Origin of the sequence: Kitasatospora sp. NPDC096147 (assembly GCF_044763225.1) — a bacterium.
In the GTDB taxonomy this organism is placed as follows: domain Bacteria; phylum Actinomycetota; class Actinomycetes; order Streptomycetales; family Streptomycetaceae; genus Kitasatospora.
The window spans coordinates 810156-850639 of sequence record NZ_JBIWFX010000001.1; the positions used below are offsets into that span (position 1 = coordinate 810156).

40 protein-coding genes and 2 pseudogenes are annotated in these 40484 nt (G+C 73.3%); 20 read left to right on the top strand and 22 right to left on the bottom strand.

Annotated features, from left to right (window positions below; translation table 11 throughout):
- Window positions 1-125: 125 nt before the first annotated feature.
- The 4 genes from lanA to ACIRBX_RS03405 form a co-directional block, all read right to left on the bottom strand.
- Entirely contained in the window at window positions 126-281 is a 156-nt protein-coding gene (lanA, locus tag ACIRBX_RS03390; protein ID WP_396291780.1) for an SCO0268 family class II lanthipeptide, read from the bottom strand.
- A 208-nt stretch (window positions 282-489) separates the two neighbouring features.
- Window positions 490-1518 (bottom strand): TIGR03842 family LLM class F420-dependent oxidoreductase, encoded by a 1029-nt coding sequence (locus ACIRBX_RS03395; RefSeq protein ID WP_402293454.1) that lies wholly within the window; start codon window positions 1516-1518, stop codon window positions 490-492.
- 12 nt (window positions 1519-1530) lie between these two features.
- Window positions 1531-2928, bottom strand: coding sequence for a dihydropyrimidinase (gene hydA, locus ACIRBX_RS03400; protein WP_402293455.1), 1398 nt, complete (start codon window positions 2926-2928; stop codon window positions 1531-1533).
- 11 nt (window positions 2929-2939) lie between these two features.
- A complete protein-coding gene (locus ACIRBX_RS03405; protein WP_402293456.1) occupies window positions 2940-3782 on the bottom strand; it encodes a nitrilase-related carbon-nitrogen hydrolase in 843 nt (280 codons plus the stop codon).
- Between the two features lie 245 nt (window positions 3783-4027).
- Here ACIRBX_RS03405 and ACIRBX_RS03410 point away from each other — a divergent pair, with 245 nt between their 5' ends.
- Together ACIRBX_RS03410 and ACIRBX_RS03415 are read left to right on the top strand one after the other, a co-directional pair.
- The gene (locus ACIRBX_RS03410; RefSeq protein WP_402293889.1) at window positions 4028-6526 is read left to right on the top strand and encodes a DEAD/DEAH box helicase; all 2499 of its coding nucleotides are present in this window, start codon (window positions 4028-4030) and stop codon (window positions 6524-6526) included.
- A gap of 122 nt (window positions 6527-6648) precedes the next feature.
- Window positions 6649-6846 (top strand): hypothetical protein, encoded by a 198-nt coding sequence (locus tag ACIRBX_RS03415; protein ID WP_402293457.1) that lies wholly within the window; start codon window positions 6649-6651, stop codon window positions 6844-6846.
- Between the two features lie 474 nt (window positions 6847-7320).
- Here ACIRBX_RS03415 and ACIRBX_RS03420 read toward each other — a convergent pair whose 3' ends face one another.
- On the bottom strand, window positions 7321-8058 hold the full coding sequence (locus ACIRBX_RS03420) for a GntR family transcriptional regulator (RefSeq protein WP_402293458.1): 738 nt from the start codon (window positions 8056-8058) through the stop codon (window positions 7321-7323).
- Window positions 8059-8169: 111 nt separating this feature from the next.
- Between ACIRBX_RS03420 and ACIRBX_RS03425 the strand changes: the two genes are divergently transcribed.
- The 5 genes from ACIRBX_RS03425 (at window position 8170) to ACIRBX_RS03445 (ending at window position 10025) form a co-directional block, all read left to right on the top strand.
- Window positions 8170-8541: a hypothetical protein gene (locus ACIRBX_RS03425; RefSeq protein ID WP_402293459.1), complete on the top strand. Its 372-nt coding sequence runs from the start codon at window positions 8170-8172 to the stop codon at window positions 8539-8541.
- Entirely contained in the window at window positions 8538-8798 is a 261-nt protein-coding gene (locus ACIRBX_RS03430; RefSeq protein ID WP_402293460.1) for a hypothetical protein, read from the top strand. The genes ACIRBX_RS03425 and ACIRBX_RS03430 overlap by 4 nt, the downstream gene beginning before the upstream one ends.
- 41 nt (window positions 8799-8839) lie before the next feature.
- Window positions 8840-9145: a hypothetical protein gene (locus ACIRBX_RS03435; protein WP_402293461.1), complete on the top strand. Its 306-nt coding sequence runs from the start codon at window positions 8840-8842 to the stop codon at window positions 9143-9145.
- A complete protein-coding gene (locus tag ACIRBX_RS03440; protein ID WP_402293462.1) occupies window positions 9138-9326 on the top strand; it encodes a hypothetical protein in 189 nt (62 codons plus the stop codon). Before ACIRBX_RS03435 ends, ACIRBX_RS03440 begins: the two co-directional genes overlap by 8 nt.
- Window positions 9327-9476: 150 nt before the next feature.
- A complete protein-coding gene (locus ACIRBX_RS03445; RefSeq protein ID WP_402293463.1) occupies window positions 9477-10025 on the top strand; it encodes a GNAT family N-acetyltransferase in 549 nt (182 codons plus the stop codon).
- Window positions 10026-10032: 7 nt separating this feature from the next.
- Here ACIRBX_RS03445 and ACIRBX_RS03450 read toward each other — a convergent pair whose 3' ends face one another.
- Entirely contained in the window at window positions 10033-11037 is a 1005-nt protein-coding gene (locus ACIRBX_RS03450; protein WP_402293464.1) for an NAD(P)H-dependent glycerol-3-phosphate dehydrogenase, read from the bottom strand.
- A gap of 199 nt (window positions 11038-11236) precedes the next feature.
- Here ACIRBX_RS03450 and ACIRBX_RS03455 point away from each other — a divergent pair, with 199 nt between their 5' ends.
- Window positions 11237-11905: a hypothetical protein gene (locus ACIRBX_RS03455; protein WP_402293465.1), complete on the top strand. Its 669-nt coding sequence runs from the start codon at window positions 11237-11239 to the stop codon at window positions 11903-11905.
- 123 nt (window positions 11906-12028) lie between these two features.
- On the opposite strand, the gene ACIRBX_RS03460 is transcribed toward ACIRBX_RS03455, so the two are convergent.
- On the bottom strand, window positions 12029-12880 hold the full coding sequence (locus ACIRBX_RS03460; RefSeq protein ID WP_402293466.1) for a class I SAM-dependent methyltransferase: 852 nt from the start codon (window positions 12878-12880) through the stop codon (window positions 12029-12031).
- Between the two features lie 127 nt (window positions 12881-13007).
- On the opposite strand from ACIRBX_RS03460, the gene ACIRBX_RS03465 reads away from it, so the two are divergent.
- From ACIRBX_RS03465 to ACIRBX_RS03480, 4 genes are all read left to right on the top strand, one after another.
- Window positions 13008-13325 carry a hypothetical protein gene (locus ACIRBX_RS03465; RefSeq protein ID WP_402293467.1) on the top strand — a complete coding sequence of 106 codons (318 nt, stop codon included), beginning with the start codon at window positions 13008-13010 and terminating at the stop codon, window positions 13323-13325.
- A 64-nt stretch (window positions 13326-13389) separates the two neighbouring features.
- On the top strand, window positions 13390-14238 hold the full coding sequence (locus ACIRBX_RS03470) for a hypothetical protein (protein ID WP_402293468.1): 849 nt from the start codon (window positions 13390-13392) through the stop codon (window positions 14236-14238).
- A 147-nt stretch (window positions 14239-14385) separates the two neighbouring features.
- Window positions 14386-20139: a DUF5979 domain-containing protein gene (locus ACIRBX_RS03475; protein ID WP_402293469.1), complete on the top strand. Its 5754-nt coding sequence runs from the start codon at window positions 14386-14388 to the stop codon at window positions 20137-20139.
- A gap of 190 nt (window positions 20140-20329) precedes the next feature.
- The gene (locus ACIRBX_RS03480; RefSeq protein WP_402293470.1) at window positions 20330-20836 is read left to right on the top strand and encodes a hypothetical protein; all 507 of its coding nucleotides are present in this window, start codon (window positions 20330-20332) and stop codon (window positions 20834-20836) included.
- A gap of 49 nt (window positions 20837-20885) precedes the next feature.
- Here ACIRBX_RS03480 and ACIRBX_RS03485 read toward each other — a convergent pair whose 3' ends face one another.
- From ACIRBX_RS03485 to ACIRBX_RS03515, 7 genes are all read right to left on the bottom strand, one after another.
- Window positions 20886-22364: a cellulose binding domain-containing protein gene (locus ACIRBX_RS03485; protein ID WP_402293471.1), complete on the bottom strand. Its 1479-nt coding sequence runs from the start codon at window positions 22362-22364 to the stop codon at window positions 20886-20888.
- 111 nt (window positions 22365-22475) lie between these two features.
- On the bottom strand, window positions 22476-24125 hold the full coding sequence (locus tag ACIRBX_RS03490; RefSeq protein WP_402293472.1) for a glycosyl hydrolase family 8: 1650 nt from the start codon (window positions 24123-24125) through the stop codon (window positions 22476-22478).
- Between the two features lie 10 nt (window positions 24126-24135).
- Window positions 24136-25134 carry a chitinase gene (locus ACIRBX_RS03495; RefSeq protein WP_402293473.1) on the bottom strand — a complete coding sequence of 333 codons (999 nt, stop codon included), beginning with the start codon at window positions 25132-25134 and terminating at the stop codon, window positions 24136-24138.
- A gap of 348 nt (window positions 25135-25482) precedes the next feature.
- Window positions 25483-25848, bottom strand: a complete 366-nt coding sequence (locus tag ACIRBX_RS03500; protein ID WP_402293474.1) for a hypothetical protein — start codon at window positions 25846-25848, stop codon at window positions 25483-25485.
- Window positions 25849-25966: 118 nt separating this feature from the next.
- Window positions 25967-26419: a type II toxin-antitoxin system PemK/MazF family toxin gene (locus ACIRBX_RS03505; protein ID WP_402293475.1), complete on the bottom strand. Its 453-nt coding sequence runs from the start codon at window positions 26417-26419 to the stop codon at window positions 25967-25969.
- 127 nt (window positions 26420-26546) lie between these two features.
- Window positions 26547-27524, bottom strand: a complete 978-nt coding sequence (locus ACIRBX_RS03510; protein ID WP_402293476.1) for a ribokinase — start codon at window positions 27522-27524, stop codon at window positions 26547-26549.
- Between the two features lie 149 nt (window positions 27525-27673).
- A complete protein-coding gene (locus ACIRBX_RS03515; protein ID WP_402293477.1) occupies window positions 27674-28690 on the bottom strand; it encodes a methyltransferase in 1017 nt (338 codons plus the stop codon).
- A gap of 150 nt (window positions 28691-28840) precedes the next feature.
- Between ACIRBX_RS03515 and ACIRBX_RS03520 the strand changes: the two genes are divergently transcribed.
- Window positions 28841-29563, top strand: a complete 723-nt coding sequence (locus ACIRBX_RS03520) for a siderophore-interacting protein (RefSeq protein WP_402293478.1) — start codon at window positions 28841-28843, stop codon at window positions 29561-29563.
- A 37-nt stretch (window positions 29564-29600) separates the two neighbouring features.
- On the opposite strand, the gene ACIRBX_RS03525 is transcribed toward ACIRBX_RS03520, so the two are convergent.
- Together ACIRBX_RS03525 and ACIRBX_RS03530 are read right to left on the bottom strand one after the other, a co-directional pair.
- Window positions 29601-30266 carry a hypothetical protein gene (locus tag ACIRBX_RS03525; protein WP_402293479.1) on the bottom strand — a complete coding sequence of 222 codons (666 nt, stop codon included), beginning with the start codon at window positions 30264-30266 and terminating at the stop codon, window positions 29601-29603.
- An 81-nt stretch (window positions 30267-30347) separates the two neighbouring features.
- Window positions 30348-31478 (bottom strand): diiron oxygenase, encoded by a 1131-nt coding sequence (locus ACIRBX_RS03530; protein WP_402293480.1) that lies wholly within the window; start codon window positions 31476-31478, stop codon window positions 30348-30350.
- Window positions 31479-31837: 359 nt separating this feature from the next.
- Here ACIRBX_RS03530 and ACIRBX_RS03535 point away from each other — a divergent pair, with 359 nt between their 5' ends.
- The 3 genes from ACIRBX_RS03535 (at window position 31838) to ACIRBX_RS03545 (ending at window position 33920) form a co-directional block, all read left to right on the top strand.
- On the top strand, window positions 31838-32476 hold the full coding sequence (locus ACIRBX_RS03535) for an HAD family hydrolase (protein WP_402293481.1): 639 nt from the start codon (window positions 31838-31840) through the stop codon (window positions 32474-32476).
- A gap of 210 nt (window positions 32477-32686) precedes the next feature.
- A complete protein-coding gene (locus tag ACIRBX_RS03540; RefSeq protein WP_402293482.1) occupies window positions 32687-33400 on the top strand; it encodes a chitinase in 714 nt (237 codons plus the stop codon).
- Window positions 33401-33566: 166 nt separating this feature from the next.
- Window positions 33567-33920 carry a VOC family protein gene (locus ACIRBX_RS03545; RefSeq protein WP_402293483.1) on the top strand — a complete coding sequence of 118 codons (354 nt, stop codon included), beginning with the start codon at window positions 33567-33569 and terminating at the stop codon, window positions 33918-33920.
- A 22-nt stretch (window positions 33921-33942) separates the two neighbouring features.
- Here ACIRBX_RS03545 and ACIRBX_RS03550 read toward each other — a convergent pair whose 3' ends face one another.
- Together ACIRBX_RS03550 and ACIRBX_RS03555 are read right to left on the bottom strand one after the other, a co-directional pair.
- Complete coding sequence (locus ACIRBX_RS03550; protein ID WP_402293484.1) at window positions 33943-34617, bottom strand: hypothetical protein; 675 nt, start codon at window positions 34615-34617, stop codon at window positions 33943-33945.
- Window positions 34605-35687 (bottom strand): ATP-binding protein, encoded by a 1083-nt coding sequence (locus ACIRBX_RS03555; protein WP_402293485.1) that lies wholly within the window; start codon window positions 35685-35687, stop codon window positions 34605-34607. Before ACIRBX_RS03555 ends, ACIRBX_RS03550 begins: the two co-directional genes overlap by 13 nt.
- A 311-nt stretch (window positions 35688-35998) precedes the next feature.
- On the opposite strand from ACIRBX_RS03555, the gene ACIRBX_RS03560 reads away from it, so the two are divergent.
- Window positions 35999-36169 (top strand): hypothetical protein, encoded by a 171-nt coding sequence (locus ACIRBX_RS03560; protein WP_402293486.1) that lies wholly within the window; start codon window positions 35999-36001, stop codon window positions 36167-36169.
- A 93-nt stretch (window positions 36170-36262) separates the two neighbouring features.
- Here the strand turns inward: ACIRBX_RS03560 and ACIRBX_RS03565 are convergent.
- From ACIRBX_RS03565 to ACIRBX_RS03575, 3 genes and pseudogenes are all read right to left on the bottom strand, one after another.
- Window positions 36263-36358: pseudogene (locus ACIRBX_RS03565) on the bottom strand (histone-like nucleoid-structuring protein Lsr2); the annotation flags it as partial.
- A gap of 123 nt (window positions 36359-36481) precedes the next feature.
- A pseudogene (locus tag ACIRBX_RS03570) lies at window positions 36482-36913 on the bottom strand (SMI1/KNR4 family protein); the annotation flags it as partial.
- A 48-nt stretch (window positions 36914-36961) separates the two neighbouring features.
- Window positions 36962-37855: an EamA family transporter gene (locus ACIRBX_RS03575; protein WP_402293487.1), complete on the bottom strand. Its 894-nt coding sequence runs from the start codon at window positions 37853-37855 to the stop codon at window positions 36962-36964.
- 304 nt (window positions 37856-38159) lie between these two features.
- Between ACIRBX_RS03575 and ACIRBX_RS03580 the strand changes: the two genes are divergently transcribed.
- On the top strand, window positions 38160-38957 hold the full coding sequence (locus ACIRBX_RS03580) for a hypothetical protein (protein WP_402293488.1): 798 nt from the start codon (window positions 38160-38162) through the stop codon (window positions 38955-38957).
- 137 nt (window positions 38958-39094) lie between these two features.
- Here the strand turns inward: ACIRBX_RS03580 and ACIRBX_RS03585 are convergent, their stop codons facing one another.
- Window positions 39095-39328 carry a hypothetical protein gene (locus tag ACIRBX_RS03585; RefSeq protein WP_402293489.1) on the bottom strand — a complete coding sequence of 78 codons (234 nt, stop codon included), beginning with the start codon at window positions 39326-39328 and terminating at the stop codon, window positions 39095-39097.
- Window positions 39329-39499: 171 nt separating this feature from the next.
- Between ACIRBX_RS03585 and ACIRBX_RS03590 the strand changes: the two genes are divergently transcribed.
- Together ACIRBX_RS03590 and ACIRBX_RS03595 are read left to right on the top strand one after the other, a co-directional pair.
- Window positions 39500-39871, top strand: coding sequence for a helix-turn-helix transcriptional regulator (locus ACIRBX_RS03590; protein WP_402293890.1), 372 nt, complete (start codon window positions 39500-39502; stop codon window positions 39869-39871).
- Between the two features lie 49 nt (window positions 39872-39920).
- Complete coding sequence (locus tag ACIRBX_RS03595) at window positions 39921-40334, top strand: VOC family protein (RefSeq protein WP_402293490.1); 414 nt, start codon at window positions 39921-39923, stop codon at window positions 40332-40334.
- Window positions 40335-40484 lie beyond the last annotated feature (150 nt).

Below are 40484 nucleotides of genomic sequence, written 5' to 3' on the forward strand. Positions count from 1 at the left end.
CGGGTCGAGCCGGCCCACGGCCCCCGGGCGCGGCGGGCGCGCCGGCCGCCCCTGCACCGCCGCCCGCACCTCCAAGCCGGCGCCGTTGTCCCCCGCCGCACCCACCGCGTCCGTCACTCAGTCACTCAGCAACAGACCGGGCAGCGCGTGCCGATCGCGTAGCTGCTGGGCGAGGTGTAGGTGCCCTGGCCGAACTGCTGGGTCTGCTCCGAGACCTCGGAGATCCGCAGGTCCAGATCCAGGTCGGCCGCGTCGTCCTGGAACATGATCTCGTCGCGCATGATCCCTCCCAAGGGGTGTGTGGGGGTTGCGGGAAATCGACGGAACGTTCGGTTGTTCGTCCCCGCAGTCACACCTTTCACCGGACGCGATCAAGACGGGGAGACCCGTTCCGGCCAACCTGACATGCCCCCTCCGACGGGTACGGAGCACCCGCCCGACCTCGCCACGTCCCATGAACAGGAGGTAAACCGACCCCGCCACGATGGCCTAAACCGGCTGCTCGGCCAGCGCCGGGATCACCTCCCGGCCGTAGGCGTCGATGGTCCCCTCGATCGCGTCGTGCATCGCGTAGACCGCGAACTGGTCCACTCCGAGCTCGCGCAGCTGCCGCAGCTTGGCCAGGTGCGCCTGCGGCGGACCGACCAGGCAGAAGCGGTCCACGATGCCGTCCGGCACGAAGGCGGTGTCCGGGTTCCCGGAGCGGCCGTGGTGGGAGTAGTCGTAGCCCTTCCGCCCCCGGATGTAGTCGGTCAGCTCGTCCGGCACCAACCCCGAGTGCTCGCCGTAGCGTTCGACCAGGTCGGCCACGTGGTTGCCGACCATGCCGCCGAACCAGCGGCACTGCTCGCGGGCGTGCGCCAGCGCCTGCGGCGAGTCGTCCTCGGTGACGTAGGCGGGCGCCGCCACGCAGACCGTCAGGCTGGCCGGGTCCCGGCCCGCCTGCTCGGCGGCCGAGCGGACCGCCTTCACCATCCACTCGGTCAGGTACGGGTCGGCCAGCTGGAGGATGAAGCCGTCCGCCTGACGCCCGGTCAGCTCCAGCGCCTTCGGCCCGTAGGCGCCCATCCAGACCGGCAGCGAGGCGCCCTCCTCGACCCAGGGGATGCGCAGCGGGCTGCCGTCCACCTCGACCTCCCGGCCCTCGGCCAGCTCCTTGATCGCGTGCATGGCGGCCGACAGCCGCTCCAGGGTGGCGGGCCGCCGCCCGGCCACCCGCATCGCCGAGTCGCCCCGGCCGATGCCGCAGACGGTGCGGTTGCCGTACATCGAGTTCAGGGTGGCGAACAGCGAGGCCGTCACCTCCCAGGTCCGGGTGCCCGGGTTGGTCACCATCGGACCGACCGTCAGGCGGCTGGTCTCGGCCAGGATCCGGCTGTAGATGACGAACGGCTCCTGCCAGAGCACCACCGAGTCGAAGGTCCAGCCGTGGCTGAAGCCGGCCGCCTCCGCCCGCTTCATCCGCTCCACCAGCAGCCGGGCGGGCGGGTCGGTCTGCAGGACGAGTCCGATGTCCAAGGTCACGCTCCTCTAGAGGTACTGACAGGTGGTGCGCTGCTGGTAGCGGCCGTGGCCGGGCCGCCCGAGGTAGACGCCGTCGTCCACCACGACGGTGCCCCGGGAGAGCACCGTGCGGGCCCGGCCGGTGAGCCGGCGGCCCTCGTAGGCCGAGTAGTCCACGTTCATGTGGTGGGTGGCGGCCGAGACGGTCTGCTCGGCCGCCGGGTCGTAGACCACCAGGTCGGCGTCGGCGCCGGGCGCGACGGTGCCCTTGCGCGGGTAGAGGCCGAACATCCGGGCCGGGGCGGCGCAGGCGATCTCGATCCACCGACGCCGCGTCAGGTGGCCGTCCAGCACGGCCTGGTGCAGCAGGTCCATCCGGTTCTCCACCCCCGGCAGCCCGTTCGGGATCTTGGAGAAGTCGCCCCGGCCGAGCTCCTTCTGCCCGGCAAAGCAGAACGGGCAGTGGTCGGTGGAGACCACCTGGAGGTCGTCGGTGCGCAGGCCCCGCCAGAGCGCCGCCTGGTGCTCCCGGGGGCGCAGCGGCGTGGAGCAGACGTACTTGGCGCCCTCGAAGCCCGGCTCGGCCAGGTTGTCGGTCGACAGGTAGAGGTACTGCGGGCAGGTCTCACCGAAGACCGGCAGGCCCTCGTCCCGGGCCTTCGCCAGCTCGGCCACCGCCGAGGCGGCCGAGACGTGCACCACGTAGAGCGGGGAGCCGGCCACCTGGGCCAGCTTGATCGCCCGGTGGGTGGCCTCGGCCTCCAGCAGCTCGCGGCGCACCTCGCCGTGGTACCGGGGGTCGGTGTGCCCGGCGGCCAGCGCCTGGGCCACCAGCACGTCGATGGCGATGCCGTTCTCGGCGTGCATCATCACCAGGCCGCCGTTGGCCGCGCCGTGCTGCATGGCCCGCAGGATCTTCCCGTCGTCACTGTAGAAGACCCCGGGGTAGGCCATGAACAGCTTGAACGAGGTGACGCCCTCGCCCACCAGCAGGTCCATCTCCTTGAGGCTGGACTCGTTCACGTCGGCCATGATCATGTGGAAGCCGTAGTCCACCGCGCAGACCCCGGCCGCCTTCTCGTGCCAGGCGTCCAACCCGGCCCGCAGCGAGGAGCCGACCGACTGCACCGCGAAGTCCACGATGGTGGTGGTGCCGCCGAAGGCGGCGGCCCGGGTCCCGGTCTCGAAGGTGTCGCTCGCCTCGGTGCCGCCGAACGGCAGCTGCATGTGGGTGTGCGCGTCCACCCCGCCCGGGATGACGTACAGCCCGGTGGCGTCGATCAGCCGGTCCGCCGTCCAGGCCCCGGCCGCGTCGCTGCCGGTGGCGGCCAGCGCCACCACCTGCTCGCCCTCCACCAGCACGTCCGCGTGCATCTCCTCGGCGGCGGTGATCACCAGACCGCCCCGGATGACCGTCCTGCTCATCCGACGCCCCCTCAGGCTTCCGTCAGCGGGCCGTAGGCGTCCGGGCGGCGGTCGCGGTAGAACGCCCACTGCTGGCGCACCTGCTCGATCAGCCCCAGGTCCAGGTCGCGGACCACCAGTTCCTCGTCCTTGTCCGACGCCACGTCACCGACGAACTGCCCGCGCGGGTCGACGAAGTAGGAGGTGCCGTAGAAGTCGTTGTCGCCGTACTCCTCGGTGCCGACCCGGTTGATCGCGGCGACGAAGTACTCGTTCGCCACCGCCGCGGCCGGCTGCTCCAGCTGCCAGAGGTAGGCGGACAGGCCCCGGCTGGTGGCCGACGGGTTGTAGACGATCTCCGCTCCGGCGAGCCCGAGCGCGCGCCAGCCCTCCGGGAAGTGGCGGTCGTAACAGATGTACACGCCCACCTTGCCGACGGCGGTGTCGAACACCGGCCAGCCGAGGTTCCCGGGCTTGAAGTAGTACTTCTCCCAGAATCCCTTCACCTGGGGGATGTGGTGTTTCCGGTACTTCCCCAGGTAGCTCCCGTCGGCGTCGATCACGGCGGCGGTGTTGTAGTAGAGACCGGCCTGCTCCACCTCGTACACCGGCACCACGATCACCAGGCCCAACTCCCTGGCCAGCGCCTGCATCCGCCGCACCGTCGGCCCGTCCGGCACCGGCTCCGCCCAGCGGTAGTGCTCGGGCTCCTGCACCTGGCAGAAGTAGGGGGAGTTGAAGACCTCCTGGAACCCGATCACCTGCGCGCCCTGCGCGGCGGCGTCCCGGGCCGCCTGCTCGTGGACGGCCAGCATGGCCTCCTGGTCACCCGCCCAGGACGTCTGGAACAGCGCTGCTCGTACGACTCGGCTCATTCTCGCGCTCCTCGCTGTAGAAAGCCGAGGGTAGGAGTTCCGGAGCCGTCCTTGAAGTGCCACGCGCCGGGATTTCCGGCCGATTTTCCGGCGCCCCGAGATCCATTCCGATAAACATCACGATTGACGTCCGCTCAGGTTGCTTCTGGGTTTCTCCGGGCACCTCCGGGTTTGGCGGCCGGTCATCCCCTTTGCCCAGGGCGATCCCGAGCAGGCAAGATGTCCCGGTGACCCTCCTGGACCTGATGCCGAAGCCCGCCACCCCCGACGCGCTGTACGAGACCTTCGCCGAATGGGCGCAGGACCGCGGCATCACGCTCTACCCCGCCCAGGAGGAGGCCCTGATCGAGCTGGTCTCGGGCAACAACGTCATCCTCGCCACCCCCACCGGCTCCGGGAAGAGCCTGGTGGCGGCCGGTGCGCACTTCGCCGCGCTGGCCGAGGGCAAGCGCACCTTCTACACCGCGCCGATCAAGGCGCTGGTCTCGGAGAAGTTCTTCGACCTGGTCAAGACCTTCGGCACCGAGCAGGTCGGCATGATGACGGGTGACGCCAGCGTCAACCCGACCGCCCCGATCATCTGCTGCACCGCCGAGGTGCTGGCCAACATCGCGCTGCGGGACGGCGACCGGGCCGACATCGGCCAGGTCGTGATGGACGAGTTCCACTTCTACGCCGAGCCGGACCGGGGCTGGGCCTGGCAGGTCCCGATCCTGGAGCTGCCGCAGGTGCAGTTCCTGCTGATGTCCGCCACCCTCGGCGACGTCCGCCGGTTCGAGGAGGACCTGACCCGCCGCACCGGCCGCCCGACCACCGTGGTCCGCTCGGCCACCCGCCCGGTGCCGCTGTTCTACGAGTACAAGCGGACCAACATCCACGACACCCTGGAAGAGCTGCTGACCACCGGTCAGGCGCCGGTCTACGTGGTGCACTTCACCCAGAAGGAAGCCGTCGAGCGCGCCCAGTCGCTGATGAGCATCAACATGTGCACCAAGGCGGAGAAGGACGCCATCGCCGACCTGATCGGCGGCTTCCGGTTCACCACCAAGTTCGGCCGCAACCTCTCCCGCTACGTCCGGCACGGCATCGGCGTGCACCACGCGGGCATGCTGCCCAAGTACCGCCGGCTGGTCGAGCGCCTCGCCCAGGCCGGCCTGCTCAAGGTGATCTGCGGCACCGACACCCTCGGCGTCGGGGTCAACGTGCCGATCCGCACCGTGCTGTTCACCGCGCTCTCCAAGTACGACGGCCAGCGGGTCCGGATGCTGCGGGCCCGGGAGTTCCACCAGATCGCCGGCCGCGCGGGCCGGGCCGGCTTCGACACCGTCGGCCAGGTGGTGGCCCAGGCCCCCGAGCACGTGATCGAGAACGACAAGGCCGTGGCCAAGGCCGGTGACGACCCGAAGAAGAAGCGCAAGGTGGTCCGGAAGAAGGCCCCCGACGGCTTCGTCTCCTGGACCGAGGAGACCTTCGAGAAGCTGATCGCGGCCGACCCGGAACCGCTGGTCTCCCGCTTCAAGGTCAGCCACGCCATGCTGCTCTCGGTGATCGGCCGCCCGGGCAACGCCTTCGAGGCGATGCGCAAGCTGCTCACCGACAACCACGAGGACAGGGCGGCCCAGCGCCGCCACATCCGCAGCGCGATCGCCATCTACCGCTCGCTGCTGGCCGGTGGCGTGGTCGAGCGGCTGCCCGAGCCCGACGCCGAGGGCCGGATCGTCCGCCTGACCGTCGACCTCCAGGAGAACTTCGCGCTCAACCAGCCGCTCTCCACCTTCGCGCTGGCCGCCTTCGAGCTGCTCGACCAGGAGTCCCCGTCCTACGCGATGGACGTGGTCTCGGTGGTCGAGGCCACCCTCGACGACCCGCGCCAGATCCTGGCCGCCCAGCAGAACAAGGCGCGCGGCGAGGCGATCGGCGAGATGAAGCGGGACGGCATCGAGTACGAGGAGCGGATGGAGCGGCTCCAGGAGGTCACCTACCCGAAGCCGCAGGAGGAGCTGCTCACCCACGCCTACGAGGTCTACCGCCGGGCCCACCCGTGGATCGGCGACCACCAGCTCGCCCCCAAGTCGGTGGTCCGCGACCTGTACGAGCGGGCGATGACCTTCTCGGACTACGTCGGCTTCTACGAGCTGGCCCGGACCGAGGGCATCGTGCTGCGCTACCTGGCCGGCGCCTTCAAGGCGCTTGAGCAGACCGTGCCCGACGACCTGAAGACCGACGACCTCAAGGACGTCATCGCCTGGCTCGGCGAGCTGGTCCGCCAGGTCGACTCCAGCCTGCTGGACGAGTGGGAGCAGCTGGCCAACCCGACCGACCCGGCCACCCCCGAGGTCCGGCTCGACGACAAGCCCGCCCCGGTCACCGCCAACGCCCGCGCCTTCCGGGTGCTGGTGCGCAACGAGATGTTCCGCCGGGTGGAGCTCTGCGCGCTCGAACGCTGGTCGGAGCTGGGCGAGTTGGACAACGAGTACGGCTGGGACGCGGACCGCTGGGCGGACGCCATGGACCCGTACTGGGACGAGCACGACGACCTGGGCACCGGCCCGGACGCGCGCGGGCCCAAGATGCTGCTGATCGAGGAGGACCCGGAGGAGGGCTCCTGGCGGGTCCGGCAGATCTTCGACGACCCGGCCGGCGACCACGACTGGGGCATCAGCGCGGAGGTCGACCTCTACGGCTCCGACGAGGAGGGCCGCGCCGTGCTGCGGGTCACCGCGGTCAACCGCCTGGACGGCTGACGGGGCACCGTCCGCTGCCCGTTCGGGCAGTCCGCCGCGCGGAGGCAAACCGACGCCCCCACCCGGAGCGTCCTTCCGGACGATCGTCGGTTCACGAGCGGAATTCTCCAAGGGCGGTGTCGATGGCACGGGCGGTGTCGATGGTGGCGGCAGGACGGGGCCGGCTCTCGGCCGGGGCGGTGGCGGCGGCCGTCACCGTGGTCCTCGCGGTGGTGGTGGCCGACGGCGGGGGCCGCGCCACCGCGCCCACGGTCACCGTGGACACCGGCGCCGCCACCGCCGTCCCTTCGCCGGTGGGGGCCGAGCGCACGCCCGGGTGACGGCTTGGGCCACCGAGTCCGCGCGCCGTGCGGCGCCCCCTCCGCATCACCTGACCGTCCGCCGACTGCCGTCCCCCGGAAGGGCGCGGTGACTCCGGGCCACCTCGTGTCGTGCTCGCCGCTCGGCGCCCGCACGGGCGGGCAGTCATCCGGCCCGGGGACGCGTCGGCGGTCGCACGGGGTCGCGTCGGCCACCGAGCGGCACCCGCTCCGTGACCGGCTGCGGATGTACGCGCTCCGCGAGGACAGGTGGCGCTTCGAGATGCCGGCGGTCCTTGACGATTCACCCCGGACCCTGGCCCACGAGCTGGGTTGCCGGCCGCTCCGGCACCGGAGCGCTGCCACCGGCGCCCGGCTCGACGCCCGGACCTCCGAGCGGCAGTGTTCGGTGACGCCCCGTCAGGAGCCGGCTGCGGACCTCCGCCGCCCACCCGGGCACGGACGGTCCGTCACCCCGCCTGCGGGGCCGTCGTCTCAGCCGCGCCGGGCGGGCCGGCGGCCGTACTCGGTGGCCCAGCGGTCACCGGGGAGGACGAGGTCGGCGGTCTCCACCGGGCGGCCGGTGGCCTGGTCGTAGTGGGTGCGCTCGACGGCCGACACGGGTGCGCCCGGGGCGACTCCGAGCAACAGCGCCTCGGCCCGGGTGAGGGTCCGGGCGGTGACGCGCTCGACCGGGTCGCCCACCTCGATGCCGATCACGGCCATCCGCTCCACCACGCCGATCCCGCCGTACGGGCCCGCCTCCGGGAGCACGATCAGGGTCCCGCCGGTGACCGCCATCGGCTCCCAGCTCTCGACCAGATGACTCGGCACGCCGTCCACCGAGTACACGTACTTGGTGTGCATGACCGGCCCGCCGGGCTCGATCTCCAGCCGGGCCGCTGCCGTCTCGGTGGCCCGCGCCGTCGCCGACTCCGAGCGCCAGGTCAGCTTCACGCCGTCCTCGGCCGGCCCGGATCCGCCCGGACGGCGGGTCAGCAGGGTGGGCGGCTCCTGCGAACTGACGAAGTATCCGCGCCCGTGCCGCGCGACCACCAGCCCCTCCTGCTCCAGCAGGCCGTACGCCTTCTGACCCACGCTGATGCTGTAGCCGTAGTCGGCCACCAGCTGCGTCAACGACGGGAGCCGGTCGCCCTCCTCGAACTCGCCGGCGCCGATCCGGTCACGGATCCGCTCGGCCACGTGGAGATAGGGGGATGGCTCGTCACTCATGGGGCGCGTCCTCCCAGTTCTCGAAGGTTGGTGACAGAGTATCCGCATCGCCTTACTCTATGCATATAGTTGAGCCCTACGCATAGAGGGGGGCGTGTGCACGGAGCGCGCGTGTCCGAGGTCCTGGCGGCGATCGAGGCGGCCACCGGCCGGAGGGCCGAGGCCGCCGACCACGGCGTCTTCGTCCGCCTGTCCATCCCCCTCCCGGACGTCCCCGCCGAGCGGTGGCCCGCACTGCTGGCCATCCTGGGCGGCCCCGGCGTCGCCCGGTACGGCACCACCGACCCGGGCGCCGGGGACACGCCGTCCGTCTGGGCCGAGATCGAGGAGGCACCCGTGGAACCAGCCCTGGCAGGCTGCCACTACTGCGGCAGAACCGACCCACCCCTGCATCCCTCCGTCATCACCGTCCCGCACGGCGAGGGGGTCGTCCGCGACGTGCCCACCCTGGTCTGCTCCGAGCACCACCGGCCGAACAAGTGAGGCCGCCCCCACGGCAGTTGCCACCGGGCGGCTACCGGCCGCGCGGTCGGCTGCTGCCCTCGGTGGTGATCGAGCTGGACTGCCGGCCGACGGAGAGCGGCGGGGTCTACATCTCCCCCGAGTGCCAGCTCGGCGCCCACCACGGCTGCCCGGGCGGGATCGCCGAGACCCGGGGCACCGCCGCACTGGTCTGCCACTGCCCCTGGGGCCAGTGCGCCTGCTACCAGCCGCGCCCGCTCCACCTCGTCTCCGGCTGACCGCCGCCCCGGCACGCCCCATCCGGAAGGACCGAACTCCCTTGTCCACATGGACCCTTGCCCCCGACCGCGAGCCCGACGCCCTCCCCTCGCTGCACCTCTTCCAGTGCGCGAGCGAGGGCGAGGACGGCTCGCCGTGCGGCTGGCGCACCCTGCCCTCCACCCGCTTCGAGGACGCCCGCAGCGCGGCCTTCGACCACCTCACCACGCACCCGGAGCACCGCACCTACCAGCACGTCGCCTCCCTCCCCTGGCGGATGACCCCCGACACCGAGACCGACCCGGGCCCCGTCCTCCCCCTCACCCACACCACCTGCCACCCCACCCCGGAGCCCCCCGATGCCTGAGCCCCGCTACGAACCCCGCCCCCTCCCCCGCCAGGGCGACGCCCCCCAACTCTGGGGCGCCTGGGACACCCTGCGCGGCGACTGGCTCCGCCGCCCCGGCACCGGCTGCCTGGCCGGCACGCCCGAGCCCTTCACCACCTCCCAACGCGTCCGCCTCTGGGCGGGCAGCACCAACGGGTGACCGACCGACCCGCGCCGGCCCGCCGCGTCCCCACCCCGCCACCCGGCCACCCCGTCACCGGACGCCCGATCAGCCGAAATCCCTTTGACGTCACGGTCGTTGGTCTGACATGAAGGCCGCACCACACTCCGACCGACGGTCAGGATCACCATGACGATCACCTGGCGCAGGCTCGCCGCCACCGACTTCCCGCTCCTCGCGCAGTGGCTGGCGCAGCCGCACGTCGCGCGCTGGTGGAACCACGAGACCTCCGCCGAGGCGGTCACCCGGGACTTCGGGCCGGCCGCCCGGGGCGAGGAGCCCTCGGAAGACCTGCTGGTGGCAGTGGACGGGGAGCCGATCGGGCTGGTGCAGCGGTGCTGGATCGCCGACTATCCGCAGTACATGGGCGAGTTGGCCGCGCAGGCCGAGATCCCCGAGCGGGCGATGACACTGGACTACTTCATCGGCCTCCCGGAGCTGACCGGCCGGGGCCTCGGCACCGCCGTGCTGCGCGCGGTCGCCGCCGCCAGCTGGACGGACCACCCGGACGCCACCGCGTTCGTCATCCCCGTCCACTCCGCCAACCGGGCCTCCTGGCGGGCCCTGGAGAAGGCGGGCTTCCACCGCTACGTCGAAGCCGACCTGGAGCCCGACAACCCCGCCGACGACCGCCTCCACTTCGTCTACCGCCTCGACCGCCCCGGGGCCACGGCCTGACGGACCCTCAGCACCGCTCGGGCCCGGCGGGCCGCGACATCAACGCCTGCACGGCCGCCTTCGGATCCCGCCCGTCCCGCACGATCCCGACCACCGTCTCGGTGATCGGCAGGTCCACCCCGTGCCGCCGCCCGAGCTCCAGCACCGCGCCGCAGGAGGCGACCCCTTCGGTGGTCTGCTTCGCCGCCGCCACCGCCTCAGCGACCGTCATCCCCCGGCCGAGGCTGCTGCCGAAGCGGTGCGTGCGGGACAGCGTCGAGGAGCCGGTGGCCACCAGGTCGCCCATGCCCGCCAGGCCCGCGAGGGTGAGCGGGTCGGCGCCCATCGCCGCGCCGAGCCGGGTGGTCTCCGCCAGGCCCCGGGTGATCAGGGCCGCCTTGGCATTGTCGCCGAGCCCCATCCCGGCCGCGATGCCGACGGCCAGGCCGATCACGTTCTTGACCGCGCCGCCGAGCTCGCAGCCGATCACGTCCGTACTGGTGTACGGCCGGAAGTAGCCCGTCCGGCAGGCGCGTTGCAGCCGCTCGGCGACCACCCGGTCCGCACAGGCCACCACACTCGCGGCGGGCTGCCGCCGGACGATCTCCGGTGCCAGGTTCGGCCCGGAGACCACTGCGATCCGCTCCGGCCCGGCTCCGGTGGCCTCGGCGATGACCTGGCTCATCAGCATCGCCGTCCCCAGCTCGACCCCCTTCATCAGGCTCACCAGCACCGCGTCAGGTTCGAACAGCGGCGTCCAAGCGGCGAGATGCGCGCGCAGCACCTGTGCCGGCGTGGCCAGCACGACGAACTCCGCGCCGCGCGCCGCCTCCGCCGCGTCCGTGGTCGCCTTGATGCCGCCCGGGAGCGCGATGCCGGGGAAGTAGTCCGGGTTGGTGCCGGTCGCGTTGATCGCGTCGACCAGCTCGGCCCGCCGACCCCACAGTGTGACCTCCCGCCCGGCGTCGGCCAGCACCATGGCGAACGCGGTCCCCCAGGACCCGGTACTGAAAACTGCGACCCGACCCGTCACCGGCCGGCCTCCTCACGATCCTCCGTACGCACCCTGCGCAGCGCGGTCCGAGTGAACCACCCCCGGCCCGGCCACGCCGCGTCGGCCCCGGGATTCGGCAGGGACGGTGCATCAGCCGAGCGGCTGCCTCCGTCAAGCGCTGATTCACCTCCGACCGCCAACCCCACGCGGAACTCCACCCGACCGCTAGGCTGGAGCGGTGCCGCATCTGACGATCAGTTCGCTCGCCATGCGCTCGGACGACCGGCTCGACCTGGTCCTGGACGGTGGCCCCGGCTGGCAGGTGGTCCACCACCTCGGGATCGACCGCTCCGGGTCGGCACCCGTCCTGACCGGCGTCCTTCCCGGTGCTCCGCTGCCACCCGCGCTGACGGAGCTGGCGCTGGCCGCCTTCACCGCCCGGAGCGAGCCGCTGCCGGCCGGGCTGACCCTGGCCTGGCTGGCCCACGACGTCCTGGAGCGGCACGCCGACGCATGGCACCGCGCGCAGCGGGCCGCCGGACACACTCCGCCGCCACGCACCACGCGTACCCCGCCGACCGACGAACGCCCTTCCCCACCGCACCGGTTGACCTTCTCCTCGCTCGTGGTCCACTCCGACACCGAAGCCGACGTCCTGGCGGCCGACTCGGCGGGCGGGCTCCGCTGCTGGCGGTTCACCCTCGAACGCGAGGGTCCCTTCCGCATACTCCACAGCCCGGAGGAGTACGGCAGGGACTACCTGCGCGTCCCGGGCCCGGCCACCGTCCAGTGGGCCAGGACCCTGGCGGCCGCCGCGATCCGGAATCGCCACGTCCTGCTGCTCGCCGCCGGCCGCGACGATCCGGCACCGGCCGATCGGTCGTCGGCAGCGGAGAGCACCTGGTGAAGCCGTGGGGTCGTCCGGCACCCGGTGCTCCCGAAGGTCGCGTGCTGCCCTGCTGCCTTCCTGCCGTGCGGCCCCGCCGCGGCCTCCGCGCGGACGGAACCACCGGCCCCGTCCGCCGTCGGGTCAGAACCGCCGGGAGGTGGCGACGTTCAGCCGCAGGCCGGCCGGGATCCGGCCGTCCCGGTCTGCCAACTCCTCCACGGCGGTGAGGAACTCCGCCCGGAGAGCGGCCGTCTGTGCCCGGTCGAGCAGCACCATGTCGTAGTACGCCTCGGTGAGGGACTCCCAGACCTGCTCGGCCGCACCGCCCAGGTCGATCAGCACCGTGCTCCACCCCACCGGTGCGAAGCCCGCCGGTCCGAACAGCTGGTCCAGCCCCTCCCGGCTCCGGGCCCGGCCATCGCCCAACCTCGGCATCGAACGCTCCGGCGCCGCCGCCGCGAAGTACGGCCGGGCCAGCGCCAGGAACAGGCTCGCCGCCTGCCCCTCGACCGCCCCGCCCCCGACCGCGACGGCGAGCTGCCCGCCCGGCACCAGCACCCGGGCCACCTCGGCGGCCACCTGCTCCACGTCATGCATCAGCATCAGCGCCATGTGCGACACCACCGCATCGAACGAGCCGTCGGCGAACGGCAGTTCCTGTGCCCGCCCCAGCCGCAGGTCCGCCCCGGCCAGGGCCGGCCGCAGCCGTGCCAAGGCCAACTCCCGCTCCGCCAGGTCGATCCCCGCCAGCAGCTCGGCGCCGCCCGCCGCCAGCACCTCCAGCAGCGCCCCGTCCGCACACCCCAGGTCCAGCACCCGGCGTGCCCCGGCCACCTCACCGGCGACCACCTGGTACCCGGTCCGACCGTCCGCCAGCCGGGCCCTGGTCCCGCTCACCGACTGCCGACCGGGCCCCCGGTCGTGGAAGTCCCGCAGGAACTCCTCGGCAGCCTCGGCGCCGGCATCACGGGAGGGCGAAGGGGTCGTGGTCATGCCCGGACCCTACCCGCCGGGCGTCAGGAACGTGCGTCACCCTCGAAGCCCCGGCGGCCCCCGGCGGCCCATGGCGGCCCCTGGCTGCCCCACCCCGGGCCGGGCGGCGTTCGTTAGGCTGCCCGTCATGGACGAAGCCACCGGCAAGCTCGTGCGCGACCTCATCCCCGGCATCATCACCGCCGCCGGACTGACGCCGAGGCTGCGCACCGCCGCCCCCGCCGAACTCGACGGCCTCCTGCGGGCCAAGCTCGGCGAGGAGGTGCAGGAGTTCCTGGACTCGGGGGAGCCGGAGGAGTTGGCGGACGTGCTGGAGGTGCTGCACGCCCTCGCCGCCCGCCAGGGGCTGTCCCCTGACGACCTGGAGCGGCTCCGGGCCGCGAAGGCCGCGGAGCGCGGCGGCTTCACCGGGGGCATCGTCTGGTTCGGCAACGAGCCGTCGTGAACTCCGGGGCCGGGACGGCTCCTTCGGGTGGGCCGCTGTCGGCCGATCGCACTACGGTACGGGCATGCCACACGATCACCACCTCCCCTCCCCCGCCTGGGACCACGTACTCGCCGACGCCTTCGCGGTCCTGCTCGGCCGTCCGCTCTCCGACTTCGACCCGGACGCCCGCTACGCCGTAGCGCTCTCGGGCAACCTCGTGCACGAGGTCGGCTTCCATCAGGACCCGGTCTGGGTGCGCCCCGCCGCGCTCTCCGGCGCGGAGCCCGTGGTCTCCGGGCTCTACCTCTTCGACGAAGCCGCGGACGCCGCGCTCTTCGACGCCGCCCGTTCGCTCTTCGAGTTCCACCCCGCCGACGGGCACGAGTTCCCCGCCGGCTTCGCCGCGGCCGTCGAGGCCGTCGCCTTCGGGGACGGCATGGTGCTGGGGGCCGACCTCGCCCCACTGCTCGGGCAGTTCGGGGTGGACCTCGCCGAGCACCCCGGCAGTTGGACGGTGGCCTTCCTGCGGCAGGTGTCCGACGGCACCCTGCCGGACGCGCTGCGCACCGCCCTCGGCACCGGCCGCCGCCCCGAGGACCTGCCGCCGTTCACCGGCGAGCCGGACGAGGAGTGGGAGGAGGAGCTGGACCGGATCGAGGACGAGGACCTCCGCTCGCACCTCGGCTTCTTCTGCACCGACGGCGACACCGGCCTGATGCCCAGCGACGAGAGCCTTCCGAAGTACCTCGACGCGCTGGGCTTCGAGACGGTCGCGGCCTGGGAGGACGGCCATGGCCAGCTCACCATCCACGTGGTCCGGATCGGCCCGGAGGTCGCCGAGCGCACCGCCATGCACAGCATCCCCGACCACGGCACCACCACCCGTGACACCAGCACCACCCACGGCGCCCCCGACCACCGCACCGCCTGACACGACACCACCCGGCTCCGCCGTCCGGGGTACGCAGCGCGCGCCGTCCGCGCCGTGCGCCGGGCAATGCGCCCTCCCCTGCCTAGTCTGACGATCATTCAGGCCGACGAGCCGGAGACCTCGGACGACGGGATGCGCATGGTCGGGTTGGACTTCGCACACACGGCCGGTCGGCCCCTGCGCAGGCTGGCGGCGTCCGCGCTCGCGCTCGGCCTGGCGGCCGGGCTGACCGGGGCGCCGCCGGCCCATGCGGCCGGACCGGTGATGACGCTCACCAAGGCGGTCGAGGGGGCGCCCGACCCGCTCACCCCCGGGTCGGCGTTCTCGTACAAGCTGACGCTCTCCTGCTCCTCCCTCTCCGTCTCCTGCGTCAACGCGCACCTGGAGGACGTCCTCCCGCCAGAGTTCGACCTCACCTCGCTGCCGCCCTCGACGCCCACCCAGCAGGTGACCTACGACCCGGCCACCCGCAAGCTGCGGATCGACTTCCGCAGTCCGCTCGCCTCCCCGCCCAACCCGGCCGGCTCGGTCGGGCTGCCCGCCGGGACCACCGCCGACGTGTCGATCGGGATGAAGGTGCCCGCCTCGGGACCGCTGGAGGACGGCGACTCGGTCACCAACACCGCCACCGCCCGGGCGGACAACGCGACCGAGGTGATCGGCAGCGTCACGCAGACCGTCACGGTGCCCAAGAACCTGGACGCCAAGGCCGTCAAGAGCTGGCAGCCGGGCTCCAGCGTGGCCCAGAGCGATGCCGTCTCCACCGTCACGCTGACCACCGCGAACACCTCCGCCACCCCGCTCGGCGTCTCCAAGCTGAGCGTGCAGGACGACACCCCTGACCTGTACGAGAACTTCGACCTGGTCTCGCTCGGCCCGGTGACCCGGATGCCGAAGGGTACGGACCGGGTCACCGTGCTGGTGTGCACCAAGCCGCCCGGCAACCGCTGCGCGGAGGGCGAGTGGGTGGCCGGCACCGCCGTGCCCGGCCCGGAGTTGAGCCTGCCGCCCGGCGTGACGGCGGATCAGGTCACCGGCGTGCGCTTCGAGTTCACCGACTCCACCGGCGCCACCCTCCCGTACGACGCCGAGGGCGCCACCGTCCCGCTGGGGGTGAAGCTGCGCCGCACCGAGCGCACCGGCGGGGCGGCCATCACCCCGGCCACCCGCAAGACCGTCCGCAACTGCGCGGAGCCCTCGGTCAAGGACGCGGGCAGCCGCTTCACCGTCATCGGCCTCCCCGGCTGCGCCGACCACGACATCCTGCCGAACGTCGCCACGGTCGACCTGGACAAGCTGTTCTTCCCGGACGCCCGGGGCGACTTCAGCCAGAACGGCACGGCCGTCCGGGGTGAGAAGTCCGGCGCCACCGCACAGTTGAACGCCACCAACAGCTCGCCCTTCCCGGTCTCCTCGCTCACCATCACCGAGCCCTCCGACTCCGCCTCGGCGGGCAGCGAGTTCGACAAGTTCGACGCGGGCAAGGTCAAGCTGGACTTCCCGGCCGGGGCCACCTCCGGCACCCTCACCGTCACCTGCCGGGACGGCTCGACCCCCGCCCCGGTCGCCCTGACCAATCCGCCCGCCAGCCAGGTCCGCACCGAGACCGGCTGCCCGGCGGGCAGCCCGCCGGCCCGGATCTCGGTCACCTACCGGGGCGAGCAGGACGGCAAGGGCACCATCCGCCCCGGCGCCGTCGGCAAGCTCGCGGTCCACGGCACCCTCAACGACAAGGTGACCGCCGAGGACACCCGGGACGGCGTGCAGGACTGCGCGGACGGCTCGGCCGCCAACCCCTCGAACGGCTCCGGCTCGGCCGCCGTCACCGACTGCGCCGCGCTCAAGGTGCAGGAGCGCCGCCCGGACGGGAACGGCTTCAAGTCGGCCTCCTGGACCGAGATCCCGCCCGGCCAGGACCTCACCTTCAGCCTCGGCTACACCAACTCCGGCAACGTCGCCCAGAAGAACGTCCAGGTCACCGACCCGGGCGACCCGACGGCGCCGGGCAACCCGTTCGACCAGCTGGAGATCGTCGGGGTGCAGACCGACGGCAGCCCGCGCACCCTGCACATCGGGCTGGAGCTCTACGACCCCGCCGTGAAGGCGTGGGTGGCCTACGTGCCGCCGGACTCGGCGCTGCTCGCGCGGGCCAAGGGCGTGCGGATCACCGAACCGGACGGCATCCCGGCCAAGGGCTTCCTGCGGGCCACCGTCACCGTCCGGCTCCGGCCCGGGGTCACCTCGGGCTCGCTGAGCAACTGCGCCACCGTCTCGATCGACGGCGCGGTGACCGGCGGGCAGAGCTGCTCCCCGCCGGTGGAGGTGAAGCCGGCCAAGGCCGCCGCCTCGCTGCAGAAGACCCTGGCACCCGCCACCGTGCTCCGTCCGGTGACCGGCGTCGCCCCGCAGGACGTCACACTCCGCCTCACCACCGTCAACACCGGGAACGTGGGCCTGAAGCGACTGGTCGTCACCGACACCGACCGGGACTTCTTCGACGCCGTCACCGTCACCGGCCTGACCGGGGTCACCTTCCCGAACGGCGCCGACCGGGTGCAGGTCGACGTCTGCACCACCGGCTGCGCCGCCGTCCCGCCGGTCTTCGTGACCGGCACCCCGACCGGCTCCACCAAGCCCGGCCTCCCGGCCGGGGTGGACCCGGCCGAGGTGCAGGGCGTGCGGGTCACCTTCACCAGCGCGGCCGGCGGCTACGACATCCTGCCCGCCACCGCCGCCCCCTCCTACGGCGACTGCCCGGGCAGCAGCGTCTGTCTGACGGTCCGTCCGCGCGACGGTCTGCGCTCGGCGCCGGGCACTCCGATCCCCGACCTGCTGGAGGACACCGCCTCCGCCGCCGGCGAGAGTCGGCTCCAGCAGCCCGGCACCACCTTCCCCGTGCCGGACTCCACCGCCTCGATCGCGGTGGTCGAGGGCGACAACCGCCTCCGGGTGGAGAAGGAGCCGGCCACCACCGTGCTCAGCCCGGGCTCGGTCGCCCCGTTCAACCTGCACGTGCGCAACACCGGGACTGCCCCGGTGCCGGACCTGGTGGTGGTGGACGAGGTGCCCTCCGGGCTGCGCTTCGACGACGCCTTCCAGGGCGACGGCGGCCTGCCCTACACCCTGCGCACCACCCTGCCGCCCGGCGCCACCGGCCCGGCCGAGGTGCGGTTCGAGCCTGAGCGGGACGCGAGCGGACGGATCGTCAAGCTCCGCTGGCGCTTCCCCGGGTGGACCTTCTTCCCGGGCAGCGAGCTGGTGCTCGGCTACCAGGTGAAGCTGAACGGCGGAGTGGCGGCCGGCACCGTGATCACCAACGAGTTCGGCGCCGGCTCGGAGACGGTCGCCAAGGTCAACTGCGACCCGTCCTCGCCCCGCCTCGGCACCCGCACCGACGACCCCCGCTACGGCACCGGCACCTTCTGCGCCTCCACCGCCCAGGTGACCTCCCGCTCCGGCGTCTCCTTCGACGCCGCCAAGTGGGTCACCGGCGACCGCTCGCTCGGGTACCAGGACGCCAACACCGGCAAGCCCGTCCCGGCCGGCGACCCGCGCTGCCCCGAGCTGACGGTGGCCGGCACGGTCTACACCCGCTACCCCTGCGTGGCGCTGACCAGGCCGGGCCAGGACTTCTCGTTCCTGATCCGGATCGAGAACACCGGGACGGAGCCGGCCCGTTCACTCTCCCTGCTGGACGTCTTCCCCGCTCCCAAGGACACCGGGGTGCTGCTCGGCGACGAGCAGCGCGGCACCGAGTGGGACACCGTGCCGACCCTCACCGGCCCGGTCCGCTACGACGGCTCCGGCACCGCCGCGATCGCCTACACGATGACCGCCAACCCGTGCGGCCGGAAGGTCGCCACCCCCAAGCGGGCCTGTGCGGACGCCTCCTGGGGCAGCGACACCACCCGGGCCACCGCCTTCGAGACGGTGGTGGACTTCCCGGCCGGGATGGCCCCGGGCAGCGCCGTCACCTTCACCCTGCCGTTCCGGGCCCCGGCCGACCTGACCGTGCCCGGCTACCCCTCCGTCGCCTGGAACTCCTTCGCCCACACCGAGACCGTCAAGGTCGGCGGCAGCACCACCGTGCTGCCGGTGACCGAGCCCCCGAAGGCGGGGATCGGTCTGGTCTTCGGCAACGTCCGGGTCTTCAAGAAGGTGATCGACCCGCCGGCCGGCGTCCCGGTCGGTCCCTTCAAGCTCGCCTACGCCTGCCTGCTCACCGACGGCGGCGGGGCCGCGGTCGACGTGGGCAGCGGGGAGGCGGTGTTCGGCCCGGACCAGCCGTTCGAGCTGGCCGGGGTACCGGTCGGCGCGGTCTGCCGGTTCTGGGAGACCGAGTCGGCGGGCGCCCAGAGCGACCACCAGGGGGAGGCCGCCGCGATCGTGGTGACCGTCACCCGGACCGAGGACGCCGACGTCTGGCAGCAGGAGGAGATCGGCAACCGTTACCCGCGCAAGGACCTGGTGGTGGCCAAGCGGATCACCGGCCCGGCCGCCGAGGCGGTCGGCCAGGGCCCGTTCGAGGTCACCGTGGACTGCTCCTTCAACGGCACCCGGCTGCCCGGGTTCCCGCAGTTGCTGGTCCTGAAGGGCGCGGACTCGCAGGCCGTCCACGACCTGCCGGAGGCCAGCGTCTGCCGGGTGGACGAGACGGACGACGGCGGGGCGACCAGGGTCACCTACCAGCTGGTGGACTCCCCCCGGGTCGACGTCTTCGCCCAGGTGAGCGGCCCCGACGCGATCGACGCGAAGGGCGAGACGGCCACCGTGATCATCACCAACGAGTTCGCCACCGGCTCGCTCCAGGTCACCAAGAAGCTCACCGGGGAGGGAAGTTCACTGGCCACCGGCCCGTTCCGGTTCCGGGTGGACTGCGACTTCAACGGACGGCCGTCGGTGCTCGTCCGGGAGCTGGAGCTGACCGGCCCCGACCGCCTGTCCGGGCGGCTGGACGGCCTGCCGGTCGGGGCGCTCTGCACCGTCACCGAGACCGCGACCGGCGGCGCCGACGTGCCGGCCGAGCCGGTCCGGCGGGTGGAGATCAAGGAGGGCCTGACCGACCTCGCCACCGCCGAGCTGACCAACACCTTCCACGCCGGCCGGATCACCCTGACGAAGGAGCTGACCGGGCCGCTGGCGACGGCCGGGTACCTGCGGGAGGCGGAGTTCGCGCTGCGGGTGCTCTGCCGGAAGGACGGCCGCCAGGTGCTCGACCGCACCGTCGCCGTGCGGCCCGGCAAGCCGGTCACGCTGCCCGACCTGCTGCTGACCGGCACCCGCTGCTGGGCGGGCGAACTCGCGAGCGGGGCCACCGTGGTGACGGTCTCCCACCCCGACGAGCAGCACGCCGCCGAGGTGACCGCCGAGACCCCCGACCTGACCGTGACCGCCGTCAACGACTACCGGCCCGCCGCCCTGTCGCTGCTCAAGCGGACCGCCGGGTCGGGCGCGGCGGAGGCCGCCGACCGGGAGTTCACCGTCGAGCTCAGCTGTACGCTCACCACCTCGCCGGGCGGCACGCCGATCGTGCTGCTGGACCGCCGCCGCTACCGGCTCCGCCCGGGCGTGGTCCGGCCGGTGGACGACCTGACCGAGCCGCTGCCCGCCGGGGCCCGGTGCTGGCTGGCCGAGCCGGACCGGGGCGGGGCGGGGAAGGTCACCATCGAGCACGACGCGGCCGAGCGCGCGCTGCCGCTCGGCACCGACCCGGTCTCGCTGGAGCTGACCAACCACTTCGACGCGGTGCCGCCGCCGATCCCGCCCGTGCCGCCCGTCCCGCCCGTGCCGCCCGTCCCGCCGCTGCCGAACACCGGTGGGGCGCCCGGCCCCTGGGCGGTCGGCGCCTTCACCCTGCTGCTGCTCGGCCTGGCCGCGCGGTACGTCGCTCGGCGGTGGTGAGCAGCGCTCCCGAACGGCGCGGAACGACCCCGACGGACCGTCGTCCCGGAGAACCGGGATGACGGTCCGTCATGTCCCTGCCAGTCAAGGCGAACCCGCCCGTACGGTCTCCGAACCCTGTTACCCTGCGGGGAACTCGTCCGTACCCCGACCGAACTCCACCCGCGAACTCCACCCGAAGCAGGCCCAGTTGTCCGTCTTCCCCGGCACCGGTCACCCCGCCCTCCCCAGCGTCGTCCGGATCGACTCCGCCGTCGAGACCGACCAGGTCACCGACCTCGGCCGGAACGGCTGGTCCCGCCTGCGGCACCGCCTGGTGGTGGCGCGCGCGGTCTTCGACACCGGGCGTCCCGGCCTGGTCGCCACCTGGCACGTGGTCGCGCAGTACTGGTCCCCGTGGGAGTACCACGGGGACCACGAGGCCGCCGTCACCGGATCGCTGCGGCTGCGGGCGGCCGGGGTGCCCGGCTGGATCGGCGTCCAGGACTTCGCGTTCGGCACCGGCATGCTCGGCCACGGACTGGTCCGGGCCGAGTTCCCCGACCTCGCTCCCGGCGACTACCGGGTGGAGCTCGGCGCCGAGACCGAGAAGGACCTCGGCGCCATGCACGGGCACGTCCGGGACGACCACGACCTGAGCGCCTCGCTCTGGTCGCTGATCCGCCCCCGGCCGACCGGGCTGGACGTCCGGCTCTGACCGGTCGTCACCGGCTCACGCCACGGCGGCACCCGGCACACGGCACTGCTCAGGGCGTCACCGGGACGTTGGTCAGCCCGGAGGTCGCGTTCGTCACGGTGTTGGAGGCGTACACCTTGTTCGGCCGGGCGGTGCAGGCCGAGACCGAGGTGATCCGGATCGCGTAGGCGCCGACGCCGCCGAGGTCGGAGCGGTTGCCCCGCCAGGTGTTGCCGCAGCCGTTCGGGAAGGCGGGGGTGGTGGCGGGGTTGTGGGTCTCGTAGCCGTTGGCGAAGGTGCCGGGCGCGGCGAAGCTGCCGGTGTTGTCCTCGATCAGGTAGTCGAAGCCCTTGACGTCCAGCCAGGAGTCGGCGGAGTTCTGCCCGCTGATGCCGCGTCCGTCGAAGGTGTTGCCCCGGATCACCCCGCCCGAGGTGCCCTCCTTGACGTCGATCGCCTCGGCCGCCACGTTCGGGCCGATCCGGTTGTTCTCCACCAGCACCCGGTCCGAGCGGTCCACCCCGCCGGTGTTGCCGTGGCAGCCCCAGTTGGAGTTGGCCGAGCCGAGGTACACCCCCTCGCCGTAGCCGGGCTGCACCAGGCCGGTGGACTCCACCACCGAGTTGCGCAGCACGCCGTCGGCGGAGGAGCGGCGGAAGTGCACGCCCTCGTCCTCGGTGTGGTGGACGTACAGCCCGTCGATCGTCACGTGGGCCGAGGCGTCCAGCACCACACCCTTCTTGGCGTCCTTGACGGTGAAGCCCGACAGGTTCCAGTACGGCGCCTCGTACAGCCAGAGGCCGTAGCCCGAGTCCCAGCCGGCCGTCGGCACCGGGCAGGACGGGGCCTCACCGGTCGGACCGTCGTTGACCAGCACGGCGGTGCGCGGGCCGGTCAGGGTGATCGGAGCGGCGGCGGTGCCGGCCCGCTGGGCCAGGAAGGCGCCGTGGTACTCCCCCGGGGCGAGCCGGATGGTCTGGCCGGGGGTGGCCGCGGCCAGCGCGGCGGTGAGCTGGCCGGCGGTCGCCACCTCGACCACGGGGCCGGTGGGGGTCGGCGTCGGAGTGGGCGTCGGGGTGGGGGTGGGAGAGGGGGTCGGAGTCGGGGTCGCGGTCGGCGAGGGCGACGGGCTGGGGGTCGAAGTGCCCGAGCAGGGTTGGCCGTTGAGGGTGCAGTTGAGCGGCTCGCCGATGCCGCCGCCGACGTTGAAGCCGAAGTTCTGACTGGCTCCGGGAGCGATCGTCCCGTTGAACCCGGCGTTCACGAAGGTGTAGTGCCGGCCGCTCTGGGTCCGGGTGGAGTTCCAGCTGTTGGAGACGGTGGTACCGGCCGGCAGGTCGAACTCGACCTTCCAGCCGGTGGCGGCGGCGTCGCCGGAGTTGGCGATGGTGAACCGGCCGCCGTAGCCGGTGTCCCAGGCCGAGGTCTTGTCGAAGGCTGCGGTCAGGCGCGGGGCCGCGGCGTGGGCGGACGGGGTGGGCAGCGTGGCCAGGCCGGCACCGACGACGAGCGTCGCGGTGAACAGGGCCGGGAACAGCGATCTGCGCATGGGGGCGGACTCCAGTGTGTGGGGGACTGGACGGATTCGGATTCTGGTTCCGGTTCGCCGGAAGGCCGGGGCGCCGCACCGCCCCGGCCTTCCGGTGGTGACGCACTTCCCTTACGGCACCCAGTAGTTGCCGGAAGCGACGATCATCGACTGGAGCTGCACACTACCGCCGTAGTAGACCGACGGGGTGATCTGGGTGGCGACCATCTTCGCCCAGAGTGCGTCCAGCCAGGCCTGCGAGCCGGGGTCGGTCATCGCCGCCACCGCGAACGGGGCGGTGAAGGCCATGTCGTTGCCGGAGTCGAAGGCGGTGCCGTTCAGCTTGTAGCCGCTGCCGATGGAGTTGGGGTTGCCACCGGTCTTGGCCTTGATCCAGCTGTTCATCTTGCGCACCGAGGCCAGCGAGGCGGCGTCGCCGCTGGTGACGGCGTCGGCCCCGAGCCGCCACGGGTCACGGCAGGCGTTCCAGCCGTAGTCGCCGTCGTTCGGGCTCTCCAGCACCTCGCCGGGGGCGGGCTTCGGGGTGGAGTTGGTGTTCACCACGAAGTCGGCCAGCAGGCCGGTGGAGGAGGCGTACTTGCTCTGCTGGGAGGTGATCAGATTCTGGTGCGCCGTCCGGATGGTGTCCCAACTCGCGTCACCCGTGGCCTTCTTGAAGGCCCGGAAGTGGTCGATCATCCAGTCCGAGGAGCGCGAGATGTAGTAGTACTGGTCACCCGAGCTCGACCAGTCACCGAGCAGCAGCAGCTTGGTGGTGGGGTTCACCTCGCTGGCCTTGATGGCGTTGATGTGCTTGACCGCGAGGTCCTTGTAGTTGTACGTGCCGGTGCTGCCCCACTGCCGGTCGGCGAGCAGCAGGCCGTAGGCCACGTCCATGTCGCCGTCGGTGGCGGAGTCCGAGCCGTTCACGGACTTGCAGTTGACGTCCTGTTCGGCGGCCAGCAGGTTCTTGTTGTTCACCGAGGGGTGCGCCAGCACGAACTTCAGCAGGCCGTCGAAGGCCGTCTTGGCGTTCGGGTCGGCGCCCGCCATCTGGGCGGTGATCACCAGGCCGTAGCCCTGGGCCTCGGCCACGTAGGGGTGGTCGGCGTCCGGCGAGATCACCTGGTACCAGCCGTTGCCGCAGTTCTGCTTCAGGAAGGCGGACTTCCAGGCGTTGTACTTGTCCACCACCTGCTGGTCCAGCGTGGCCTGGGCCCCGGTGGGCTTCAGGGTCCCGGCCGTGTAGGGGAACTGGTGGCTGCCGAACGGCACCGCCGGCCCCCCGCCGCCGGGCGGGTTGCCGGACTGGCCGGCGTCCAGGTAGTCCACGTTGGCCAGGCCGTTGGCACTGGTGGAGGTGAGCCGGACCTTGTTGGCGCCCGCCTTGAGCTGCACGGAGAGCTTGGAGTCGGCCCAGGTGTCCCAGTTCCCGGTGGAGTTGAAGGCCCGCGCGGCGGAGACCACGGTCCCGTTCACCGCCAGGTCGGCCGGGCGGGCGGTGGTGGTGCCGTTGGAGTAGCGCACCGTCAGGTCGGCGGCGCCGGCGGCGGCCGCGTTCACCGTGAACTCGACCCAACTCCCGGTCACGTTGTCACCGTTGACGAAGCCGGTGCCGGAGTAGTTCGCGTGGTTGGCCTCCACCACGCCCTGGGACAGCGCGGCGCTCTCGGCCTCGTAGCGGGTGGTGGCGGCCGAGGCGGTGCCCGGCACCGCGACCATCCCGGCGACCAGCCCGGCCGCGGTCAGGCCCAGGGCGCCGGCTCTGCGGAAGTCCTTCATCGGTCTCTCCTCAACCCTTGTACTGAACAACGATCTTGGTGAACGCGTACGGCGACTGCGCGATCCCGCTGCAGGCGTCGGCATCCGTCCCGGAGCCGCAGGCGCGGTCGCGGTTGACGGACCAGAAGGCGAAGCGCGCCAGGTGGTGCTGCTGCGCGTAGGCCAGGATGGTCTTGAAGTCGGCCAGGGTGACCGTCTCGCCCGGCTCGTCGGTGATCCCGTTCATCGAGGAGACCCCGATGTGCCGGTAGGCGGCGTCGTCGGTGTAGCCGTAGGCGCTCTTCACCGCCGCCTTCAGGCCCTCCAGGGCGCTGACGCTGGCCTGGCCCATGGTGCCGCTGTGGCCGCCGAAGTCGAACGGCATGATGATCCAGCCGTCGTTCGCCAGCCCCGCCGCCGCACCACGCTTGATCAGGTCCTTGCCGGTGGCGTCCGGTCCGCTCGGCGTGGTGCCCATGGTGACGTAGGTGACCAGGCTCGGGTTCTTGGTCTTCACGATCTTCAGGGCGTCGACCACCCGCTGACGGACCGTCGCGTTGGAGAACTCGGTGTCCTCGATGTCGATGTCGAAGGCCTTCAACCCGTAGGCGTCGATGACCTTCTGGTACGCGCCGGCCAGGGCGGACGCACTGGTGCACTTCTCGCCCAGCTTGTTGCCGCTCCAGCCGCCGACCGAGACCACCACGTCGCCCCCGGCCGCTCGGATCGACTTGATCGCCGCCTCGTCGGAGCCGCCCTTGAGCGCCCGGCTGCCGTCCCACTTCGGGTTGCACCCGCCGTCCGAGAGGATGAACGCGAGGGTGAACCACTTCGCGCCCGTCGCCGCCATCACGTCGGTCGGCTTCTGCGGACTGCCCCAGCCCAGGTACTCGTACGGGGCGGCGGCCATCCCGGGCACGGCGGCGGCCACCGAGGGGGTGGTGGTCGCGGTCGCGGCGGTCGGGAGCAGCAGCGGGGCGGCGAGCGCCAGCGCGGCGGCAGCCGTCCGGGCAGGTTTGATTCGTTGCACGTCTACTCGATTCTCTGATCGCAGGGGGAGGCAGAGCGTGCGGACACAGGTGGCCACCGGCGACGCGGAGTTCAGGATCCCGAGCTGACATCGGGCAGTCAAGGGTCTTAGTTAGGAAACTTTCCCATCAGTTCTGGGGCCCGGCAAGCCGGGACCGACTGCGCGGGGCGGGCCTGACGCACCGTCACGGGGGCTTCCACCTGCGGAAAGGGCGCGCCGGACCCGTGGCACCCAGCCGTCCGCGCGTGAGGCGGCCCCCGGCACGGTCGTGCCGGGGGCCGGAGGGATCGGGGGCGAGGGTTCGGAGGCAGCGCCGTCAGGCCGGGGCCGCCGCGAGGGTGTGGTGGTTCAGAGCGCGGTCAGGACGTGCGCGGGGGCGGCGTCCAGGACGAGGCCGCTGTGGAAGCGGACCCGGGCGGTGAGCTGGGGGCCCGCCTGCTGATGGGCCGTGAAGATCGGCTCCAGTTCGGCGAGTTCGTCGGTGAGGCGGTCCCGGCTGGCCTCCGGCATGGTGTGGCCGTAGTCGTCGTGGAGGTCCTTGAGGCGACGGTACTCCCGGACCTCCAGGGGCTCGGGGAGCTCGTCGACCCGTTCCACGGTGCCCTCGGCGCCGGCGCCGATCGACAGGAACCCGACCACGGCCTCGCCGGCCACCGCCTCACCGATGCCGAGATCCGCCGCCAGCCGTACCCGCTGCCCCGCCGTCAGGCCCATCCGTCGCTCCCGCTCGCCACCTGCCCGGCACCGCCCGCGGGCCCCGTGACCTGGCCATTATCCGGCACTGACACAGGCACTGACACAGGCGCGGGCGCGGGCGCCGACCGACGGCGGCTCAGCTCCAGCGGTAGCGGCGGCGCAGCGCGTGCACCACCAGGTCGAACCGGGCCCGGTCCAGTGCGCACGCCTCCCGCCGCATGCCCGCGTCGTGCAGGCGCAGCACCCGGTCGAGCGCCACCCAGGAGTCCCGTCCGGAGCGGTCCCACGGTCCGGCGCCGATCGGCACCCAGTCGGCGTCGTGGTCATGGCCCTTGCTGGAGAGCATCACCGCCAGCAGCGAGCCCCCGGCCTCCCGGGCCACCACCAGCACCGGCCGGTCCTTGCCCCGGCCGTCGTTCTCCTCGTACGGCACCCAGGTCCAGACGATCTCGCCGGGGTCCGGATCTCCGTCGTGGTCGGGGGCGTACTCCGTCCGCACCCGGCCCACCCGGCCGGCCTCGACCTCCACGGTGGCGGACGGGCCGTAGCGGCCCGGGGTGTGCTGGTCCCGCTCGATCGCCTCGGCCATGCCCCGCAGGCTAGCCAGCCGCCCCGGCACCGATCAAGCCACCGGCGCGTCCGGCACCGCCCGGCCGGCGACGGAGAGCCCCGACCCCGTCCGCCGGTCGGCCCGCCCATCCGCACCCGACCGGCCGTCAGGAAGCCGTCCCGGTAGCGCCGTCCGCACCCTCCGCGCCGCCCTGCCGGGCCAACAAGGCGTCCACCTCGGCCCCCGTGGGCAGCGCGGCCCGGGCTCCCCGGCCGGTGGTGGCGAGCGCCCCGGCGGCGCAGGCCCGGCGGACCGCCGCGCCGAGTGGAGTGGTGCCGTCGGCCCGGGCCACTGCGAGGGCCGCGCAGAACGCGTCCCCGGCCCCGACCGCGTCCACCGCCGCCACCGCGAAGGCCGGGACGTGGACGTCACCGGAGCCGTCCGGGCCGGTGTGCACGGCACCCCGGGAGCCGAGCGTCACCACCACCTCCGAAGGCCCGAACCGCCCGAGCGCGGAGGGGAGTTCGAGGACGGGCAGATCACCCGGCGGACCGATCAGGCCGGCGGCCTCCACCTCGTTCACCACCAGCACGTCGGCAGCGGCGATCAGCTCCCGCAGCTCCGCGCCGATCGTCGCCGGCAGCGGGGCCGCGTTCAGCACCACCAGCACTCCGGCCGCCCGGGCCAGCCGGGCGGCGGCCAGGCAGGTGGCCACCGGTACCTCCAGCTGGAGCAGCAGCGCGTCGGCGGTCACCAGCCGCCCCGAGTGGTCGTCCAGGACCGCCGGGTCCAGCGCGGCGTTGGCGCCCGGGGAGACGGTGATGGTGTTGTCCCCGTCCGGGCCGATCACGATCAGCGCCGTGCCGGTCGCCACGCCCGCCGTGCCCACCCCCGCCACCTCCACCCCGGCCTCGGCCAGCTCCGCCCGGAGCCGGTGGCCGAACTCGTCGTCGCCGACCCGGGCGATCAACGCGCTCCGCGCCCCGAGCCGCCGGACGGCCACCGCCTGGTTGGCGCCCTTGCCACCGCCGCCCTGCTCCAACTCGCCGCCCGGGACCGTCTCCCCGGGCCGGGGCAGGTGCGGCACCCGGACCGCCAGATCCATGTTCACGCTGCCCACCACCACGACCTGCGGTCCGGTCATTCCACACTCCCCGAGAGGTCCTCCGGCCGGGCCACCCGACCGGTGTCCGACGACGGTCCGAGCACCCCGGACGACCTGGACGACCCGGGCAGCCGAACGATCACCGACGGCCGTCTCCCATCCTGCCCCGCCGGCGGCAGCACCACCGCTCACGGCACCCGGGTCGCCTCGATCACGCAGGCCGGGCCACCGGCCTCCCTGATCCGGTCGAGCCGGAAGCCGCCGGCGGCCAGCAGTGCCCGCCACTCCTCGGCCGCGCGCTCACGCCCCGTCAGCATGCCGAGCATGGTGAGGTCCAACAAGGCGGCCACCTCGGGGGATTCGCCCCGGTCGAGCACCGTCTCCACCAGGACCAGCCGGGCGTGCGGCACGGCGGCGGCCCGGTGCATCCGCCGCAGGATCCCGGTGGCCCGCTCGTCGGACCAGTCGTGCAGCACGAAGCAGGCCAGGTAGCAGTCGGCCGGCGGCATCTCGGCGAAGAAGTCACCGCCGACGGCGGTGATCCGGTCGTCCACCCCGTGCGCCCGCAGCACCGGTGGCGCCGCCGCCACCACGTGCGGCAGGTCGAGGACGGTGCCGCGCAGCCCCGGGTGGCGCCGCGCCAACGCCGCCAGCACCGCACCGTCCGCGCCGCCGACGTCCACCACCGTCCGGACGCCCTCCAACTCCACTGCGGCAAAGGCGTCCTGACGGATCGCCCGGGCGAAGTCACCCATCGCGCCGCTGAAGGTGGCCGCCCGTTCGCGGTCCCGGGCCAGCCACTCGAAGAGCGGCATCCCGAAGTGGTGGTCGATGGCCGGCTCACCGGTGGTGGCGGTGTGCCAGAGCTCGCCGAACGGCGGGTAGTGGGTCTCCATCCAGGTCAGCGCGATGTTGCGGAGCGACTCCGGCCCGTCGGTGAGCAGTGTCCGGCCGAGCGGCCCGAGGGCGACCAGATCGGTGGGCCGGTCGAAGGCGAAAACGCCCTCACCGGCCAGCACGTGGACGATCCGGGCCAGTGCATCGGGGCGCAGCCCGGTGGCCCGGGCGAGCTCCGCCACCGGGACCTCGCCGTCGACCAACCGATCGGCCACCCCGGCCCGGGCCACCACGTAGAGCGCCTGCGAGATCTGGTAGCCGCCGAGCAGCCGAAGCATGGCGAGGGCAGGGGTGGCGGCGGTCTGCATGGGGCGACGCTAACCGGCCGACCGCCCGTCGGACCGTGGACGCACCACGGGACGCGGCCTCCGGACCCGGACGGACCAATCCGCCTCTAGTTAGGTTAGGCTAACCGAACTTCAACTGGCGCATCGACGAACGGGAAGCGGGGCACACCCATGGGCCACGGTTGGGAAGGCGTCGTCCTCAAGCTGCTGCGCGGCCGGGACTTCACGTTCACGGTGACCGGCGCGGAGCAGGTCACCGAGCGCTGCCGCCGCATCCGGCTCACCGACGGCGGCATGCTCGCCGCCACCGGCATCCACCCCACCATGTGGGTCCGCCTCTGGTTCGACCACACCGGGCGCCCGCACCAGCGCGCCTACACCCTGGTCGACCCGGACCCGGTGGCCGGCACCTTCGACCTCGAATTCGCCCTGCACGACGGCCCGGCCAGCGACTGGGCCCGCGCCGCCACGCCCGGCGACACCATCCAGGCCACCGTCCAGGGCTCCGCCTTCACGCTGCCGGACCCGGCGCCCCGCCACCTCTTCCTGGTCGGCGACAGCGCCTCGGTGCCCGCGCTCAACTCGCTGCTCACCGCACTGCCGGACACCCCGGCCACCATCTGGCTGGAGACCCAGCACCCGTCCGACCACCAACTGCCGCTGCGCACCCGGCCGAACCGCCACGAGGTGCGGCACGTCCCGCGCGAATCCGGCGGCGCCGCTCTCACCGCCGAACTCCGCAGCACGCTCCCGGACCTGATCGGCGATCCGGCCGACGCGTACCTGTGGATCGCCTGCGACACCGGTACCACCCGCACCCTGGCCCAGTTCGCCCGCAAGGAGCTGGCCCTGCCCAAGCCCCGGGTGCACGCCCTCGGCTACTGGCGCCCCTGACCTCAGCCGCCCCGTGAGCGTGCCCCCGGGGGGAGGCTCAGCCGGCCGGCGCCCAGCCGAACCCCGCCGCCAACTCCTCGGCCAGCGCGGCCGGTCCGACGCTTCCGTCCACCGTCCGCACGGTCAGGCCGGCCCGCGCGGCCCGCAGCCGCACCTGCTCGTCCCAGAGCAGGTCCCGCTCCAACCGACGGGCCAGCATCTCCGCCGGGTCGTGGTCGCCCCAGTTGGCCCGGGCCCGGGCCGGGTCCGCGTAGCGGGCCCGCAGCGCCGCCTCCCGGAAGGCGGGGGTCGGCACCAGACAGACGGCCTGCGCCGGGTCCGCCAGCAGCGGAGCCAGCCCGTCCGGCAGCAGGCCGAACCAGTCGACCAGCAGCGGCCCGCCGCCCGCCACCCGCTCCAGCAGGTCGGCGACCAGGAAGCCCGTCATCTCCCCGTGCAGGCTCGGCATCGCCGCCAGCACCTCCGCCGCCGTCCGGCCCGCCCAGAACTCCCCCGGCGCCAGCCCCTGCTGGGCGGTCAACCTCGGCTGCCGCACCGGATCGGCCCGCCGCGCCCAGGAGCCCTCCGCCCGGTCGCCGTCGAACACCGCCACGCCGTAGCGCGCGGCCAACTCCCGGGCCACGGTGCTCTTCCCAGCCCCTGTCCCGCCCACGATCCACCGCACCCGCCGGAGCGCGGCCACGGTCTCCCCGGTGATCTCCATGCCACCATGCTCGCAAAACGCGCCCCGTGGTGGCCACCGCCGGTCGGCAGCGGCCACCACGGGGCGCGGCTCACCGGCGGCTCACTCCACGAAGCCGTAGACCGCCAACTGGTCGACGGCCTCCGGGATCGCGAACGCCCCGGCCGACTCGAAGTACCGTCTGGTCATCCGGGAGGTGGCCCGGGAGTGCGCGCCCACCACCTCCGGGCTGTACACCTCGGCGGCCACCTGCTCGGCCTCGTCGCGGGAGAGACCGTAGGTGGCGAGCTCACCCTTCAGCGCATCCAGGTCGGGACGGAGGAAGGCGTCCATCAGCCGGGGCACCAACACCCCGATCCGGCGGCGCTCCTGACGGTCCGACTGCGCCCAGAGGTGGCGCAGCAGCGTGGCGAAGTACGCGTGGTGGCGCCCCTCGTCGGTGGCGTGGTCCCGGATCGCCTCCCGGACGGCCGGCACCACCTCGTCGGTGTCCGGGAGTTCGGCCAGGCTGGCGGAGATCAGCGTCTCCGACACGATCACGAACAGCAGCTCTGCCAACTGCTTGTCGGAGGAGGGGAGTTCCTCCAGGATCTGCTGGAGCCTGCGCAGGAAGAACGGCTCCGCCGGCAGTACCGGGGCCACTCCCGTCCGACCCTTCACCTGGCGCTGGAGGTCGACCGAGAAGAGCGCGTGGTAGGCCTCGTCGCAGTACATCTTCAGCGCGTCGAAGCGCATCTCCTCCGGTAACCGCAGGCCGACCGTGCCGTGCGCCAGGCCCAGCACGGTGCGGTTCACCACCAGGTACTCCAGCTGGGCGGTGAAGTCCAGGTAGCGGTACAGGTGCTGGATCAGCAGCTCGCCGAAGACCCGCTCCGGCAGGGCCTTCACCAGCGGGTGCCCGGCGACGGGCACCAGGTCCGGCGAGAAGAACTTCAGCGCGGCATCCGCCTCGCTGACCATCCGGCGCGGCGCCCGCCGCACGCTGGCCCGCTCGTACCAGCCCCGGAACGGACTCCGGTACCCCGGGTCCTCCACCTCCTCCTTCACCTCCTCCGATCCGGCCGGGCCCGCCTCGGCGAGCTCCGTACCGGCCACCTCGGGCTCCACCTGCTCCGCCCGCTCCGCGCCGACCTCCCCGGAGGCGGGCCGCTGCACCCGGCCACCGGTGAGCAGTGCCTTGGGGCAGTACGTGAGGGCCGCACAGCCCACGAACATTCCGACGGTGCCACACATAGCTGTTCCTCCTCGGAGCTCCGACCGACCCCGTACATGCGGACCACCCTGACGGACCGTCAGGCACCTTGAGAAGCGCCGAAGTCACCTGTCTGACCCACCCGCGCAACACGCCACCACCGGCCCACTGCCCGGTGCTCCGCGTCCGCACCATCACCACTGCGGCGCCGACATGCTCCTTTCGGTACGTGAACGCCCGAACCAGACCGTCCATCCCGTTTTGCCCCCCGGGTCGGCGGTCGGCACATCCGCGTGGATTACGTCACTTCCTCCCACCGCGCCGGTGGCCCGCGCCGGAGCGGTCTGGACCACCGCCGACCCTGCTACCCCGCAAGCCCGCACCGTGGTATCCAGATGCGATGACGCCCGCCCCGCAGCCACCTCTCGCGCCCGCGCCCTTCGATGCCGTCCTCTGCGACTTCGACGGCGTCATCCGCCACTTCGACCAGTCCGCCGTCGCCGTCCTCGAACGGTCGGCGGGTCTGGCCGAGGGCAGCACCTACGCCGCCGCCTTCGCCCCGGAGCACGCGCAGCCACTGATCCTCGGCCGGCTCACCCGGGCGGAGTGGACCGACCGCATCGCCGTCAGCCTCACCGTCCACACCCCCGGGCCCACCGCCCGCGCTCTCGCCGCCGCCTTCACCACCACCCCCGTGCACGCCGATCCGGACGTGGTCGCCCTGCTCCGCGAGGTCCGCCGTCGGGTCCCGCTCGTCCTGGTCACCAACGGCACCCCCTGGACCGACCAGGGCCTGACCGACCTCGCCCTCACCGACCTCGCCCACCACGTGGTCAACAGCGCCCGCCTCGGCATCGCCAAGCCCGACCCCGGCATCTACCACCACGCCGCCACCCTGGTCGGCGCCGCCCCCGATCGCTGCCTGTTCATCGACGACAGCCCCAAGAACGTCACCGCCGCCACCGCCCTCGGCATGACGGCCCACCACTACCGCACCCCGGCCGGCCTGGCCACCGCCCTGGCCCCGCTCCTCGGCTGACGCCCGGTCACCCGCCCGGCCCCGGGGTACCGCCGGGTCGGGCGGACACGCACCACCCCGGGGACTGAATGCCCGTCAGCGGATTGACCGGACGCCAGGCCCCCGGGTGGTTTGCGGACGCGTACGACCGGATTCCCGTTACCCGGCAGTGATGATGATCTCCGGCGCTTCGCCCCCGAAGCTTTCCGCAGCTCTCCCCTCCGAGGAACGATGAAGCTCTCCCGTGCGCTGTCCACGGCCGTCTCGGCCGCCGTCCTGAGCACCCTCGCCGTGGCCGTCCAGCCCGCACCGTCCGCCGTGGCCGCGTCCTTCGTGGTCAGCGAGGCGCAGTTCGACAGGATGTTCCCGAGCCGGAACGCCTTCTACACCTACAAGGGCCTCACCGACGCGCTCGGCGCCTATCCCAGGTTCGCCGCCAGCGGCAGCGACGCGGTCCGCCGCCGGGAGGCCGCCGCCTTCCTGGCCAACGTCAGCCACGAGACCGGCGGCCTGAAGTTCGTGGTCGAGCAGAACACCGCCAACTACCCGCACTACTGCGACACTTCGCAGCCGTACGGCTGTCCGGCCGGCAAGTCCGCCTACTACGGCCGGGGCCCGCTCCAGCTCAGCTGGAACTACAACTACAAGGCGGCCGGCGACGCCCTCGGCATCGACCTGCTGCGCGACCCGTACCAGGTCGAGAAGAACCCGGCCACCGCCTGGAAGACCGGCCTCTGGTTCTGGAACACCCAGAGCGGTGCCGGCCGGATGACCCCGCACGACGCCATCGTCAACAACAAGGGCTTCGGCGAGACCATCCGCTCCATCAACGGCGCCCTGGAGTGCGACGGCAGGAACCCGGAGCAGCGCGACTCCCGGATCGCGCTGTTCAAGAAGTTCGTCGGCATCCTCGGCACCGACGCGGGCGGCAACCTCTCCTGCTGACGGCCGCTCAGCCGGGGCTCCGGGCGCGGGCCACCACCTCCGGGACGGCCCGCGCCTCGACGTCCCCGACGAGCGGGGATCACGATCCACGATCGGACGCATCGCCCCCACTCGCCGGTGCGCCGCTGCCCACCGCCGGGTGGGGACGGCTGGCAGGATGGCCGCCATGGAACGTGTGCTTGGCATCGGCGGGTACTTCCTGCGCGCCACCGACCCCGTAGCCCTCAGCGCCTGGTACCGCGACTGCCTGGGCCTGGACACCGACGAGCACGGCCTCTGGCAGCAGCCGGCCGGGCCGACCGTCTTCGCCGCCTTCGAGGCCGGCACCGACTACTTCGGCTCCCCCGCCCAGCAGACCATGCTGAACTTCCGGGTCCGCGACCTGGCCGCGATGCTCGCCCAGCTGCGCGCCAAGGGCGCGGCCGTCGCCGAGGAGACCCAGGCGATGGACGGCGTGGGCGAGTTCGGCTGGGTCACCGACCCGGAGGGCAACCGCATCGAGCTCTGGCAGCCGGCCTGACCCGGGTCGTCCGCAGGCCGCCTCAGGACGCCTCGCCCCGCCCCGTCGGGTCCTCCCGGTCACTGTCGAGCAGCTGCCCCCTCGCCCAGTCCCGGTAGGACCCGGCACCCTCCCAACTGACTCCGGCCTCACGGTACTTGGCCCGGACGTTGGCCAGGTGGGTCGCCACCGTGCTGCGCTTGATGCCGCCCAGCCGCCGGCCGACGGCCTCCTGGAGCTGCCCGTCTCCGATCAGCCGCAGGACCACCTTCTCGGTCTCGGTCAGCCGGGGCCGCCTGGTCCGGTCGTCCTGGGCGAGCCAGAAGGCGTGCTCCGGGGTGGTCGGCAGCTCGCCCCGGTCCAGCGCCCGGACCAGCTCGACCAGTTCGCCGAAGCTGTGGGCCCGGCTGGTGAGGTAGGCACTGGCGCCCGCCTCCGTGGTCTCGATGATCCACTCCTTGTTCGGGACCACGGTGACGATCACCACCCGGTGCCCCGCCCGCACGAGTGCCCGGACGTTGTCGGCCGGCCGGGTGCCGTTCCCCAGGCTCAGGTCCAGGGTGACGATCCCCGGCGCCGGGCCTGCCGCCAGGTAGTCGGCCACCGAACCGGCCGTCAGGGCGACCCGCACCTCGCTGTGGGCCGCGAACCACAGGGGTGCGCTCTCCCGGACCATCAGGTTGTCGTCGATCATTCCGATGGAGATCAGGCGGTCCACGTCAGCTCCACGGTGGTTCCCTCGCCGGGGGTGCTGATGACGGCGGTCTCGCCGCCGAGCGCCACGATCCGGTTGATCGACAGGGTGGTGCCGAGCCCCGGGCGGGTGCGGTCGGGGTCGAAGCCGACACCCCGGTCGATCACCGCCACCCGGACACCGCCGTCCTCGGTCCCGGCGGCGGTCAGCCAGACCACGTCCACCTCGGCGTACTTGGCGGCGTTGTTCAGCGCTTCGCGCGCCCCCTTGGTCAGCGCGTCCACCACCTCGGCCGGCAGGTCCGGTGGGAGCACGCCGATCCTCGACTCCACTCCCCGCTCCAGCAGTTCCTGGGCGGAGTGGTCCCGGATCATCCGGGCCAGCGCGGTGGCGAGCTCGGCCCGGCCGCCATCCTGGCGGCTGGTGGTCAGCACCCGGAGGTAGTCGGCGTCCCGCTGGGCCAGCCGACGGTTCTGCTCGGCCGGGTACCGGCCGGACGCGATCGCGTCCAGGGTCACCTGCACGGAGTCGTGGAACTCGAGGGCCTGCTCGGCGCGTTCGTCCGCGCGCGCCGCCCGCTCCCTGGACTCGATCGCGTCGGCCGACGCGACGTCGGCGGCCTGCGAGGCGTCCAGCAGGAAGCGGCCGACGAATCCGGCCACGGCCGCGAAGACGGCCATCATCGTGGCGTTCGAGACCAGTTCCTGACCGTTCGGCGTCCCCAGCGCGGGCCACGCCCCCACCAACCAGCAGCCGACCACCGCAGCGACGGCGGCACCCCGGCGGCGGCCGCCGTAGATCGCCGCCGTGACGGTGACCCCGCACAGCGGCGGGATCACCCAGTTGCCGATCGAGGCCGCGTCGGCCGCCGGGTAGCACCGGCTCACCACCACCGCGCACAGGCAGCCGAGCACGACGTCGGCGGCGATCCAGCGCGGCGCCAGCACCCGGCGCCGCAGCCCCACCCGGAACATCGCCGTGGCGAACAGCACCGCCACCAGGTAGGCGCCCACGATGACCCCGGCATTGCGCTGCGGGAAGTCCTGCCGGGCCAACACCGGCACCCAGAGCAGGAACTGAGCGAGCCTCAGCACCGCTAGCGACCGAACGAGCATCTCGTGCGTCCGTTCTACTGCGCTCCTCGTCGGAGCGGTCGGTGAACTCATGCGCCCACCGTCGCACGGGCGCGGATCCACCGGCATCCCCTCCGTGTCCACCGTCCGCCGTCCATGGACGCCCGGCGATGGCCCGGCCGTGGATACCCCCGGCGGGCGGCCGTCCGTAGCGTCGGGGCCACGGCACCGACCGTGCCGCCCCGCCCCCGGCCCAGAACGGAGCAGCACTCATGGCCCCCACCGCCCCACCCCCCACCACCTCCGGAGGTGAGAGCCGCACGATCCAGGTCATGGCTCTCGTCATCGCCGTGCTCTGCGGTCTCGTCGCCGCCCTGACGGCCCTGATCGTCAGCCGCCACCTCGGAGCGTCCGCCCTCCAGTCCCTCGCGTACGCGGGCGGCTCGTTCCTGGCCGGCACGGCGTTCGCCAGCGCGGTGCAGGAGAAGCTGGGCCTGTTCTGAGCGCGGTCGCAGGCGGCCCCGGCCCGGAGAGCGTCATCTCCGCGCCGGGGCCGCCTCGTTCGTGCCTCCCGCCGTGCGGACCTCGGAGGCCCGCTACGCGTTGTGCGCCGCGTACGCCTCCCGGATGACCGACGGGACGCGGCCCCGGTCGTTGACCTCGAAGCCGTTGGCCCGGGCCCAGCGCCGGAGCGGGTCCGTCTCGGCCGCGAGGTCGGGCCGGCGCACGCCGCCGAGCAGGTCGGCCGCCTCCTCGAAGACCTCGGCCAGCGAACCTGCCTGCCCCTCCTCGGCGGCGGAGCCCTCGGACCATGAACCGACGGCACCCGTCCGCGCGTCCACGAAGCGGCCGTAGTGGCACTCCGCCTCGGCCGCGAACGGCACCCACTCCCGGCGCCAGAACGGGAATGCGGGGTCCGGACGCGCCTGTGCCTCCAGCCCCCGCATCAGGTGGTACGTCCGCTCGATGCCCGCCAGCCCGAGCAGCGGGCCGCCCGCCGTCAGGGCCTCCTCCGACGCCGGCCCGATCGGCAGGCCGTGGCCGAGATCGCTGATCAGCAGCCACTCCCGTACCTGGCGCGGAAGTTCGACCCCCATCCGCTGCTCGGCCGCCCGGATCGCCTCCGGCGCGGCCGGGCGGCCGAGGGCGGCGAAGGCCCCGGGGTCGTGCTGCGCCAGCCGGGCGGCGACCCGCCCCCACGCGTCTCGGAGCCGGTCGTCCCCGCCGGTCGGTCGCTGATCGTCCATGACCGCACCCTAAGCGGCGGCTCCGACCCGCGCGGGCGGGCCGGTCCCTCACTCCTGCCAGCGCGTCAGCCCCACGATCGCGGCGAGCAGCAGGGCCGCGCCCACCAGCGCGGGCCGGCCGAACGGCTCCCCGAAGCAGACCACGCCGATCAGCGCGGCGGCGGCCGGTTCCAGCAGCACCAGGACCGCGGCGGTCGCACCCGGGACGGTGGCCAGGCCCGCGAAGTACCAGCGGTAGGCGAGCAGGGTGGGGACGGTGCCGAGGAAGAGCAGAGCGGCGGCCGTCGGCAGCGGATGCTGCCCGGACGGCAGCAGTCGGCCCTCCGTCAGCAGCGCCAGCGGGAGCAGGACCGCCAGCCCGGTGCCGAACGCCCCGGCCGAGGCCCGGGCGGTGCCGCCGCCCCGGGCCCAGAGGGTGAGGCCGCTCTGGGCGGCACCGGCCAGCAGGGCGAGCCCGGTGCCCAGCAGCGGGCGCGGTCCGGCCGCCGGAGCCGCTGTCAGCAGGGCCAGCCCGGCCAGCGCCAGGCCGTTGGCGGCCAGCGCGCGGGTGGTGAGGCGCTCGCCGAGCAGCAGGTGGGCGCCGAGGCTGGTGAGCACCGGGCCGGCGCCGATGGTGATCAGGGTGGCCAGGCCGAGCCCGGCGTACCGGACCGCACCGAAGTAGGCGCACTGACCCACCGTCAGCCCGATCCCGGTCAGCAGGGCAGCGGCCCGACCACCGCCGGCCGCACTCGGCCGGGCGGCTGGCAGCAGCACCAGGCAGCCGGCCGCGACGGCGAACCGCCAGGCGCAGACGGCGACCGGGCCGAGGCCGGCGCCGCCCATCAGCACGGCGGCGACGGCCCCGCCGACGCCCCAGGCGAGGGCGGCGGCGGAGATGGCGAGCACGCCGTGCCGGAACGGCGCGGCGGCACGGGAGCGGGCAGGGGTATGGACGGTCATGGCGTTCGTACTCCACGGAAGGGGTGCCGGGCCCGTGGCCCGGCCGGATCGGGTGTCCACTCCGCGCGGGCGCCACTCACCGGCCCGACGGCTGCTGCGAGAGCCGTCCGGCACCTGTCAGGGAGTCAGCCGCCCGCTAGCGGGCGGGCGGCGGCAGGATCCGGGAACGCATGGCGCCCACTCTAGGCCCTGCCGATCCGACCCCACCCCGTCCTCGCCACCGCGTCCCTCCACCACCGGGCCCGGCCACCAGGCATCGGCCGTCGGCGCCCCGCTGTCACCGGCCGGTGCCAGACTCCGGGACATGTCGCTCACCGACCTGACCTTCGACGAGTGGCGGGCCTTCGACCTGCCGACCGCACTGCGCACCGCCCGCGAGGCCGCCGCCCTGACGAACGGTCACCTGGTCTCGGTGGAGACCGTCGAGCACCTCGGCCGGCCGTTCCACCGGGCCCTGATCGAGCGGGCCGGGCAGGGCTTCGCCCTGGTCCCGGGCGGCCCGGTGACCCTCGGCCTGGACCTCGGCGGCTGGCAGCCGGCCCCCGGCCAGGAGGAGGACTACCGGCGGAGCGCGGACCAGGGCTTCGGCCGGGCCGACGACCTCCGGGGCCACCTCGCCCAGGCGCTCAGCCCGTACCGGACGACGACCGTGCCGACCCTGCTGGTGGCCGTCCGGGACGAGGAGTACAGGGAGCAGCCCGAGGACGCCGTCACCGCCCTGACCACCCGCGGCCTTCGGCTGCCCACTCCCGACGAGTGGGAGCACGCCTGCGGCGCCGGCGCCCGCACACTCTTCCGCTGGGGCGACACCTGCCCGCTCGACCGCATCCCGTACCACTCCCCCGACGGCCCCCAGCACGCCCCCAACGCCTTCGGCCTGCGGATCGCCCACGACACCTACACCACCGAACTGGTCGCCGACCCGACCGCCGTCTACGGCGGCGACGGCGGTGAATCCGCCTGCGGCGGCTACGGCACCCTGCTCGGCTGGCTGCCCCTCGCCACCTCCCACCACAACCCCGACTACGCGGCCTGGCTGCACGATCCGGACGGCGACGCCGTCCTGGACGACACCACGATCCGGCCGGTCCTCGAACTCTGACCCGGCGGGCCGTGCCGGAGGCCCGGCCGTGGTGGCTGGCGTCCTGATGGGGCGGCTCCAAACCGCTCTGGTACGACGACCCCGTCCGTCACCCGCCGCCGCGGCCCGCCGCGGGCGCAGGCGCGGGGAGCCTCCGGTCAGGCGGGGCCGGGGTCCTGACGTGCCGTCGACTTCCGGGTCCGGATGCCGGTGACGACCAGGAGCAGCCCGGCGGCGAGGACGGCGAGGTTGGCGGCCGAGGGGAGGTCCACGACCTTGTGCAGCCAGCCCCACTCGGTGCCGAAGAAGGTCAGGGAGACGAAGCCGATGAGGCCCTGGGCCCCGATCACGTAGCCGATGCTCTCGACGATGTACCCGATGGTGATCCGCATGCTCCGAGCCTCTCGTGCCGGCGGCGGGCGTTCGTCCTCCGCACGGCCGAGAGCCGGGTACACCGAAGGATGCAGCGGTCCGGCCGCTCCCCGGAGAGCGGTCGGCTGTGGGATGGTGATCATGTGAGCACCTTGGAGGACCTGGCCCGCCTGCGGCGGGCCCGCGATCAGATGGACCGTGACTACGCCCAGCCGCTCGACGTGCCCGCGCTGGCCCGGACGGCGCTGATGTCGGCGGGGCACTTCTCCCGGAGCTTCCGGGCCGCCTTCGGCGAGACGCCGTACAGCTACCTGATGACCCGTCGGATCGAGCGGGCCAAGGCGCTGCTGCGGCGCGGCGAGCTGAGCGTGACGGAGGTCTGCTTCGAGGTGGGGTGTACCTCGCTCGGCTCGTTCAGCTCGCGCTTCACCGAGCTGGTCGGCGAGAGTCCGAGCGCCTACCGGGCGCGCGAGCACGTGGACGAGTCGGCCATCCCCTCCTACATCGCCAAGATGTACCTGCGGCCGGTGCGGACGCCGCCCGCCGAGAAGCCCCCGGAGTGATCAGGAACGGAGAAGCGCGCCGGGGCCACCCGCCCGTAGCGTGGTGCCCATGGACATCACGCTCTCCCAGACCTTCATCGCCGTCGACGACCACGACCAGGCGATCGCCTTCTACCGGGACGCCCTCGGCTTCGAGGTGCGCAACGACGTCTCCTTCGAGGGGATGCGCTGGGTGACGGTCGGCTCGCCGTCCCAGCCCGACGTCTCGATCGTGCTGGAGCCCCCGTTGGCCGACCCGAACGCCTCGGCGGCCGACCGCGAGACGATGGCCGAGGTGCTCGCCAAGGGCCTGCTCCGCGGCGCCATCTTCGCCACCGACGACGTCGACGCCACCTTCGAGCGGATCCGGGCCACCGGCGCCGAGGTGCTCCAGGAGCCGGTGGACCAGCCGTACGGGGTGCGCGACTGCGCGTTCCGCGACCCGGCCGGCAACGCGCTCCGTTTCAACCAGCCGAAGCGGTAGCCGGCCGGGGAAGGCAACCGGCCGGGGAAGCGGCCGACGGCCGGGGGGGGGGGGCCCCGGGGGGGGGGGGCGGCCCCCCCCCGGGGGCGAAGATTTGGGGGGCCCGCCGCCCCAAACCCCGGGGTGGAGGGCGCCCACCCCCCCAACCCA

Bases quoted from the DNA above. Each gene is read 5' to 3' on its own strand.
- lanA (WP_396291780.1), bottom strand. From the start codon at position 281: ATGCGCGACGAGATCATGTTCCAGGACGACGCGGCCGACCTGGATCTG.
- hydA (WP_402293455.1), bottom strand. From the start codon at position 2,928: ATGAGCAGGACGGTCATCCGGGGCGGTCTGGTGATCACCGCCGCCGAG.
- ACIRBX_RS03405 (WP_402293456.1), bottom strand. From the start codon at position 3,782: ATGAGCCGAGTCGTACGAGCAGCGCTGTTCCAGACGTCCTGGGCGGGT.
- ACIRBX_RS03410 (WP_402293889.1), top strand. From the start codon at position 4,028: ATGCCGAAGCCCGCCACCCCCGACGCGCTGTACGAGACCTTCGCCGAA.
- ACIRBX_RS03415 (WP_402293457.1), top strand. From the start codon at position 6,649: ATGGCACGGGCGGTGTCGATGGTGGCGGCAGGACGGGGCCGGCTCTCG.
- ACIRBX_RS03420 (WP_402293458.1), bottom strand. From the start codon at position 8,058: ATGAGTGACGAGCCATCCCCCTATCTCCACGTGGCCGAGCGGATCCGT.
- ACIRBX_RS03440 (WP_402293462.1), top strand. From the start codon at position 9,138: ATGCCTGAGCCCCGCTACGAACCCCGCCCCCTCCCCCGCCAGGGCGAC.
- ACIRBX_RS03445 (WP_402293463.1), top strand. From the start codon at position 9,477: ATGACGATCACCTGGCGCAGGCTCGCCGCCACCGACTTCCCGCTCCTC.
- ACIRBX_RS03460 (WP_402293466.1), bottom strand. From the start codon at position 12,880: ATGACCACGACCCCTTCGCCCTCCCGTGATGCCGGCGCCGAGGCTGCC.
- ACIRBX_RS03465 (WP_402293467.1), top strand. From the start codon at position 13,008: ATGGACGAAGCCACCGGCAAGCTCGTGCGCGACCTCATCCCCGGCATC.
- ACIRBX_RS03470 (WP_402293468.1), top strand. From the start codon at position 13,390: ATGCCACACGATCACCACCTCCCCTCCCCCGCCTGGGACCACGTACTC.
- ACIRBX_RS03485 (WP_402293471.1), bottom strand. From the start codon at position 22,364: ATGCGCAGATCGCTGTTCCCGGCCCTGTTCACCGCGACGCTCGTCGTC.
- ACIRBX_RS03490 (WP_402293472.1), bottom strand. From the start codon at position 24,125: ATGAAGGACTTCCGCAGAGCCGGCGCCCTGGGCCTGACCGCGGCCGGG.
- ACIRBX_RS03500 (WP_402293474.1), bottom strand. From the start codon at position 25,848: ATGGGCCTGACGGCGGGGCAGCGGGTACGGCTGGCGGCGGATCTCGGC.
- ACIRBX_RS03505 (WP_402293475.1), bottom strand. From the start codon at position 26,419: ATGGCCGAGGCGATCGAGCGGGACCAGCACACCCCGGGCCGCTACGGC.
- ACIRBX_RS03510 (WP_402293476.1), bottom strand. From the start codon at position 27,524: ATGACCGGACCGCAGGTCGTGGTGGTGGGCAGCGTGAACATGGATCTG.
- ACIRBX_RS03515 (WP_402293477.1), bottom strand. From the start codon at position 28,690: ATGCAGACCGCCGCCACCCCTGCCCTCGCCATGCTTCGGCTGCTCGGC.
- ACIRBX_RS03520 (WP_402293478.1), top strand. From the start codon at position 28,841: ATGGGCCACGGTTGGGAAGGCGTCGTCCTCAAGCTGCTGCGCGGCCGG.
- ACIRBX_RS03525 (WP_402293479.1), bottom strand. From the start codon at position 30,266: ATGGAGATCACCGGGGAGACCGTGGCCGCGCTCCGGCGGGTGCGGTGG.
- ACIRBX_RS03530 (WP_402293480.1), bottom strand. From the start codon at position 31,478: ATGTGTGGCACCGTCGGAATGTTCGTGGGCTGTGCGGCCCTCACGTAC.
- ACIRBX_RS03535 (WP_402293481.1), top strand. From the start codon at position 31,838: ATGACGCCCGCCCCGCAGCCACCTCTCGCGCCCGCGCCCTTCGATGCC.
- ACIRBX_RS03540 (WP_402293482.1), top strand. From the start codon at position 32,687: ATGAAGCTCTCCCGTGCGCTGTCCACGGCCGTCTCGGCCGCCGTCCTG.
- ACIRBX_RS03545 (WP_402293483.1), top strand. From the start codon at position 33,567: ATGGAACGTGTGCTTGGCATCGGCGGGTACTTCCTGCGCGCCACCGAC.
- ACIRBX_RS03560 (WP_402293486.1), top strand. From the start codon at position 35,999: ATGGCTCTCGTCATCGCCGTGCTCTGCGGTCTCGTCGCCGCCCTGACG.
- ACIRBX_RS03575 (WP_402293487.1), bottom strand. From the start codon at position 37,855: ATGACCGTCCATACCCCTGCCCGCTCCCGTGCCGCCGCGCCGTTCCGG.
- ACIRBX_RS03580 (WP_402293488.1), top strand. From the start codon at position 38,160: ATGTCGCTCACCGACCTGACCTTCGACGAGTGGCGGGCCTTCGACCTG.
- ACIRBX_RS03585 (WP_402293489.1), bottom strand. From the start codon at position 39,328: ATGCGGATCACCATCGGGTACATCGTCGAGAGCATCGGCTACGTGATC.
- ACIRBX_RS03590 (WP_402293890.1), top strand. From the start codon at position 39,500: ATGGACCGTGACTACGCCCAGCCGCTCGACGTGCCCGCGCTGGCCCGG.
- ACIRBX_RS03595 (WP_402293490.1), top strand. From the start codon at position 39,921: ATGGACATCACGCTCTCCCAGACCTTCATCGCCGTCGACGACCACGAC.